General features: G+C 32.0%; 52 protein-coding genes and 2 tRNA genes (1 of these 54 cut by a window edge). 23 read left to right on the top strand and 31 right to left on the bottom strand.

The window, feature by feature from the left end:
• Together ABW636_RS02995 and ABW636_RS02990 are read left to right on the top strand one after the other, a co-directional pair.
• Positions 1-1931, top strand: the 3' portion of a protein-coding gene (locus ABW636_RS02995) for a putative LPS assembly protein LptD (RefSeq protein WP_367588469.1). The gene continues 856 nt to the left of window position 1, outside the view; only the last 1931 of its 2787 coding nucleotides appear in the window; its start codon lies off the left edge, out of view; its stop codon occupies positions 1929-1931.
• Positions 1932-1995: 64 nt separating this feature from the next.
• Positions 1996-2376, top strand: a complete 381-nt coding sequence (locus ABW636_RS02990; RefSeq protein ID WP_367588468.1) for a RidA family protein — start codon at positions 1996-1998, stop codon at positions 2374-2376.
• 61 nt (positions 2377-2437) lie between these two features.
• On the opposite strand, the gene ABW636_RS02985 is transcribed toward ABW636_RS02990, so the two are convergent.
• Positions 2438-3586 carry a cysteine desulfurase family protein gene (locus ABW636_RS02985; RefSeq protein ID WP_367588467.1) on the bottom strand — a complete coding sequence of 383 codons (1149 nt, stop codon included), beginning with the start codon at positions 3584-3586 and terminating at the stop codon, positions 2438-2440.
• 446 nt (positions 3587-4032) lie between these two features.
• Between ABW636_RS02985 and ABW636_RS02980 the strand changes: the two genes are divergently transcribed.
• Positions 4033-4941, top strand: a complete 909-nt coding sequence (locus ABW636_RS02980) for a hypothetical protein (RefSeq protein WP_367588466.1) — start codon at positions 4033-4035, stop codon at positions 4939-4941.
• On the top strand, positions 4934-5482 hold the full coding sequence (locus ABW636_RS02975) for a hypothetical protein (protein WP_367588465.1): 549 nt from the start codon (positions 4934-4936) through the stop codon (positions 5480-5482). Before ABW636_RS02980 ends, ABW636_RS02975 begins: the two co-directional genes overlap by 8 nt.
• A 54-nt stretch (positions 5483-5536) precedes the next feature.
• Here ABW636_RS02975 and ABW636_RS02970 read toward each other — a convergent pair whose 3' ends face one another.
• From ABW636_RS02970 to ABW636_RS02955, 4 genes are all read right to left on the bottom strand, one after another.
• Entirely contained in the window at positions 5537-6061 is a 525-nt protein-coding gene (locus ABW636_RS02970) for a hypothetical protein (RefSeq protein ID WP_367588464.1), read from the bottom strand.
• A gap of 253 nt (positions 6062-6314) precedes the next feature.
• Complete coding sequence (locus ABW636_RS02965) at positions 6315-7511, bottom strand: M57 family metalloprotease (RefSeq protein ID WP_367588463.1); 1197 nt, start codon at positions 7509-7511, stop codon at positions 6315-6317.
• 894 nt (positions 7512-8405) lie between these two features.
• On the bottom strand, positions 8406-9392 hold the full coding sequence (pfkA, locus tag ABW636_RS02960; RefSeq protein ID WP_367588462.1) for a 6-phosphofructokinase: 987 nt from the start codon (positions 9390-9392) through the stop codon (positions 8406-8408).
• A gap of 92 nt (positions 9393-9484) precedes the next feature.
• Entirely contained in the window at positions 9485-13882 is a 4398-nt protein-coding gene (locus ABW636_RS02955) for a translocation/assembly module TamB domain-containing protein (protein ID WP_367588461.1), read from the bottom strand.
• A gap of 126 nt (positions 13883-14008) precedes the next feature.
• Between ABW636_RS02955 and tsaD the strand changes: the two genes are divergently transcribed.
• Both tsaD and ABW636_RS02945 read left to right on the top strand, forming a co-directional pair.
• On the top strand, positions 14009-15031 hold the full coding sequence (gene tsaD, locus ABW636_RS02950; RefSeq protein WP_367588460.1) for a tRNA (adenosine(37)-N6)-threonylcarbamoyltransferase complex transferase subunit TsaD: 1023 nt from the start codon (positions 14009-14011) through the stop codon (positions 15029-15031).
• 57 nt (positions 15032-15088) lie between these two features.
• Entirely contained in the window at positions 15089-15793 is a 705-nt protein-coding gene (locus ABW636_RS02945; RefSeq protein WP_367588459.1) for a 16S rRNA (uracil(1498)-N(3))-methyltransferase, read from the top strand.
• A gap of 59 nt (positions 15794-15852) precedes the next feature.
• On the opposite strand, the gene ABW636_RS02940 is transcribed toward ABW636_RS02945, so the two are convergent.
• Complete coding sequence (locus tag ABW636_RS02940) at positions 15853-17535, bottom strand: T9SS type A sorting domain-containing protein (protein WP_367588458.1); 1683 nt, start codon at positions 17533-17535, stop codon at positions 15853-15855.
• Positions 17536-17899: 364 nt separating this feature from the next.
• Between ABW636_RS02940 and ABW636_RS02935 the strand changes: the two genes are divergently transcribed.
• Positions 17900-19075 (top strand): esterase-like activity of phytase family protein, encoded by a 1176-nt coding sequence (locus ABW636_RS02935; protein ID WP_367588457.1) that lies wholly within the window; start codon positions 17900-17902, stop codon positions 19073-19075.
• A gap of 12 nt (positions 19076-19087) precedes the next feature.
• Here ABW636_RS02935 and ABW636_RS02930 read toward each other — a convergent pair whose 3' ends face one another.
• From ABW636_RS02930 to ABW636_RS02900, 7 genes are all read right to left on the bottom strand, one after another.
• Positions 19088-19609: a GNAT family N-acetyltransferase gene (locus tag ABW636_RS02930; RefSeq protein WP_367588456.1), complete on the bottom strand. Its 522-nt coding sequence runs from the start codon at positions 19607-19609 to the stop codon at positions 19088-19090.
• Between the two features lie 341 nt (positions 19610-19950).
• Positions 19951-20553 (bottom strand): short chain dehydrogenase, encoded by a 603-nt coding sequence (locus tag ABW636_RS02925; RefSeq protein WP_367588455.1) that lies wholly within the window; start codon positions 20551-20553, stop codon positions 19951-19953.
• Between the two features lie 31 nt (positions 20554-20584).
• Positions 20585-20962: a VOC family protein gene (locus tag ABW636_RS02920; protein ID WP_367588454.1), complete on the bottom strand. Its 378-nt coding sequence runs from the start codon at positions 20960-20962 to the stop codon at positions 20585-20587.
• A 47-nt stretch (positions 20963-21009) separates the two neighbouring features.
• Positions 21010-21360 (bottom strand): VOC family protein, encoded by a 351-nt coding sequence (locus ABW636_RS02915; RefSeq protein WP_367588453.1) that lies wholly within the window; start codon positions 21358-21360, stop codon positions 21010-21012.
• A gap of 184 nt (positions 21361-21544) precedes the next feature.
• A complete protein-coding gene (locus ABW636_RS02910; protein ID WP_367588452.1) occupies positions 21545-21982 on the bottom strand; it encodes a GNAT family N-acetyltransferase in 438 nt (145 codons plus the stop codon).
• Positions 21983-21991: 9 nt separating this feature from the next.
• Positions 21992-22444 carry a GNAT family N-acetyltransferase gene (locus ABW636_RS02905; RefSeq protein WP_367588451.1) on the bottom strand — a complete coding sequence of 151 codons (453 nt, stop codon included), beginning with the start codon at positions 22442-22444 and terminating at the stop codon, positions 21992-21994.
• A gap of 38 nt (positions 22445-22482) precedes the next feature.
• Positions 22483-22887 (bottom strand): hypothetical protein, encoded by a 405-nt coding sequence (locus ABW636_RS02900; protein WP_367588450.1) that lies wholly within the window; start codon positions 22885-22887, stop codon positions 22483-22485.
• A gap of 342 nt (positions 22888-23229) precedes the next feature.
• Between ABW636_RS02900 and ABW636_RS02895 the strand changes: the two genes are divergently transcribed.
• On the top strand, positions 23230-23454 hold the full coding sequence (locus tag ABW636_RS02895) for a hypothetical protein (protein ID WP_367588449.1): 225 nt from the start codon (positions 23230-23232) through the stop codon (positions 23452-23454).
• A 422-nt stretch (positions 23455-23876) separates the two neighbouring features.
• Here ABW636_RS02895 and ABW636_RS02890 read toward each other — a convergent pair whose 3' ends face one another.
• From ABW636_RS02890 to ABW636_RS02875, 4 genes are all read right to left on the bottom strand, one after another.
• On the bottom strand, positions 23877-25019 hold the full coding sequence (locus tag ABW636_RS02890) for a proline and serine-rich protein 1 family protein (RefSeq protein ID WP_367588448.1): 1143 nt from the start codon (positions 25017-25019) through the stop codon (positions 23877-23879).
• Between the two features lie 275 nt (positions 25020-25294).
• Positions 25295-25564: a M23 family metallopeptidase gene (locus ABW636_RS02885; protein WP_367588447.1), complete on the bottom strand. Its 270-nt coding sequence runs from the start codon at positions 25562-25564 to the stop codon at positions 25295-25297.
• A gap of 278 nt (positions 25565-25842) precedes the next feature.
• The gene (locus ABW636_RS02880) at positions 25843-26772 is read right to left on the bottom strand and encodes a heparin lyase I family protein (protein WP_367588446.1); all 930 of its coding nucleotides are present in this window, start codon (positions 26770-26772) and stop codon (positions 25843-25845) included.
• Between the two features lie 121 nt (positions 26773-26893).
• Entirely contained in the window at positions 26894-27613 is a 720-nt protein-coding gene (locus tag ABW636_RS02875; protein WP_367588445.1) for a DUF1223 domain-containing protein, read from the bottom strand.
• A gap of 44 nt (positions 27614-27657) precedes the next feature.
• Here ABW636_RS02875 and ABW636_RS02870 point away from each other — a divergent pair, with 44 nt between their 5' ends.
• The 4 genes from ABW636_RS02870 to ABW636_RS02855 all read left to right on the top strand — a co-directional run bounded on the left by ABW636_RS02870 (position 27658) and on the right by ABW636_RS02855 (position 31258).
• Complete coding sequence (locus tag ABW636_RS02870) at positions 27658-28302, top strand: DUF4159 domain-containing protein (protein ID WP_367588444.1); 645 nt, start codon at positions 27658-27660, stop codon at positions 28300-28302.
• Positions 28302-28823, top strand: coding sequence for a TrmH family RNA methyltransferase (locus tag ABW636_RS02865; protein ID WP_367588443.1), 522 nt, complete (start codon positions 28302-28304; stop codon positions 28821-28823). Before ABW636_RS02870 ends, ABW636_RS02865 begins: the two co-directional genes overlap by 1 nt.
• Positions 28824-28923: 100 nt before the next feature.
• Positions 28924-30012, top strand: a complete 1089-nt coding sequence (locus ABW636_RS02860; RefSeq protein WP_367588442.1) for an AI-2E family transporter — start codon at positions 28924-28926, stop codon at positions 30010-30012.
• A gap of 61 nt (positions 30013-30073) precedes the next feature.
• Positions 30074-31258: a THUMP-like domain-containing protein gene (locus ABW636_RS02855; RefSeq protein ID WP_367588441.1), complete on the top strand. Its 1185-nt coding sequence runs from the start codon at positions 30074-30076 to the stop codon at positions 31256-31258.
• 14 nt (positions 31259-31272) lie between these two features.
• On the opposite strand, the gene ABW636_RS02850 is transcribed toward ABW636_RS02855, so the two are convergent.
• Together ABW636_RS02850 and ABW636_RS02845 are read right to left on the bottom strand one after the other, a co-directional pair.
• On the bottom strand, positions 31273-31743 hold the full coding sequence (locus ABW636_RS02850) for a hypothetical protein (protein WP_367588440.1): 471 nt from the start codon (positions 31741-31743) through the stop codon (positions 31273-31275).
• 11 nt (positions 31744-31754) lie between these two features.
• Positions 31755-33353 carry a hypothetical protein gene (locus tag ABW636_RS02845; protein ID WP_367588439.1) on the bottom strand — a complete coding sequence of 533 codons (1599 nt, stop codon included), beginning with the start codon at positions 33351-33353 and terminating at the stop codon, positions 31755-31757.
• 275 nt (positions 33354-33628) lie between these two features.
• Between ABW636_RS02845 and ABW636_RS02840 the strand changes: the two genes are divergently transcribed.
• The 3 genes from ABW636_RS02840 to ABW636_RS02830 all read left to right on the top strand — a co-directional run bounded on the left by ABW636_RS02840 (position 33629) and on the right by ABW636_RS02830 (position 35142).
• Positions 33629-33712 (top strand) — tRNA-Ser (locus ABW636_RS02840).
• A 23-nt stretch (positions 33713-33735) separates the two neighbouring features.
• A tRNA-Pro gene (locus ABW636_RS02835) sits at positions 33736-33810 on the top strand.
• Positions 33811-34323: 513 nt separating this feature from the next.
• On the top strand, positions 34324-35142 hold the full coding sequence (locus ABW636_RS02830; protein ID WP_367588438.1) for a tyrosine-type recombinase/integrase: 819 nt from the start codon (positions 34324-34326) through the stop codon (positions 35140-35142).
• Positions 35143-35210: 68 nt separating this feature from the next.
• Here ABW636_RS02830 and ABW636_RS02825 read toward each other — a convergent pair whose 3' ends face one another.
• Together ABW636_RS02825 and ABW636_RS02820 are read right to left on the bottom strand one after the other, a co-directional pair.
• Positions 35211-36206, bottom strand: coding sequence for a hypothetical protein (locus tag ABW636_RS02825; protein ID WP_367588437.1), 996 nt, complete (start codon positions 36204-36206; stop codon positions 35211-35213).
• Positions 36207-36288: 82 nt separating this feature from the next.
• Positions 36289-36672, bottom strand: coding sequence for a hypothetical protein (locus tag ABW636_RS02820; protein WP_367588436.1), 384 nt, complete (start codon positions 36670-36672; stop codon positions 36289-36291).
• Here ABW636_RS02820 and ABW636_RS02815 point away from each other — a divergent pair.
• Positions 36660-37343, top strand: a complete 684-nt coding sequence (locus ABW636_RS02815) for a tyrosine-type recombinase/integrase (RefSeq protein WP_367588435.1) — start codon at positions 36660-36662, stop codon at positions 37341-37343. The two genes, ABW636_RS02820 and ABW636_RS02815, sit on opposite strands and share 13 nt — an antisense overlap.
• A 101-nt stretch (positions 37344-37444) precedes the next feature.
• Here the strand turns inward: ABW636_RS02815 and ABW636_RS02810 are convergent, their stop codons facing one another.
• The 7 genes from ABW636_RS02810 to ABW636_RS02780 form a co-directional block, all read right to left on the bottom strand.
• Positions 37445-37915, bottom strand: a complete 471-nt coding sequence (locus tag ABW636_RS02810; RefSeq protein ID WP_367588434.1) for an FKBP-type peptidyl-prolyl cis-trans isomerase — start codon at positions 37913-37915, stop codon at positions 37445-37447.
• Positions 37916-38032: 117 nt separating this feature from the next.
• Entirely contained in the window at positions 38033-38437 is a 405-nt protein-coding gene (locus tag ABW636_RS02805; protein ID WP_367588433.1) for a hypothetical protein, read from the bottom strand.
• The gene (locus tag ABW636_RS02800) at positions 38438-39196 is read right to left on the bottom strand and encodes a hypothetical protein (RefSeq protein WP_367588432.1); all 759 of its coding nucleotides are present in this window, start codon (positions 39194-39196) and stop codon (positions 38438-38440) included. It abuts the gene before it with no gap.
• Positions 39197-39201: 5 nt separating this feature from the next.
• Positions 39202-41775 (bottom strand): hypothetical protein, encoded by a 2574-nt coding sequence (locus ABW636_RS02795; RefSeq protein ID WP_367588431.1) that lies wholly within the window; start codon positions 41773-41775, stop codon positions 39202-39204.
• A 22-nt stretch (positions 41776-41797) separates the two neighbouring features.
• On the bottom strand, positions 41798-43288 hold the full coding sequence (locus ABW636_RS02790; RefSeq protein ID WP_367588430.1) for a T9SS type A sorting domain-containing protein: 1491 nt from the start codon (positions 43286-43288) through the stop codon (positions 41798-41800).
• A gap of 215 nt (positions 43289-43503) precedes the next feature.
• Positions 43504-43692 (bottom strand): hypothetical protein, encoded by a 189-nt coding sequence (locus ABW636_RS02785; RefSeq protein ID WP_367588429.1) that lies wholly within the window; start codon positions 43690-43692, stop codon positions 43504-43506.
• Positions 43693-43913: 221 nt separating this feature from the next.
• Positions 43914-44087, bottom strand: a complete 174-nt coding sequence (locus ABW636_RS02780) for a hypothetical protein (RefSeq protein WP_367588428.1) — start codon at positions 44085-44087, stop codon at positions 43914-43916.
• A gap of 2060 nt (positions 44088-46147) precedes the next feature.
• On the opposite strand from ABW636_RS02780, the gene ABW636_RS02775 reads away from it, so the two are divergent.
• The 3 genes from ABW636_RS02775 to ABW636_RS02765 all read left to right on the top strand — a co-directional run bounded on the left by ABW636_RS02775 (position 46148) and on the right by ABW636_RS02765 (position 49013).
• Positions 46148-47185, top strand: a complete 1038-nt coding sequence (locus ABW636_RS02775) for a helix-turn-helix domain-containing protein (protein ID WP_367588427.1) — start codon at positions 46148-46150, stop codon at positions 47183-47185.
• A 102-nt stretch (positions 47186-47287) separates the two neighbouring features.
• A complete protein-coding gene (locus tag ABW636_RS02770; RefSeq protein ID WP_367588426.1) occupies positions 47288-48274 on the top strand; it encodes a TolB-like translocation protein in 987 nt (328 codons plus the stop codon).
• 19 nt (positions 48275-48293) lie between these two features.
• The gene (locus ABW636_RS02765) at positions 48294-49013 is read left to right on the top strand and encodes a DUF6503 family protein (RefSeq protein ID WP_367588425.1); all 720 of its coding nucleotides are present in this window, start codon (positions 48294-48296) and stop codon (positions 49011-49013) included.
• A 19-nt stretch (positions 49014-49032) separates the two neighbouring features.
• Here the strand turns inward: ABW636_RS02765 and ABW636_RS02760 are convergent, their stop codons facing one another.
• Positions 49033-49563: a GNAT family N-acetyltransferase gene (locus ABW636_RS02760; protein WP_367588424.1), complete on the bottom strand. Its 531-nt coding sequence runs from the start codon at positions 49561-49563 to the stop codon at positions 49033-49035.
• Positions 49564-49836: 273 nt separating this feature from the next.
• Between ABW636_RS02760 and dnaN the strand changes: the two genes are divergently transcribed.
• The 3 genes from dnaN to ABW636_RS02745 all read left to right on the top strand — a co-directional run bounded on the left by dnaN (position 49837) and on the right by ABW636_RS02745 (position 52187).
• Complete coding sequence (dnaN, locus tag ABW636_RS02755; RefSeq protein ID WP_367588423.1) at positions 49837-50955, top strand: DNA polymerase III subunit beta; 1119 nt, start codon at positions 49837-49839, stop codon at positions 50953-50955.
• A gap of 70 nt (positions 50956-51025) precedes the next feature.
• Entirely contained in the window at positions 51026-51631 is a 606-nt protein-coding gene (locus ABW636_RS02750) for a hypothetical protein (protein WP_367588422.1), read from the top strand.
• Between the two features lie 157 nt (positions 51632-51788).
• Positions 51789-52187 carry a GlcG/HbpS family heme-binding protein gene (locus ABW636_RS02745; RefSeq protein WP_367588421.1) on the top strand — a complete coding sequence of 133 codons (399 nt, stop codon included), beginning with the start codon at positions 51789-51791 and terminating at the stop codon, positions 52185-52187.
• 104 nt (positions 52188-52291) lie between these two features.
• Here ABW636_RS02745 and ABW636_RS02740 read toward each other — a convergent pair whose 3' ends face one another.
• Positions 52292-55297 carry a M14 family zinc carboxypeptidase gene (locus tag ABW636_RS02740; RefSeq protein WP_367588420.1) on the bottom strand — a complete coding sequence of 1002 codons (3006 nt, stop codon included), beginning with the start codon at positions 55295-55297 and terminating at the stop codon, positions 52292-52294.
• Between the two features lie 178 nt (positions 55298-55475).
• Here ABW636_RS02740 and ABW636_RS02735 point away from each other — a divergent pair, with 178 nt between their 5' ends.
• The gene (locus tag ABW636_RS02735) at positions 55476-56411 is read left to right on the top strand and encodes a pyridoxal-phosphate dependent enzyme (RefSeq protein WP_367588419.1); all 936 of its coding nucleotides are present in this window, start codon (positions 55476-55478) and stop codon (positions 56409-56411) included.
• Positions 56412-56487: 76 nt separating this feature from the next.
• On the opposite strand, the gene ABW636_RS02730 is transcribed toward ABW636_RS02735, so the two are convergent.
• Positions 56488-57348 (bottom strand): matrixin family metalloprotease, encoded by an 861-nt coding sequence (locus ABW636_RS02730; protein ID WP_367588418.1) that lies wholly within the window; start codon positions 57346-57348, stop codon positions 56488-56490.
• Positions 57349-57671: the final 323 nt, after the last annotated feature.

The raw sequence follows: 57671 nt of genomic DNA, 5'->3' as shown, positions 1-57671 counted from the left end.
ATAATCGTGGGTATTTCCTTCAAAACGGGGGGTATTATTTTGCTATTAGTGATTATGCTGATTTAACGCTTACAGGAGATTACTATACCAACGGAAGTTACACATTAGCTTCTGAAACCTCTTATGCATTGCGATATAGATTTAGAGGGAATTTAAGATTTAGGTATGAAAATAATTTAACAAGTGAAAGAGGGTTTCCAGATTTCGCAAAAAGAACTACCTATAATATACAATGGTCTCATAGCCAAGATGCCAAAGCAAGCCCAAATTCTCGCTTTTCTGCATCTGTAAATTTTGGTAAGAGTGGTTTTTATCAGCAATCTACAAATCAAAGAAATACAGGTAATTTTTTAAATAACCAATTAAGTTCTTCTGTTTCCTACTCTAAAACTATTCCTGGAGATCCACAGGTAAATCTTAATATTGCTGCCACCCATAACTCTAATACCAATACAGGAGTGGTTAATTTATCTTTACCAAATACGTCTGCCAGTGTTTCTAGGATATTTCCTTTTGCTCCAAAAGTGGGAGTTAAAAAAGGAATCATTCAAAATATAAATACTCAATATAATTTTAGAGGAGAAAACAGAATTACAACTACCGATAGCTTGCTTTTTAAATCCGAGATGTTTAAAAATTCTCAAATCGGTATGCAACACACCATTCCATTAACCACCAATTTCAAGATCCTTAAATATTTGAGTGCTACAGCCGGGACAAATTTTCAGGAAAACTGGGTATTTGAAACCATAAAAAGAAGTTATGATTCTGATGCTAATGAAGGTGCAGGAGCCGTAGTACAAGATACTATAAAAGGGTTTGATGCTTTTAGAACCTATAATTTTTCTACTAGTTTAGGTACTGTTATTTATGGAACCTTTCAATTTAAAAAAGGAAAAAAGATAGAAGCCATACGACATACGATGCGTCCTTCTATAAGTTATAATATTACGCCTGCTTTTAGTGAGTTTTATGACACTTATACAGTAACAGACAACCCTAATACTGCTAATATAGATGAAACCGAAGTAGTAGAATATTCGAGGTTTGAAGGTGGTGCTTTTGGAGCTCCTGGAAATACATTTTCAAGCTCTATTGGGTTTTCTTTAAGTAATAATATTGAAATGAAGGTTAGAAGTAAAGATTCGACTGCTACAGAAGCAAAAAAAGTAACGATTCTTAATAACCTAAACTTTAGCACCTCATACAATATTGCAGGAGATTCTTTGAAACTGAGTCCGATTTCTGTTTCTGGAAATATCCCTATTATCAAAAACAAATTAGACATTAACTTTAATGCCACCCTTGATCCTTATGCGTTAGACAACAACAATCGTAAAATTGATGTTTGGAATATCGATAATGGAGGTAGTTTGTTTCGTCTAACCAGAGCCAGCAGTAATTTTGGATACTCTTTTAGTAGCGCTGATTTTGATAAAGGAAAACCTAACGATGATCCTTATGAAAATGAAACCTTTAGGAATGAAGGTAGGACAGATAACCTTTTTGGAGGAGGAACCAACTTTAATAATGAACAATCATACGATAAGACAAAGAGTGATAGAGACACTGATAAAGATGTCAAGAACTATAATTATAAAATTCCATGGTCCTTGCGATTATCGTATAATATAAACTATAGTAATAGTGCACGTCAAAATGAGATTTCTTCTCATTCTCTAATGTTTTCGGGAGATGTAGAACTTGCTCCCAGATGGTCTGTAGGAGTTTCATCGGGATATGATTTTAAAAACCCTGGCTTTACTTATACCAATTTAAGGTTTCAAAGAGATTTAGAAAGTTGGGTTATGAATTTTAACTGGATTCCTTTTAGTTCCCGTACTTCCTGGAATTTCTTTATTGGTATCAAGTCTTCTGTATTAAGTGATATCAAATGGGATAAAAGAAGAGAACCAGACAGACAATTATAACTATAAAAGCAAGTTCTATAAATTAGTCTAAAGCAACAATCATTAATTATAATATATTCTTCGCATGAAAAAAATAATAACAACATCCAAAGCTCCAGCACCAATCGGTCCTTATAACCAAGCTGTTTTAAGTGGTAATACGTTATACACTTCTGGACAGATTGCTCTTGATCCAGCAACAGGAGAACTAGTGGTAGGCGATATCAAAACAGAAGCTCAACTAGTGATGCAAAACTTAAAAGCAGTTATAGAAGAAGCAGGAATGACATTTGAAAATGTAGTTAAAACAACTATTTTTTTAAGTGATATGAACAATTTTGCTGCAGTAAACGAAATATACGGTAGTTATTTTAATGAAGACACTGCTCCTGCTAGAGAAACTGTAGCTGTTTTGACATTACCAAAATCTGTAAATGTAGAGATATCTGTGGTTGCTATTAAGTAAAACGCAACATAAAATATGATAAAAACCTAGCGAACTATGCTAGGTTTTTTTATTGTTTATTCTAACTATTAATAAAATCTTTTAATACGCCTACGACATAGTCTACTTCTTCTTTTGTATTATATTTTGAAAAAGAAAATCGAATCGATGGTTTTTGCAAATCATCTTCAGAAAGAATTTCTGTTAATACATGAGACCCCTTGCTACTACCACTCTGGCATGCACTTCCTTTAGAACATGCAATTCCATTAATATCTAAATGAAACAATAATACACCAGCTTTTTCGGCAGAAACCGGCAAACACACATTTACCAAAGTATAAGTGCAATGCCTCTTACTATCAGAGTCTGCATTAAATCGAACTCCGTGAATAGCATTCTTTAGTGTATCTATAAAATACTGCTTAATCTCTTCTATATATTTTTTTTCTTCTTCAAGATGATCATAAGCTAATCGTAATGCCTCGTCCATACCCACAATATTATGTACGCTTTCTGTTCCTGCTCTATAACCTCGTTCCTGTTCTCCTCCAAAAATTAACGGTTTTAAACCTGAATTTTTTCGTATATAAGCAAAGCCAACACCTTTTGGGCCATGAAATTTATGAGCACTTACAGCTATAAAATCGATATAAAGCTTACTTAAATCTACTTCATAATGACCGATCGATTGTACCATATCACTATGAAAAATAGCACCTTTTGATTGGCATAAATCTCCAACTCTTTCTACATCTAGAATTGTTCCTACTTCATTATTTATATGCATCAGACTTACCAATGTCTTGGTGTTAGAAGTAGCTAATAATGACTCTAGATGTTCATAATCCACACTCCCATTTTCTTTAATTCTAACATAGCTTACAACTATATTTGTACGAGATTCTATTTCCTGAACTGTATGTAATACTGCATGATGTTCTATTCTTGATGTAATAATATGTAAGACACCTAAATCTCTAACCGCACTATTGATAACTAAATTATCAGCTTCGGTACCCCCAGAAGTAAAAATAATTTCAGAGGCACTCACTCCTAAATATTTTGCAATATTTTTGCGTGTTTGTTCTATATGATTTTTGGCAGATCTACCATAAGAATGACTAGAAGAAGCATTCCCGAAATCACTTTCTAATACTTCAACCATTCTTGTTATTACTTCTGATCTTATGGTCGTTGTAGCAGCATTATCAAAGTAAATTTTTTGCATAAGAATACAGTATTTTTGAAACTTATTAGATGTTACATTTTAAGAGTATAGAATATCAGTTTATTTGTTAAAATAGTTAAACTACTTCACTAAAAAAATATCAATCCAAAAGGAATATCCTCTCTATCGAATATTATGTGTTTATTTTTAAAAGAATAATTCTGAAAATAACGATGGATATATAGTATAGGGCATTTTCTATTACTTAAGTACTTTCATTTAAAAAAACTTTAACCATCGCAAAGTATTTGTCAGAAAAGTCCAAAAACCCAATGATATTCTTGTGCAAAACTAGTTAAAATAAAATTATTTTAAATCAGTCATTCAATAATCTTTCAATTGCCTTATTTTTGTCCAAAATTGTTATTCGGAAGACATAACCAAAACATTATGGTTTTTTTATCGTCTTTATATATAACGTACTAATATTAAAATTTTGAGACCTGGTGAAAAAGCTTATATTTTTATTTTTTTATAGTCTGATATTGTTTTCTTGTGACGATGGAGACATTATCATAACCAGCTTTGAGTTTGATGAAGCTGACTTAGAACTTTGCCAAGGATCTGAGGAAAATGAATACGTTTTTTATAAAATCAATACAACAATTAATGAATCCATTTCTTTTCGCTTTATTAATGCAGCGTTTTCTGATACTATTGCTTCAGAAACACCATTATTAATAGTACTGGGTCAAGAACCAAACACTTTAATATATAGAAGTTTTACGACAGAGATCACTAATGACTACTACTGTTCTAATGTTCCTAATAGCAGCATTTCTATTATAGAAGAACGTGTAGGAAACTCTGGCACGGTAGAAATCTTTACCGAAATCATAGAAGAAGATGATAATGATGGTATCCCAGCAGAAGACGAAGATTTAAATAATAATGGTAATTTGGAAGATGATGATACAGACGGTGACGGAATTCCTAATTATAAAGATCAGGATGACGATAATGATAATATTCTAACCAGTGTAGAATTGCCCAATAATATTCCTGACAACGATGAACCAAGAGATACAGATAACGATAACATACCTAATTATTTGGAAGAAGATGATGATAATGATGGTATCCTAACCAGAAATGAGGATTTTGATAAAAATGGAAACCCCAGAGATGATATAAATCCTGATACCGGTATTGCTTATTATCTTGATGCAGAAGCTACTCCTGCAGAAATAGATATTGCCCCTGCACTCGATAATACCGTTAAAACAACCTTTAGAACAACCATATCCGTAAACAAACTAGTTTTCGACAGTGGTGATCAGAATTTTGAAAATGACAACTTTTCTTTTGGACATCGAGATGTTACCATTAATAAGGTTACCAAAAAAAATGAATAGAATATATATAATGCATAAATCAATACACTTACTTTTTCTATATTTTCTACTTAGCAGCTGTAGTGAAGGAGATGTTTTAGAAAATAATATTGACAATTTTACAGCTCCTATAGAAAGTTGTACAAATACTGAAAAAAACACATTTGTATTGTATAAGATAGACCAAGAAGCTACTCGCTCTTTTTCGTTAGGATTTACCAGTACCACTTTTACACTAGAGCCTGATCCCGATGAACTTTCTGTAACTATCGAATTAAACAACACCACCAATACACTGGTATATAGAAATTTTGGATCAAAAATAAACGGAGCATCTTATTTTTGTGCCAGTGTACCTCCTTCTGGTATTGCCATAAATCAAGAATTCTTAAGTACCGATGGAAATGCTGAAATCGTATATACTGTAAAAGAAGAAACAGATACCGCAATTGTCTATACCAGAAAAATAACATTGAAAGATATCACTCTGAACGGAGCAGAGTTTTCGTTACGACAAGAAGTACTTGAATTTGGAGAAGACGAAATAACTGTTGCTAAATAATTTCTCTATAATAATTGGTTGTTTTTAAATTAGCACTAATACACTAGTTATTGATTACCCTGGTAATAAAACACGTTTTAGGTTTTTACCATGTAAACGAATCATTTCTTCTTCTAAATATTGCAAGAGGTCAGGACAATTCATTTTAAAATCATTACAAATGATTTTTTTTGTTTGACCATTAAAAATAAAGGTTACTATTAGCTCACTGTTACAAGAGGCATCGTTCGAGTACACCGGCTTCAAATCCAAAATACCATTGTCAACCAAATATCGCACCAAGTTATTTCTTTTTTCTTTACTTATTGTTTTTTTAGAAATACCGATGTATTTATAATCATTACTTTCAAAATGATCCGAAGAAGGATAAAAAGTTAATATTGTGTCTCTTAAGACAAATTGATCATAATGAAATGCTCCTCTTTCTATTTTTAATAGCACCGAAGAAGTATCTGGAACCACAGCATTCTTAATTTCCTGATCATTACTCTGCTTTTGCTGATTATGTTGTCCTTTATTTAATTCTGAACAGGCCAAAAAACAAAAAACGAATACTAACATACTTAGAATGAGTTTCATTTATCTACAATATTGAATTTATAATGAAGTTAATAATACCTATATTATGAATTGAACAGGTTACAAACTTAGTTTTTTTGCTGGTTTTGGCATATCTTAACCAACTAAATATTCAATTTGATTATGAAATATTGTTTATACCATCTCCTGACTAAATTTACACAATAAAATTGCATTTTTTTTGTCTAATATTATCAAAAAAGACCATCTTTTCAGACAGTCTTTTTTATTAAAGTTGAAACAAAGTAACTTTTTAACCTCCACATCGACCTCCATTAACCCATCGTCCATTTGTTAACGTGTATAAGTAACCATTGTAGGTAATTTTTGAACCATTACTATAGCTCTGTCCACTGTTATATGCACTTACTCCACTGCAGATATCAGAATTTGTATTTGTATTATTATTATTATTATTATTATTATTATTACCAGAATTTGAACTTGCAGATCCACATTGGCCCCCTCTAACCCATCTATTATTAGTTAAAGTGTATAAATATCCACCATGGGTAACTTGATCACCATTACTATAACTTCTGCCACCAGCATATGCACTTACACCATTGCAAATATCTGTTGAACCGTTATTATTGTTATTATTGTTATTATTGTTATTATCACTAGCAACATTGTTAGCATTATTGCCGTATGCCCAAGTAATGGCTGTTCTATCATCTGCAGTCCACCTTGCCGTAGCACTTAATGTCCAGCCACATGTATAAACACTACTTTTCATAATAGATCCACAATCATTTGAAGCGTGATATGCAGCATTGTTCGTTCCCGGAATATGTGTACCAGAAGTTACATCAGAGTGATGAAAACCAAGTGTATGACCTAGTTCATGAAGCATTAATGCCATTTTATCAGCATCGGAAGTATTGTTATGGTTTTTGGCTACATTAATATTAAGATAGTTTCCCACATTTCCATTTCCTGATGGTCCACCAGCTCTAGCAAAAGCTCCTGTATTATTGTCATTAAAAGTAGACAGTATAACATCGGCATTAGCACGTGTATTTGTACTTCTTATAGAAATATTAGCACTTACTGAAGACCAATGCCATGCAGCCCATGAGAAAGGGGATCTGTACGCTTGTGGAAAATCGGCTTCCATAAAATAAGTAATATCTCTTGAATGACTATGACTAACGTCTTGACCTATCCATTGATTTTTAGCTTCTAAGCCATTACTAGAGGTTCTTGCTAAACTTCGATTTTGTACATAATTAAATGAAATTCCCATATCGCCAACAAAAAATTCTTCAGAATCTATATCTGTTTGAATATCATTTTCATCATATCCTAATATTTCGGTTAAGTAATCAAGTGTTTCTTGAGCATTGTCTGGCAAACCAAAAGGTTCATCATTTAAGCTTTCTTTTTCGCAACTTATTAAAGTCATTATACTAATTACCAATAAAAATTTGAGTCTGTGATTAAACATAATTTAATTATTTAACAGTTATGTAACATAAAATTAAACTTATTTTAACTTTAAAAATGATAGTAAATTAGCAAAACCTTATACTAAATACGGTTAAACCGTATTTTTACATTTAAATAACTAAAAACAAAAGAGTATGTATGTTTAAATCCAACCAATTAGAGGTGTTAGCTTCATAACCTGAAACCTATCTAGTGAAAATCTATGTTAAAAAACAAAGTTTTGATTTTCAAATGAGATCAAAAATCACAATGAAATGGTTTGAACTTTTTTTATTCATTAGAAAAATGATGACTTTTTGATCAATTGAATGTTTTTTACACTTCATAAGAGCACTACGAAGTAAGAAAAAATGAAAACTGAGTAAAAACCATTTTTATCGCAAATTGAAGATTGTTTGAACCAGTTCAATATGATGAATAGATATTTTTGCTCTAATTGAACACATCAAATGTGATTATTTTGTAGACAATACCAATTATGAATTAAAAAGAGAAGTTGCTTTATATCATTTGTGGTATAAAAATACTCAAAAGGAAAATTGAAGATTTCTGTTCTAGATGAATACTAAAAATCAATTACAACCTTAGCTACATTTTATTTTTATTATAAAGTATAGTATGTATAAAATGTAAATAATTTAGATAGAAGACCTAGAAAATTTATAGAATCCCTTAATGGGGATAACTACCAAATATATCCAAAATTATCTCAATTGGTTCTTGATACTGGAAAAAATCAAAAAATGATACTAACAGAATGACTACAATTGCTTTTACTTCTAGTACAGCTTGGAATGAATTCAAAAATATAACACTAAACCATATCTTTTTTAGAACTTAGCCAAATATAATAACCCACCAAAAAAGACGGTTTTATACAAACAACCAAACTTTAGGTAGATAAAATATCCGAGATACGAAGTAATTCTTTATTTATCTGGCGACTTCCTTTTAACCCTTCTTCAAAACCAGATACAAAAATTTCATTATTCATAATCCCCACCATAACATTTTTCTCACCATCTAACAGTAATTCTACGGCTTTAACACATAACCTACTTGCCAATGTTCTATCAAAACATGTGGGAGATCCCCCTCGTTGCATATGCCCCAGTACGGTTACTCTTACATCATAATTTGGTAAATTATCGGTTACATAATCTGCCAATTCATATACATTTTTTCCTATTTTATCACCTTCGCTTACAACCACAATACTAGACGATTTACCAGAACGTTTACTACGTTTTAATGATTCTAGTAAACGATCCAAACCAAGATCTTCTTCTGGAATTAAAATCTCCTCTGCTCCTGCTCCTACACCGCTGTTTAATGCTATAAACCCGGCATCTCTACCCATTACCTCAACAAAAAACAACCTGTCATGTGAGCTAGCTGTATCTCTTATTTTATCGATCGCTTCTACAACAGTATTTAAGGCAGTATCATACCCTATTGTAAAATTAGTTCCCGAAATATCATTATCGATAGTTCCCGGAACACCAATCACCGGAATATTATATTCTTCACTAAACACCTTCCCTCCTGTAAATGTACCATCACCTCCTATTAGTACCATTGCATCCACCCCAATTTCTTTAAGATTTTCTGCGGCTTTTTTTCTACCTTCTATCGTCTTGAACTCTTTTGATCTGGCTGATTTTAATATGGTACCTCCACTACTAATAATATTTCTAACACTTCTGGCATTCATCACACAATAATCTCCTTCTATCATTCCTTGATATCCTCGATAAAAGCCTATACATTTTACATTGTAATAAGCACAAGCTCTTACCACTGCACGTATTGCAGCATTCATTCCCGGAGCATCTCCTCCCGATGTCATGACACCAATAGTTTTGATTTCTCTTGCCATATGTTATATTTTGTTCACCAATTAAGATCTTTTTTTATTTGCAAAAAGATTCCGGCAAAAGCCGGAAAGTGATCTTTTATTTTTTATACTAATTATTCTGGATCAGGTATTTTATTCTTGTCTGTAAAGTTAATAAAATTTGGTGTTTCAATTTTTGTTGTATCCTTTGGTTTTACAATAGAATCCTTTACTTTTTTATTCTTAAATATCTTAACCCATAATTCTTTGAAATTATCAAAATCCACCGAGTATGAAAGCCCAACACCCTGTTCATAACCTTGACTTCCTGCTCCTACGAACTGAATATCGCTTTCTCGATTAAAAATCTTTCCTCGTAAAGATCCATCTTCATTAAATAAGTATTGTATTTCAACATCACCTACAACTGTAGATTCATTAACGCCACCTACGGGAACCCCAACTTTACCATTAATTAAAATCCTATTACTAATTTGGGTAGCAAATGTTAACCCAAATTGATCTGCATCTTCCTGATCCAAGCTTTTTACTCCCTGAACATAATTTAACCCTACCTGAAACTTATCATCCTCATCAGAAAAAACATTATTAAAAATACTTGAAGCTCTTTCTGCCACTAACCCACCGGTAAAGGTATTCGCATCAAAAGTACCATTATAGAATTGCCCAGATGACACCAGAGATAATGCTTGTAACTCTTTATTTGACTGATCGCTTAGCTTATAATCCAGTTCACTTTTTATAACAGAGCTAAGGTTAGGAAACTCGATATTAAAATTAACATCGGGTTGTATTAACTCTCCTTGTAAATCTACCACAACTTCTACAGGTATTTTTCTATTGATAGAAGAGTTCTCTAAAAGTATCGCAGGATTTGCTTCTGTTTTGTATACTGCACTAAGGTCTAAAACTGCTCTTGTTGGACTACCATCCCAGTTAATAGTACCACCATCACGTACCGTAAATAACTTTTCTACAAATGCTCCATATCGAAAATTATAAGTTCCTTCATACGCCACAAAATCCCCCCACATATTAAATTTACCATTGGTATTGATTTCGATAAGTAAGGTTCCTGCCCCTCTACCCTTTAAAGAACTTCCCGTTTCTTTATCTACTACTATTTCTACTTCTGCATTATTATTTACATCCAAATCAAAATTAAGTTCCAATCCTTTTACATCTTCCAAAATAACTTCTTTCCCTTCTAACCTTGCTCTTTTTTCATCTGGACTTAAAAAATGAATATACGTATTATCACCTATTGACTCTGTATCGTTTAATGGGATTTTAAAAGTAGTTCCTTCTTCAGTGGTTGCTTCTACTTTTATAAATAACTCGTCTGTAGGACCAGTGATCCATGCTTGACCTTTAATAAACCCGGTCCCATAGTATAAAGACTCTTCATCCTCTTCGGTATCTAACACCAACAATCGTTCGTCTGCTAACAATTCTAGTCCAAACTCCCATTTAGAGAAATTTTTATGAGCTATATACCCTCCCAAAACACCTTTGGTATTATATTTTGAGTCTTTGATATTAATATCATCAAAATTGAAACGTTGCTCATTCAGAATTACTCTCGAGTTATCTTCAAAACCAAGATCAACATTTAAATATGGAACCATTAGCCCTGCTTTATCAAGGTTTAACACTCCATCGATTGATGGGCTTTTATAGCTTCCACTTATCTTAGCCTCGCCAGAAACAAAACCGCGAATATTTGTAATAATATCTCCTCCTAAAGCACTAAACTCTGAGATATCTAATTCGTTTAAATCAACATCTATATTTACAAAGGGTTTATCCTTAGAGACATTAATTATTCCTAAAGCAGCTAATGTTTTTTTATTACTATAATCAACCAATTTGGTATCAACCAAGTACTCTGTAAGATCTTGATTTCCTGTAACTTTTAATAAAAGCTCTCCCATTGGGGTTTGGTTAATACTTAAGTCTTTTACTTTTATATTAGAACTTGGGAAATAGTTTCCTTTTTCCTGAAGTAGGGATAATTCTCCATCAACTCTGCCCATAAAATTAAGGCTATCAATTCTGGGAGTTATTTTATTTAGGTCAACATTTTTAAAAGTCGCTTTTAGATTTTTATAATCTTCTCCTTCTGTCGTTCCTTTCAGTTTAATTTCTTCATCCAGATAGGTAAAAATTATAGACTGTATATCAATACTTTTAAAATCATTATCAAAGATGATCTTATTATTAAGTTTACTTTTTTCTTTATTTGCAAACCAGGTATTACCTTTATAGGTGAAATCTGATTTCTTTATCCCAACTACAGAATTATTATCCTCGTTAATTGTATGGTAAAATTCTAGATTGAAATTATCTTCGTTATTGTTTCCTCCTTTAAACTCGGAGTGCATAAATAATGTATCTTTTAGGGTTACATTAATTAAACTAAACTCTGATGCATTATAATATTTTGATTTGATACTATCTATGGCTATATACGTGTTAAATAACGGGTTTTTATTATCCACCTGTATATCAACATTTTCCATCAAGTTATCATATGCATTAATCGAAGGTGATTTAAAGGTAAGTTTAAATTCTGACTCGTTACTTTCTACTTTTCCTCTTATTATTGTATTGGGTGCAAATTGAATCTCGGGTAAAAAAACGTCTACAATTTTGTTATAAATATTGAAATTGAATTCTACAAATTCATCATCGGTAATTTCTGTAGCTTCAAAATTAGTATATAAACTTCCTATAGAGTTTCTAAACAAATCATATACATTTTCAAACCTAAATACGCCCTTTATATTACCTTCTACAATATCTGCGCTATTTACAATAATTGTCCTTACATTATCTTCATTAAAACTAGAGGTTATATCAAAATCTTCAAAATAGAATTCTGTATTTTGGTTTGTATAGGAAGTTTTGGTAAAAGAAATTGTTCCAAAGGCATCATTTAAATTTGTACCTTTTATTTTCATGTACACATCACCATTAAAAATAGAAATACTATCTCTTGTAAATATATTTAACTCGTTAAGATCGATATGATCTACATTTGCCTCAAAATCATAGTTATGTATTTTTTGAGACAAATCTGCTACCCCATTAAAGGTAAATTGAACATTTTGATCATTAGAAGTTAAATTTCCATCAAATACTCTATTCTTAAGATTTCCTATTGCTTTTAAATCTTTATAGATGTAATCATTAAATTCTAGCTTGCTAATATCTCCTTCTATTTTAGTATTTAAACTACCTAGTGTAAACCCGCTCCCGTCTACATGAATATCGAAGGTAGAAGTCCCTAATGATTCTCTGTTTAACAACCTACCAAGGTGAAAATTTTGAGAAATAATATTTCCATTATAAGTTGCTTTCTTAATATCATTTAGATTTTCTAACAATACAAATGCATTGACTTTTCCCAGTTGAGAAAACAGAGTCATATCCATGTCTACAGATTTTGTATTTACCATGGCATTTCCTTTTGCTCTAACATTACCAAACCGTTGTAACTCTATTGGCAGAGATGCCCCTAAAACATTAGGTAACAAATTGATAAGATCATAATAATTACTCGTTAAGTTTTCAAAATCTCCTTCCAATTCGAATTTTGTAGCATTACTAACGGCATTTTTAATTCTCATATTTCCTTTTACAAAAGACCTGTCTAGTCCAGAAATATTTGCATGTAGCACTTCAAAATCATTCAAAGTTCCCTTTACCAAAGTGTTTTGCATATAAAACTTATGGTTTTTTCCAAATTCTTTATAAAAAGGAATTAAATCATTTGTCGCTATAGTTGCTTTATCAAAATCTGCATTAATGAACACCTCATTTTCAAAATTATTCAGCCCATCCTTTTCATAAGAAAACAAAATTTCTCCTTTTATATCAGAATCTTTAGTTTGAATAACCAACTCCTGAAAATTCATTTCTTTAGGAGTCATAGAAAAACATGTTTGTAATTTTGATACTTTCAATCCCCTAAAATCGTCAAAAGATAATGCGTCAATATTGATATAAATATCATCTCCATCTACCACCAGACTTTCTGCATCCAAGTCAATATTATAATAATCGACTGCTTTAGGATTGTTTAAGTTTTCATTCGTAAAGCGATACCTTCCTTTTACGATAGAAATATTTTCTGTAGTCAAAACAAACTTTTTTCCAGAAGGTTTTTTTTGAGAATCAAACTTGCGAATAAAAGTCATTAAATTATCGCTATTCTCATCTTTATAAATTTTCATATTAAAGGTCAGGTCTTCTATATAGACTTTTCCTAATTGAGGTCTTCCTTTAGATATTTCATCAATATTGAGAATAGAGGTCTCGATACCATTTGCATATAGTAAGGTATCCCGATGGTGATCTTTTATAAAAACATTTTGTAAATCCACATTTCCGGTATAGGTCAACCCAATTCGTTCAATATCGATTCCTACATCGTATGTTTTATTTAGATAATTTGTAGCTTTTTTACCAAAAAAAGTTTGAACAGAAGGAATAGAAAACAATACCATTATTAGAAGAAATAATGATATAAGAACAAGAAATGTCCTTAACAATATTTTCCAAAGTTTCCTGATACGCTTTATTGTTTTAACTTTGTTGACAATATTAACAATTTCTATGCCCTTTTCCTCATAATGGACAAACAAAAAACATACATTCTTGGTATTGAATCTTCTTGTGATGATACCTCTGCTGCCATATTATGTAACGGTAATGTTCTATCTAATGTTATCGCATCACAAAAAATACATGAATTGTATGGTGGAGTAGTTCCTGAGCTTGCTTCGAGAGCACACCAACAAAATATTGTTCCTGTTATCGATCAAGCCATTAAACAAGCAAAAATTACTAAAGACGATCTAAGCGCAATTGCTTTTACAAGAGGTCCTGGATTAATGGGGTCATTATTGGTAGGAACTTCTTTTGCAAAGTCACTAGCTCTTGGTTTAGACATCCCATTGATTGATGTAAATCATATGCAAGCTCATATTCTTGCTCATTTTATTGAGGAAGAAGGATATGACAAGCCACAATTTCCTTTTCTGGCATTAACCATTAGTGGTGGGCATACACAAATTGTACAGGTAAATGATTATTTTGATATGAAGGTCATTGGTGAAACCATTGATGATGCTGTTGGAGAGGCTTTTGACAAAAGTGCAAAGATCTTTGGCTTACCATATCCAGGAGGGCCTTTGATAGATAAATATGCACAATTAGGCAATCCTAAAGCGTTTGCGTTTCCTAAACCCAAAGTAGGTGATTTAAATTTTAGTTTTAGTGGTCTTAAAACTTCTGTCCTTTATTTCACTCAAAAAATGACCAAAGAAGATCCCGATTTTGTAAAAAATAACCTAAATGATATCTGCGCATCCTTGCAATATACTATCATCAATATTTTAATAGACAAGCTAAAAAAAGCTTCAAAACAAACAGGTATCAAAAGTATTGCCATCGGAGGTGGCGTTTCTGCTAACTCTGGTATCAGACAAGCTTTAAAAGATGGAGAACAAAAATATGGTTGGAAAACCTTTATTCCAAAATTTGAATACACTACAGATAATGCGGCAATGATTGGAATTGTAGGGTATCTAAAATATCTTAAAAAGGAGTTTACCGATATGAGCGTTGTGGCAACAGCCCGAATGAAAATTTAACCTTTATATCAAACGATCTATAGTAGAACTTTATCATTGCTGAAACAGTCATAGAAAATGCAACTATTTTATAATTCGAATCTTACTGAATCAAATACCGAAATAAAATTCTCTAGAGAAGAGAGTAAACACATTAGTAAGGTGTTAAGAAAAAAAGAAGGTGATTTATTACATATTACCAATGGTCAGGGAGATTCGTTTATTGCCAAAATCACGTTTTCTAATCCTACAGTTTGTATTGCTTCTGTAACTTCTTGTAAAAAACAATCACCCAAATCGTATAGATTACACCTTGCTGTAGCTCCTACCAAAATGAACGATCGCTATGAGTGGTTTTTAGAAAAGGCCACCGAAATTGGTATTGATGAAATCACTCCTATAATTTGTGATCATAGTGAAAGAAAAATCATCAAGACAGAACGTTTTGAGCGGATATTACAAAGTGCCATGAAGCAATCGCTACAAAGTTATTTACCCAAATTACATCCTGCTATTTCTTATAATGATTTTGTGGCTCTAAAAAATGAAGGACAATTGTTTATTGCGCATTGCGAAGAGACCAAGAAGCAATCGTTAAAAGACACCCTCTCTCCACAATCTGATATCGTTATTATGATTGGTCCAGAAGGAGATTTTTCTACAAAAGAAATTGAATTAGCATTGGCATCAGGCTACGCTCCTGTTACTTTGGGCGAAACCAGGTTGCGTACTGAAACCGCCGCTATTGTTGCGGCTCACACTGTAGCCCTTATAAATCAATAAAGGGCTATCTTAATATTGTATTAAAATAACCCTTCTTTTAAAGAAAAAATGATACTTCATTATTTCTTAAGAAACTTAAGAACTTTTACGCTTCCATTCTTTTGTTCTAATTTTATCATATACATTCCTGGTCTCAAATCTTTTGTATCTATCTCTATATGCTCTTTTTGCCCCATGTCAATACTTTTCATAGCGATATTACCATAAGTATCAAAAATAGTTAATTGAGTTCCCTTTGTTAATTCTCCCAATTGCATGGTAAGTCTATCATTAACAGGATTTGGAAACATCTCTATGGCATTTTCTGAAGCCCCTAATCCTTTGTTGGGTTCGTTACCTATAAAACCTATACAACGATCCTGTTTATATTCTACTCGTATTTGTTTGTGCTGAATTCTTTCATACTCATCTACAAAAACTTGCTGTGCGCTTTTGGTTATACAAGGTTCATGCTTTACTTCTTCGAGTTTTATTTCCTTTTCGCATACGGTACCTGTTTTTCCGGTATCGGTAGTTTCTACCAAATAAATATCGGTTGCTCCTGCTCCCAGAGAAGTTGTATAACCAGTAAAAGCAAAACCTTTATCATACGTATCTCTTGTCATTTCAAATCCACCTTCTACACCATCTTTCCCATAGTTACGAGCCCACAACAAACTACCACCAGCATCAGTCTGAAACATCATTGCCTTGGTACTAGAGATATTGTTTTGTCCTACAATAGTATAATTTTGGTTTCCAAACACTCCTACTGTTTCTTCAAGACCATACCCGAGCTCTCTTCTTTCTGTACCATAGGTTTTCATCCCTAAAAAATTACCATTAGCTCCCATATACAGCAAAAACGCATCAAAAGAGTTGTTAATTCCAAAACTATTGGTATAACCAGTAAGCACATAATTTCCCTGATTATTTTGTTTCACACAATTTGCCATATTACGATAGGATTGAGAAGGGGTAAGCTCACCAGGGTATCCTACAATTCGATTCCATTCTATCGTTAGGTCTGGTTTTAACTTAATAATAAAAATGTCTGAAGGAGGATTAGCAAGTGTTGAACTTGCTCCACACCAATAATTTGTAGTTGCACCTGCTATGATATACCCCCCATCCTTGGTTTGCTCTATCCACATTCCTCTTTGATCACCTTCTCCTCCTATCACTGTAGATCTAACCAAATTTCCTAAATGATCGGTTTGTACCACATATACATTGGTGCCAGGAAAAAACTGGGAATAACTTCTGGTTTCACCTACAAAAATATATCCAGGTTTACCATTTTGGTCTTTGATGCTCTGCACACAATGAGCCACATCATATTCTTTACCTCCGTAAACATTAGAAAAAACGGTAGCTCCGTTCACATCTACTCCCACCAGATATGCATCACCAGATCCGAAACCAAAGCTACGGGTAATACCTGCCGCCACATATGAGACTTCATCTTTAAATGTAAAATTAATAGATTGTCTTACAGAATTAAAATATTCATAATTCTCTCCTCCATAAACTCGTGACCAAATTTGATTACCGTTAAGATCTGTTTTTACTAACGTGGCCTCGAGGCTACCGATATAATTCTTAGAAGTATATCCCCCAATGATATATCCTTTTTCTACCTGTTGGAGCTGATCAAGAGATCGCCCCATTTCTGATTTTTCTGTTCCAAAAGAATGTTGAAACTGTGAAAAGCCCATACTCACTACAAAGTATAGAGCTACACTGCATACAATTGTTTTCATGTTGATTTATATTTAAATTGGTTAATTGATTTGCTCGATTATAAATTTCACCATAAGACTATCAACAAACATCATTAGCTATAAGAGTAATTTCTGCATGATTTTTTGAAAAAAGTGTTCAAAAACTAATCAACAACAAATACATCATAACCACCTGTAAAACAGTCTTCTAAATTACAAAATAAACTGCTTTCACTTAGGAGGTTACACCCCAAAATTGTAGGGGAAAAAACCCCTTTTTTTATTATTTATATTAGAAAAAATAAAACACAGGATGTAATACCTTCATTTATCAAACAAACCTTTGAAATAAATCAAATAATTATTCTCAAATCAATATCTTTATACTTCTAATTCACTTGGTATGATACCTATGATTAAAAGAGGGTTGTTATTAATTATATTAACTATTAGTTGTTCTTCTAATAATAATGATACCATTCCTGAAAATGACTCTGAAACTGAAATTACAGACCCTAACACACCAGTAGTTCCTTCTAAAAATACTGTAAGTGGTTTTGAATTTATTGATGAGTTTATAATTCCTAATCAAGAAATTGGTTCTGAACAAGTTGGGGGGCTCTCTGGTATTGATTACCAAAACGGAAAGTGGTATATTATCTGTGATACTTCTACTCCTCCTATACGCTTCTATGAAGCTAATATCTCATATAATAATGAGTTTACAACTGTTGATATTCATACGATGATAGAAATGAAAGATGTAGCTGGCAGCTCATTACCACAAGGTGTTGTAGACCCCGAAGCCATACGGTTTGATCCTGTTACAAAAAACATAGTATATACTAGTGAGGGATCTATTAATAATAGTGTGGATCCTGCTGTGGTAGAAATAAATGGTAATGGCAATGAAATAAAAAAATTCTCATTACCTGATAATTTTAAAGCCAATACTATTGATGATACTTCTGGCCCCAGACACAATGGAGTGTTAGAAGGGCTTTCTTTGGCAGTTGACAATTCAGGTTATTGGGTATCCTTAGAGCTTCCGCTCATTGAAGATGGACCAGAACCTATTATAACCGATACACAATCTCCGGTTCGAGTTACATTCATTAATAAAACAACAAATACAGCAGAAAGACAATTTGCATATGAACTTGATCCTGTAGCACGGGAACCTGCTCTGGGAACAACCTTTATGGTTAATGGATTGGTAGAAATACTTGAATATGATACAAATAAATTCCTAGCCTTAGAAAGATCATTTTCTTCTGGATATATTGATGGAGGTAATACTGTAAAAATATATAATGTAGATGCCAGTGAAGCAACAAATACTATTTCTAAAGAATCCTTAAATGGAAACGATTATACGGCAGCTACAAAAACACTACTATTTAACTTTGAAACAATACGAGGAAAATTAACCGCTAATACAGTGGACAATATAGAAGGGATAACCTTTGGTCCCAATTTAGATGATGGAAGCAGAACCGTTGTTGTTATTTCAGATAATAATTTTAATTCTTTTTTCCCACAATACAATCAGTTAATAGCTTTAAAAGTAGTACCGTAGTTATATTCCTGATTACTGTGATGTTATTTTATATAAGAATAGTTCTTCGGCTTCATTTGGAAGAATTGTTGTTCCGACACATTCTAATCCTAGTTTTTCCAAAAGCTTTTGTGAAGCAATATTATGTTTTGAAGTAATGGCATTTATTACAGTAATACCAAACTCATTAAAAGCAGCTTCTTTTAATCTATTTGCAGACTCAAACGCGTATCCCTTTCCTTCATATTTTGGCAAAAGCCCAAACCCAATATCAATTCCTTTTACACCATCTCGATCATAAAGTCCGCAAATACCAACTTTTATAGTATCTGATTTACGAGTAATGGTATAATTTGAATACCCAAAATTCTTTAATTGAGGAAGCATTTTATCTAATATATACTTTTTTGCTTCAGATATCGAGCTAATGTTTCTATTACCAACGTATTGAATAAATTTTGGACTATTCATCATTTCATATATCAACTCGGCATCTTGCTCTATCGTTGGCGTAATAAGCAACCTTTCTGTTTCAAATTCTTTATAAGTAATCATCTTTATATTTATAGATTCATCAAAATCACTTTCTTAATTTTAGCACTTTGCTCTAAGTGATACTATGTATACTGTACCAAAAAACATCACTTTACCATAGTTTGTCTCTGTAATAAATCATTCAATTTATTTATAAGATTGGATACGATTCTATTTCTTACCAAACAAACCCCTCTAAAATGCTTTCTTATTTGAATCGAAATATTTATCACATACTTGTAATGCCAATAAAAAAGTATAGTTTTCTCAAAAATAGGTATAATATAATCTATTCACCAACTTAACTTATTGTGAGTCCACTTTTTAATAAAATTTAAGTACACAATATCGGCTAGACAACCTTATTCATAGATTCTAATAATTTCGCCTCTACCCTTTCCTTCTATACTGCGTACATAAGCATTGATTGCCTTATTCATAGAAACCGGATTATGACCAGGGAAATAATCTTTATATTTCTCATACGCATCTGCTACCATCCCCAGCGAAACAACATTTACTCTAATTTCATTTTCTATTTCTAAATCTACAGCTCTTACAAAACTATGGATCGCTCCATTAACCATGGCTGCACTTGTTGTTTTAATTACAGGGTCATCTGCCAAAATACCAGTAGAAAGGGTAATTGAACCTCTGTTTTTTACATAATTCTTACCAATTCTAACCAAATTGACTTGTCCCATTAATTTGCTTTTTAAACCAATATAATAGTCCTCTTCTGTTAATGAATCAAAAGTATCCCACTTGGCTTCGCCTGCAATACAAACAACAGCATCCAGCTCTCCTATTTTATCAAACATGGACTGAATAGAAATACTATTTGCTATATCAACAATTACATCTCCTTGTGTTCGTCCCGCTACAATTATTTCATGTTTTTCTTTAAGATATGACACTACTTTTTTTCCTATAGTACCATTCCCTCCTATGACAAGTATTTTCATAATTATATATTAAATATTCAATGATGACTTCTTATTTCATAGAATGAAACGCGACTTTATTTCCTTCTGTATCTAAAAAATGAGCCATAAATCCATTAGGCCCTATAGCAGTTTTGGGAAGTACTATTTTTCCTCCCGCCTTTTCTACTCTAGATAATGGTTCAGATAAGTCATCTCCAGCATTTAAGTATATTAATGATCCTACTTGACTAGGCTCATATCCTTGTCCTTCCACAATTCCGCCTCCTATTCCAGAGTTTTCCATTTCAAAAGGAAAAAATGCCCATTGAGCACCCGTTTCTTCCATTTTCATGGTATGCATTTGTGCCTGAAGTACCTCTTCATAAAACTTTTTTGCTCTATCGAAATCTGTTGCAGGGATTTCAAACCAATTGATTGCGTTTTTCATTTTTATAGTATTAATATTCTAAACTAGTCTTTAATGTTATCGTTTTTTTATTGATCTGACCATACCGAGAGTTCATTTCCTGACGGGTCGACAAAATGAAATCTACTACCTCCGGGAAAAGAAAAAATATCTATCGATATTTTTCCTCCATGTTCAATAATTACACTTTTTATAATTTCCAAATTTTTATGGTAAAGAACAACCAAGGCCCCATTCGTAATTGTTTCTTCTGTTTTTTCAAAGCCTCCTTCTATCCCACTTTCTGAAAAAGCAGTATAAGTGGAACCATAATCTGTAAAAACCCATCCAAAAGTTTTAGAATAAAACTCTTTTATTTGATCGAGGTTTTTCGCTTTAAACTCTACATAATTGATGTGATTATTTACAATATTGCTCATTATAAAAAATTTATATCATTAGATGCCATTTCAAATTTACGGCTTTGTCATTAGACGTTTTAAAATACCCTAAAAATAATTAGATGACAAGTCTGTTATTTACAAACTCGCTACCTTACTAAGTTTTACAATGATATTTAACAAGATGAACTCTTGTCTATATCTCATTTTTTGATTCGTTGTTCTATTCTATATCATCTAATCTTTTAGAGAAATATATTCTTTTATGTCCTTCTGGAAAATTATCTATTTTACCAATTTCTATATATCCATTTTTTACATAAAAGTTTTCTGCCTGAAAATCAAAAGTATCTAGTATAGATATGGTCGCTCCTTTATTTTTGGCAATTGATTCTACATGTCGTAAAAGTCTTGTTCCCAATCCTTTATTTCTAAAGTTTTCTTTTACCCAAAGAATCTTAATTTCCAGACCGTTCCAATATCCAATACCAGATAATATTCCGCCCACCTCGGTACCATTTTTATCTATTGCCACAAATTCTAGCGGTGTCCATAACTCGGCTAAGGCTGGGACCTTATGCAAATTATAGGTGTTGATCCCATCCACAATTGTTTTAATATTTTCCTTTTTACAAGACGTGATGGTTAGTTCCTCTAACATTTAATATATTTAAGTTCTTTTTTTATAAATTTTGAAAGACTCTCCAAAAACATTGTATCCATTACAAAAATAATTCCAACCCTTTTTTTCATAAAAACCTTCTAAGTCAGAACTTAAATACAAATTATTGTACCCTTTTTCTTTTGCCTGATCGATAGCATGTTGTAATAATTTCTCGGCTATTTTTTTGTTTCGCATTTCTTCATTTACATATAAACACGCAAACCAGGGCATTAAATCCTGTCTGCTTATAATGTCATTAACCAGTAATGCATAGGACCCTATTATCTTATGGTTTTCGACAACAATATAAAATTTTGGAAGTTTCTTTTTATTGTCTAAAGAGTTTACAATACAATCTTTATAAAACTTAAAATTTGATTCATTACCCCAACAATTCCAAAAATAATTTATCGCATCCTCTAAAAACTCTTTCCTTTCTGAGATTTCATATATACCCATTCTTTATGTATTTGGTATTAATAAAATATTTCGAGATATTATCTTTTCTTTCTTCTTTTTTTTATTCGATAAGTAGCTGTTTTAAACTCCATTCTAACTAAAATTAATAACACAATTAATTCTATAACAAAGTATGTTTTACCAAAAAGAGTTAGCTTTTGATTCAAATAAATAACCAGACCTAAAGTAAGAAAGCCATACAGCAAATTTGCAGTAGCTATAAAGATTAAATACAATCGCCATTTTTTTATTTTTCTAAAAAAACAGGTAAATGAGTAGATAGAAAAAACACCTGCAATACCAGCCAAATAATATAATATATATTTAGGCATTCCAAAAAAGTCATTAAAATTCACCAAAACAACGCCAAGCATTAATGTAGATAACAATGCTCCTACACCATCAATTAAAAAAAGCTTTTTATAATGAATTCTTTTAGGCATATTTAAGGTATAAGATACTCTTTTTTTATGGTAGTTTTATTAAAACTTAAATTAACTATATAAAGTGTAATTTATCTCAATACACTTTTAATCAATAATAACCAGACGCTTACAAATATCTTAATACGTTTTTTTCGTGTAATAATAACATTTAATTATAGACATAAGAGTTGAGAGAAAGGGAAAAAATACATCAGAACTAGTATATCGAAATTCTAGAATATCGGTAGAGATTCTAGAATTTAGACTTTAATTATTTAATTAATAGATATATATGTGTTTATGTTTGTGCTTATCTAAGTGCTTTGATAAATTAATGAATAACAATTAAAACCTTTAAAAATGAAAGAAACAATTTTAAATTTAGGAAACACAATAAGCAAAAAGGAACAAGGATCCATTAAAGGAGGATTTTTTAATAGAAATCATCAACAAAATTATGCACTAAATAGTTGTAATCAAGGATGTTTTAGTGCAGATAGAAATGGGCATTCTGGGAGTGATTTAGAATCTTGTCTTGCACGTTGTGAGGATGCGTATGGTGACGGTACTCCGTTTCGCCCTTAAATAGTTTGAATAGCCTACTAACTTACTAAATTTTAATCTATTTTAATCTATTTTAATCTATTTTAATTCTTCCAGAGTTATCCTTTGGAAGAATTTTCAGATATATAATTTATGATGCTTTGATAGTTGATAGAGCGTAAGCAAGGTAAAAACATTTAACTTTTTGATAGTTGATATATTCTTTCAATTTAGCTTCTGCAATAGGACATTATTAAAGAAACATTTTGTAAATCAATTACCAAAAGTGCTTTCTTATTTATTATGAAACTATTAAATATATTATGATTCTATATCTATAAACTTGTATAAGGGACAATCACCCTAGTTTTTTCAAGGAAATTATAAAAAAATCCCGCCCTGCTTCTTACTAGAAATAGAGTGGGATTTTTATTTTTAGAAAAGTAAATATACCTGGTATGAAACTACTTTTGCTGTCCTAGAAAATCTTCTAGTGCTTCTTTATTCTTATTGTAGGCTAATTTTCCTACCGCCAGATGATATTTATGCTTATCTGATGTAAATTGATATGCCATTTTTGCAAACTCCAATCTTGGACTATCCAAATTAAATTGTCCCATAAGCTCAACAACCTGAGCGGTATTTAAACAACCTTTTACTAATAGATATTCATTAGCCATTGGGATTGGTTTTCCTCCACTATCAACCTCTTTCTTTAGATCATTTTTTAATTCTGTAAATTCATTGTAAGACAATGCACATGGCTCTTTTTCTGATTTTGGTTTGGTAGCGGTTCCTTTTTCTTTTTTAGGGGTATCCTGAGATTTTTCTTTCTCCTTCTTTTTCTCTTTTTCTTTAAATGCAGCGCTCTTAATTTTGATCGGTTTTATGTTTACATCAACCAGGTTGAGTACCTGAAACACTCCAGTCCAATCTACGGTAAATTTTGAATCTTCTGGTGTTATATTAACCGCAAACGTATAGGATTTACCATTAAAAACAACATCACCTTTTTTCACAATTTCGGCCTTTCCTCCTTCTATAGTGATTTTCTTGAGGTCAATTTTACCTAACCTTTTTTGTCCACCGTTATAGGTGCATTTTATCTCAGCAAAAACACGGTCGCTATATACATTATACTCCATCAGTTTAATACTGAAGTCACCTATGGTCTGAGTTGCTCCAGATTTCAGAACTAATTTATCTCCTTCAAGCGATTTACCATTACCCATGGCATATCGAATCCCATAAAGTGTTAAATCTAATTGATCAGCATTTGCTTTTATAGGAGCTTTAATTCTAAAATCATTATAAATGGTTTTCTCTTCTCCTGGCTTTAAAACATATTCTTTAGAAAGTGGGCGCATTTCTCCTCCATCCTGAACCAAGCTTACCTTGGACCTATCAATAACCAAAACTCCATCTCCTAGATTTTCTGCTTTATAATTAATAAAGTATTTTGAAGAAGTTGACTTTACTTTTTCAAAAGTAAGTATCGTATGATCGGTTCTAATTGCTTTTGGTAAGTAATAAGTTGCTTCCTGAGCATTACTATTAGTTATCAAAAACCAAATAGAAATTGTACTAAGTAGGTATTTTTTAATCATTTGTTTTTATTTAGAAATGGAATCAAATTTATTAAAATTTAAACAAATCAAACAAAGACTTAACAAATTAACTATCAAACAAATAAAAATTCAAACAATCAACACTTTACTTAAAGGTTTTATATTAATTTTCAAAATTTATTAGTTGGTACGAGCATATTTTTCTTTTCAAAACTAATGTTTCAAAATAAAGCTATCTTATTACGATACCCCCAAAAATATATCAAATCTTGTTTAAGGTATTAACTAAAATTCTCTGTCAAAAAGAACATTATTTATCGATGGGACTTTATAAACAAGGTAGGATTTAGATATCCCTCTGTAAAAACTGAGTATCCTTTCCGTATGGGTAAAAATAAAGAATCCCTAATTTCAAAATGTAAATGTGCCAAATAGATCCCTCCTGCGTTTCCAATGGTTCCTATTTTTTCTCCTTGTTTAACAAAACGTTCTTCTTTTATCAAAATTTTATCACAATGTGCATAGAGAGATTCGACTATAGTTTTATCATCTACTTGATGCCAAATTCTTATTACGTTTCCCAAACCTCAGTCTATATCCCAAGCAAAATTCACATATCCATTTGCTATAGCATAAATCGGATCTCCTAGATCAGAGTTTCCTCCTTTAACAGAATTCCAATCATTACCCAAATGATTATTTTTTCCAACTATTTTTGCACTATAGTAGCGCTGTGCATTAGATTTATCTATCAGAAAACCAAAACCTTTAGTTTCCTAAATACCTACTGAAAAATAGTAGTAAAAACCTAAAACAATTCATTTAAAATCTAAATTTATGATAAACCTGTAAAATACCTAATTTACTTTGAATTAAAATCTTTTACCCTTGCGCTGGCGTTGATATAGGGTCTTCCTCCTTTATCCAATGTTGTAGGAGCACCATAACCTTCTATATCTGTAGCAAGAATAATCTCATCTATCCAAAATGCTGTTCTTCCTGCCTCTCCATCGGTCCAGGGAACACCATTCCAGTAATCTCCAATTCCCCAATCCATAATGGATGCTTCCTCAGGAAAAGTTGGGCCTTTCTTTTCTCCTAAAAACGTATCGTCAATCCAGGCTCGTACAAATCCATCTGATCCATTAGATACCTTAACCGCAATTTGCAAAGCAAACCATTGATCTTTGGGAAAAACCGCTTCTATATCAAGGAAATCATTGTCGGTGCCTGTTATCAATCTTATCTGATTCACTGCATGTGTAATATTTCTTCGATTCTCTGATGGTTGTAAGTAAACTCGACCTCCAGAAGTAGGTGACACAACCATCCATTTAAGCCAAGTGTTACCATCTGCAAATTGATTACAAGCCTCTGCATCTACTTCATCTCCTAATACTCCACCATATTTATAACCAAAACTAAATGTACTTGGAATGTAATGCATGACTCTATACCATAGCGTTTTTCCTTGTGGAATTTGAAGTTTAGTATCTAACGTAGTCCTACCCGCAAAAAAATGATCTCCAGAACAAATCGGTAAACTAGTACTAGGCCTAGTCGATATTTTTATACTCTTTCCTTCTGATACAAAATGAGTAGCATCGTACTCACTCTCAAACCAATTTAAAAAACCATCTCCCAAAACACCATCCTTCATGTTGTAACTAATTAATGGTGTATAAACCGCTTGAGGTTCGTTAGTAATATCCTCTTTATCATCATTACCACAACTATTTAAAATAAAAAAAACAGTAAGCAATAGAATACTATTTAGTTTGTATACCGACATTATGTACATATGTTTCGTTCTATGATAATAAATATACATAAAATAAAACAACTACATATGTATCAACAAAGTAGCGCTATCCTAGAACTATACAGGAAAGAAATGTAGGGATTGATTTATATTATAAGTGAATTTTACTCGCCCCTGTTGTTCCTAGTTTGTTATTTTGAGTGTAAGCAATAATAGAAAGTTCATCTTTTTCTGAAACCCATTCAGGAATTTGAATTGATACCGATCCTGAATCTTCTCTTTTAACAATACGATTGGCTACTATATTGCTGTTTTTTAAGATTCTACTTCGGTTTTCTCCTCTCGATACTTTTGTATCACGTTCTGACACCACTAATGTCAATGTTATTCTATCAAACCTTTTTCCTATTACTTTATAGTCGAATTGTATCTCTGATTTTTTCCTTTGTCCATTAGTTAGAGAAATAACAGCTAGTGATGGTTGTTTTTTGTAGGTCTGTATCGATTGTACAGCTCTATTTCTGTCTGAACCTGTAAAATGTATATTCCCATTCACTACCAATTGTGGAGTATATAAAGAGCGACTATTAAATTTATAAGCATACTCTCTTTGATAATCACTATATGCCGATAAACTAAAAGGATCTTTCCATCCTAATCGATTCCAATAATCTACATGATATGATAGTACAAAAATATTTTCTGATGTGTACTCCTTTTTTATGACATCCAATAATTTATCTGCCGATGGACAACTACTACATCCTTGTGATGTAAACAATTCTAAAACAACAGCCGATTCATTTTTTTTCTGTGCGAATGTAGATATCGAAACGATTAACAGTATTGGTAATAAAAGCTTGCGCATCATCTTTATAATTTTAGTACTTTTAGGCTTTATTTTAGACGATTATTATGACCAAACTTACAGGCTTTCTCTTCATTTTTTTGATGACGACATTTATTTATGGTCAGGATATTGCCATTTTACACTATAAAGGAGGAGGAGATTGGTATAGTAACCCAACTGCTTTACCCAACCTAATTGCCTTCTGTAATCAAAATATACAGACCAATATAAGTGCAAAACCTAAAACGGTACAACCAGAAAGTGTTGACTTGTTTCAGTACCCTTACATTCATATGACAGGACATGGCAATGTATTTTTTTCTGATACAGATGCAAGGAACTTAAGAGATTATATGTTAAGCGGTGGTTTTCTTCATATCGATGATAATTACGGAATGGAACCTTACTTAAAAAAAGAACTTATAAAAGTTTTTCCTGATAAAGAATTGGTAGAGTTACCTACTACTCATCCTATATTTTCGTCTCAATATAATTTTCCAAAAGGATTGCCTAAAATACATGAACATGATGGTAATAGACCTCTGGCATTAGGTATCATACACGAAAATCGATTGGTTTTACTATTTACCTTCGAGAGTGACCTGGGTGATGGTTGGGAAAACCCCGAAGTACACAACGATCCTCAGGATGTACGTATTAAAGCTCTAAAAATGGGAGCAAATATTATTAAATACGCTTTTGAAAATTAATGGCTGCACAATTACATCACGAAGCTAATCGGTTTATAAAAAAGAAGTTTCCTGTAACACTTGTTTGTGATCGGGTTAACTCACCTGCCAATATAGGAAGCTTATTTAGAATTGCTGATAGTTTTGGGGTAGAACAAATTTATTTTTGTGGAGAAAATATTACTGTAATTAGTAAACGTATGCAGCGTACCGCTAGGTCTACACATCACACCATACCCTATCAACAAAAAGATAACCTTATGGATACCCTTTCCTTTTTGAAAAACGAAGGGTATACTCTATTGGCATTAGAAATTACAGATACCAGTATTCCTGTCGAAAAGTATATGCCTGTCGACCAGGAAAAAATAGCATTAATTATTGGTGAAGAAAATTTTGGGGTTTCTACAAATGCACTTGCAATAGCCAAAGAAAGTTTACATATTAACATGTTTGGTACTAATAGTAGCATGAATGTTGCTACTGCCACTGGAATTGCGTTATATGAAATTACAAAACGATTGGATCAGCATACTAATTGATAAAGTCTACTTATTTACTTTTCTTGGTACACTAAAATAAGGGCTTTACTCCTCTATAACTTTGTAACTTTGTAACTTTAAAATTTTGAAACCAAAAAATATGAATTCTAAAACAATAGCATACGGTATTTTAAGAGCAATTGCAATTATTGCTGGCGTTCTTGGATTACTATGGTTTTTATATAAAATACAAAGCGTATTAATTTATATCGCTTTTGCTGCTGTAATTTCATTAATGGGAAGACCCCTGGTATCTTTTCTCAAAAAAAGACTGAAATTCAAAAATACACTGGCAGTCCTGGTAACGCTTATTATTACACTCACGCTGTTTTCTAGTATTTTTATGCTTTTTGTCCCTATTATTAGTGAACAAGGACAATTAATAGGTGAGATAGATATCAACAAAGTAGGAGATGATTTTGATCGATTAAATCAAGAAGTTAGTAATTATTTTAACGTAGAAAAACTAAACCTTGTTGAATTGGTTAAGCAAAGTGACCTGATGCAGTTCCTTGATTTAAAAATTATTCCAGATATCATCAATTCTTTTCTAAGCGGTTTTGGGGCCGTTCTGATTGGTGCCTTTTCTGTATTGTTTATCTCTTTCTTTTTATTAAAGGACAGCTTACTGCTTGAAAATAGTTTGCTTGTATTTGCAAAAAAAGAAGATGAAAATAAATTTATGAGAGCTTTCTCAAAAATAAAAGACTTGTTATCTCGCTATTTTGTGGGCTTATTATTGCAAGTTTTCATCTTATTTATCTTATACACCATTTTATTATTAATATTTGGAGTACATAATGCAATAGCTGTAGCTCTAATAGCCGCTATTTTTAATCTTATCCCTTATGTTGGTCCTCTAATCGGAGGGATTTTGGTAGTTACCCTTGCTACTACGAGTAATTTAGGATTTGATTTTCAAACCGTTATCCTACCAAAATTGTCATATATTCTAATTGGTTATCTTATTATTCAGCTAATTGATAATTTCTTAAATCAACCCTTAATTTTTGGAAATAGCGTTAAATCACATCCTTTAGAAATATTTTTGGCGATCCTAATTTTTGGGTCTTTATTTGGTATTGGTGGTCTAATCGTCGCAGTACCCTCTTATACTGCAATAAAAGTAATAGCACAAGAGTTTTTATCTGAATATAAGATTGTTAAGACACTTACCAAAGATTTATAAAACCACCATATACCAATAACTTAACGAACCCTTGTTTTCTAATTTTGTTGAATTATCACCATTGAATACTAAAGTTTTTCATACCGACATACAGGAATTTATTTTAGAAAAATCTAAACCACATATAGATTTAACCAATCTAATTTTAAGCGGTTCTCCATTTCATGATATTTCTATACAAGAACTGGCACAACAAATACAAGGAAAACGAAAAGCTAAAACAAAACTACCTACCTGGTATTCTTGTAATGAAATTTACTACCCCCCTAACCTTAATCTAGAGCAAACTTCTTCTGAAACTACCGCCTTGTATAAAAGCAACCTTGTTTCTGGAGATTATTTATTAGATCTGACCGGCGGTTTTGGAATTGATGATTATTACTTTGCTAAACGCATCAAAAAAGTGATTCATTGCGAACTTAATGAAACGCTTAGTAAGATTGCTACGCATAATTTTAAAGCCTTACAACAACACAATATTGCTACAATTTCTGGTGATAGTTTAAAATTTTTGAAGCAACGACCAGATTTAGATTGGATTTATGTAGATCCATCCCGAAGACATGAGAGTAAGGGAAAAGTCTTTTTTCTAGAAGACTGTCTTCCTGATGTTCCCAATAACTTAGATTTATTTTTTAGTAAAAGTAAAAATATCCTGCTTAAAACATCTCCTTTACTAGATCTTCGCATAGGACTAAAAGCACTTAAAAATGTAAAGGAAATACATGTAGTGGCTGTAAATAATGAAGTAAAAGAGTTAGTATGGATTCTTGAAAAAGATTTTGTAGGTGACACTACTATTGTAACAATTAACCTTCAAAAAAAAGAAGATCAGGAGTTTTCATTTATTCATGCCAAAGAAGTACTACAGGAAGTACACTACGCTACTCCGCAACAATATCTTTATGAACCTAATTCGGCTATTTTAAAAAGTGGTGGGTTTTTAAGTATTGCAAACGCATATCAATTAAAAAAGCTGCACATCAATTCTCATTTATATACTTCTGAAAACCTTATCGATTTTCCGGGAAGAAAATTTAAAATAGAAGCTACTTTTCCCTATCAAAAAAAGGCATTATCAAAAGTAGGTATTGCTAAAGCAAATATTACCACTCGTAATTTTCCCGAAAGTGTTGCTATTATAAGAAAGAAATTTAAGATTAAAGAAGGAGGAGATCAATATCTTTTTTTTACGACCGATTGCAATGCAAAAAAGATCATTATTCTGTGTAAAAAAGTCGTTTAAGGAAATTACGAAGTTTATTCGCTAAATGCATTCGAATATGCAATAAAGTTCTCTATATATTCTTTTAATCCTTCGTCTGTAATTTTTGTTACAGAACCCAACATTACTTTTTTATCTTCTTCTATGTTTTTATAGTACCCTGCTATTTTAGGAGCATTGGATTGTATACTCAATCTTATCATTCGAAGCTCTACATTTTCTGGCTCGAGAAAAATGGCTTCATCTATCATTTTTTTTGCCTTATTAAAGTTAGATAATTTCTTAATAGGGTTCCATGCAAAAGAAGCTTTTAGAGCCAGTGCTGCCCCATGATATCCTTTATAAACAGCGCCTTTATTATGCAACGCTTTTTCTGTCAATTCAAAAAACTGCGTTGCTTTTTCTTCAGATTGATTACAAGTTTTATAAGAATCTCTTATTTCTTCAATTTGAATACTATTTCCGTTCGAAAAGAATAAGGTAAAAACGATTAGTAAAATTTTCATCTTCTATAATGTTATTTAGCCAAAGATATTTTTAGTAAAACATTGTTCTTTTTACCATCATATACTTCCAAAACAATATCTTTATTAGCCAATCGTGCAGATTTAGTAAGTTCTACAACATCTAATCTGGAGTTTCTAACATCACTACCTGTAAGAATTGGTTCTTTTGATACTTCTCCTGTAGCATTATCAATTACATATGAAGTTAAATAAATAAATTCTTTTTTACCGTCAAAATATCTGGTTGGTGCTTCATCGAAAGATCTTTTTAAGTTGGTAAAATCATCCATAAAAAACAGGTAATGTTTTCCGTCATTTTTAAAATTAAGATATGACATACTTCGTTTGCTATTCACTCCCATCTGGTTTTTTGGAAGCTTGTGTATCCAGGCAATTTGATTTTGTTGGGTTAGTTTTAGCACAACGATATCCCGATAATAATATTTATATGTTGTTCGTGAACCAGAAGAGCTAGAAGTTGTAAATGATTCTACATAGCGTTGTTCACCAAATAGCACCACACTACCATCTACATTATATACGATATCATTTACCATAATATTTTCAAAATCCTTTTTATCATCTTCTTTTTGTGTTCCCTCTTTGATACGAGACTCTCTTTTAACAATAAAATCTTGTATTGTTATCGAAGGAATATCACAACTTAATACCGCATTCATGGTACCATCATCGTTTAAGGCTGCAGAAAAAACGCCAGAAACTTCTTCTTTATTACTAGAATTAGCATAAAAACCAGAAACATTAACATTACCCAAATCATCGGCTTCAATAACCGCATCTGTAATTGATTTTCCTGGAATCTCTATTTTACTTTTAATAACCTCTGTACCCGTTTCTGTAATTTTGAACACCTCTGTTCTATACGTTTCTTCTAGCTTATTTTTGTCTACCGATGCAGTATTAAAAATAGAAGCCGTCATATAAAAATTACCAAAGTTATCAATCATAAAGTCTTCATTTCTTATTTTATCAGATGGATACGGTAGGGTAACTTTTCTTCTCCATTGCAAGTTAAGTGCATCACTATATACAGCAATTCCTATCTTGTCTGCTTTGTTTGCAGCTGTTTGTATTCGAAATAATACTAATAAAGACTTTCCATCCATAGATTTTTTAAAGGCGAATTTGTTAATCCTACCTCCTGCATCAAACCCATAGGTACTTTTAAAACCAAAATCCCGGTTAATATTTTCTTTATCATTTATCAATTGAACCGGTTTCTCTACAATATTTCCTGTCAACGAAATTTTTTGAGCATAAGCTCTGTCTTTAATGGTATAAAATGCTACCGCTTTATTTCCTAGTTTCATGATCGTCTGGAAATCTCCTTTATCCTCTACTACCTGGCGTCTTTTTAGGTCTTCTTTTAGGTTGTCTAAAGAGTAACGTTGTATAGTCATCGATTTTCTTCCTTTTTTAATCGAAACAAAACGATTACCATCAGCTACATAATATGTATTTACACTTTTTATACGTTTGTACTTTTCTCCAACCTTAAAATCAAAATCTTTTAATAGTATGGGTTTTTGAGCAAATGTAAAACATGAAACAAACAGGGTAAGAATAAAAAGGTATTGAATACGCATCATTAAATAGGTTTTATTAATCTTTAAAATTTAGGCTTTCGATCACTTGTTACAAATATATAAAAGATGAACTTAAGGTTTTTATTGGTTTTTATATCATTTTTGGCAAAATTCGAGCCATTTTATTACAAAAGAAAAAACTGATTTTCAAGTCATTAATAAAAACGATAAAATAATTACAAAATTATGGTAAAAAAATGTTGCATTGTAGGTTGATAAAAGCTACATTTGCATCCGCATTTGAAACAATAATGCGACGTTCTTAAAATAATTTTTCAGGAGAGGTGCCAGAGTGGTAATGGAGCAGATTGCTAATCTGTCAACGCGTAAGTGTTGCCTGGGTTCGAATCCCAGTCTCTCCGCTAATTATTCTTTTTTAAGAGTTCGGGGTGTAGCGTAGCCCGGTTATCGCGCCGCGTTTGGGACGCGGAGGTCGCAGGTTCGAATCCTGCCACCCCGACAAGTATAAAACCTTCATTGTTAGTTGACAATGAAGGTTTTACTGGTTTAAGGGAGGCAGTCACGTCAGTTACGACGTCAGTAAATAATGGAATAATTGAAACTTTTAACCTTGTTTGCAAGGAGGAATTTCAAAACATGACTAAGTTTAAAAAAGCAACAATTGTAAGATCAAAAGCCAAAAACGGAGATTACATTAAATTCTACGTTTGGGATAAGCAAAAAAAATGATTTAGCGAGAAAAAGGCTTTATGTCCCAAAAGAATATACTATCAAAGCAGAAAAGGAAGCCTATTTACAAGATCAAAAAAAGCAACTAAACGAGCTACTCAAAAAAGGATATCATATTGACCCTAACAAGTCTAAAAAGATAGAAGAAGCAAAACAACTTGCCAAAGCCAAAGAAAAGGGAAAATTAGCCCCTGTAGAGATTCAAAAGGCTGTACATAAGATTATCACTCTAAGAGAAGCTAAAAAGTATAAAGGAAACGGCATTGATACCTTTAGAAAAGAAATGCAAAGCTTTATTAACTGGGGTGCAGCAATACAAGAACCACCAATTACATTGATACAGGACATTAATTTTCATGTATTACAACACTATCAAATGTATATCCTTACCGAGCTTAAAAACGAATCTAAAACACATAATAACAAGATAGGTGTTTTAAGTGCTTTTTATAGTGATTGTATCAAACAAGATTGGATAAGTAAAGAGAACAATCCTTTTGATAAGATTGACGAATTACCTACAAATTACGGTACAAAAAATAAACCTTATACCAACGAAGAAATTGCAGATATGAAAGAATGGATTTTGGAGAATGACCCCTATTTATGGGATATTATCTCTTTTATCTATTATTCATTTTTGCGACCAGGGGAACTAAGAGATTTAAAAGTAGGCGATATCGATTTAAAAGAAAATGTAATACGGGTATGGGTAGAATCTAGTAAAGGTAAAAGATGTGATATTGTTCCTATAGCTTCTGGGCTTAGAAAAATTATCGATAAAATGAATCTGGCTGAATATGATAAAGATTGTTATGTTTTTAGTGGAAGTAAAAAACCCTCTACCCTACAAATAGGTAAAAACTATATGACTAAACACTTTTTAAAAGTAAAACAACATTTTGGTTTTGATAAAGACCCAGATTATACATTATACGGCTTTAAACATACCGCTGCTGTAAATTGGTACAAAGCAGAAAAAGACATTCGAAAAATACAAAAAATGTGTAGACATACCACCGTAACCACTACAGAGCGATATCTAAAATCGTTAGGGTTATTAGAAGATGAAAATGCAGTATCTATGTTACCAGAGATATAAATTCTATAGACTGTACAAAAATAAACCCCGTCGAAATCGACGGGGTTTTATATTTAATAACATGTTTATTAATATACAAAATAAGAAGGTCCTTTTTCCCCCTTAGTGACATGATGAAACGCTAGAATCTTCGATCTTTTCATTAAAACATAACATTCAATTTCGTCATTCACACTTACTACAAACACATTCTTATCTACTTCTCCAAAATCCTTTGTATCAGATTTAGAACAATTATTAAATCTATTTACATTAAACTTTACACTTTTATTAATCAAATGCCCTCTATCAGCCTTTAATTGCAAAACGCATTTGTTAAACATATCGGCAATAGAATCTTTTGACTTACTATTACCATTACCTTTTTTATCCGCATACTCGGTAAATAATTCTTCTTGAGATTTATTATTTATAAATACATCTTCAAAAAAAGATTTAACAATTTCACTCTTTTTATCCTTTTTACTCTGAGAATACATAAGAGCTGAAAAAAGCAATAAAAATGATAAGCTAAGTTTTAGTTTATTCATAGTATTCATTTTTATCTTTTTTATTATAAAACGAGGACTATCTACACTAAATGTTATTTCACTTATGTTTTGTTCATATCGCATAAATGCTTGAATGTAAAAGTCATCTTTTTCCCAAATCATAAATAATGGTTTATCGTCAAAAGTTCCTTTTATTAAATCTCCTTCTCGTTTTGTCAAATTTTGGTGAAAAGGGTCATTACTTTCCTGAGAGTCTATTTTACTTACTACCTTTAAATCTGATAATACATATATATGAATTGGTTCTCCGTATTTCTCAACAAACAAATCATAAAATTGACGATTAATAACTTTCCCAAAATGGATTGTAATTTCCTCAACAGTATCATTCTTATCCGTTTCTACAGAAAGAGCGTGTGAGTACATACCGTAAAAATCCATATTAAAATTTTGACTAAAATATAAGGAAGTTTCAATTTGTTTATAACTACTCTTTCTGAAATCACTACTCACCGTTTCTTCGACAATAGAAAGATCTTTTCTTAACAGTTCTTCAAACTTTAAATTATCCACAAAACAAGTATTTAGATTAAGAGTTGATATAAAAAATATAGTTAAAAAACTTTTCATTGTCCCAAATTAAAAAAACTTTTTGTCAATCACAATCGAATGGATTACTTATCCCTAAAACACTAGTAATATATGGAGCAGGACTTGGTATTGGAAAAGGTTCAACATTAGTAATTGTTCCTCCAACAATTGCTAATTCAACCTTAATCGCATCTCTAAAAAAATCTGCTAACTGAAACTCTGTAATGTCCGGGTTTCTAAAAAAATATATATCGGCTGCTTTTATTGCCGCGGTAACCGCTTCCGCAGTAAGATTAGATGCTTGGCCATTAGTCATCCATGTAGGCATAGTAAAATATACAATATCTACAGGTACGCTGATTGAACCTGCATAGGGACTCCCATTAGACCTAATACCAGCTGTATAAAAATTGTTATTAAAGTCTTTTACAGCGCATGCTTTTTGCAATGCACCTGGAGGCTGCGCAAATTCAAAGCTTCTACAATCTGCCCCCAAAAAAAGAGAATAATCCTTTTGATAAGATTGACGGATTACCAACAAATTACGGCACAAAAAATAAACCTTATACCAACGAAGAAATTGCAGACATGAAAGAATGGATTTTAGAGAATGATCCCTATTTGTGGGATATCATCTCTTTTATCTATTATTCATTTTTGCGACCAGGGGAACTAAGAGATTTAAAAGTAGGCGATATCGATTTAAAAGAAAATGTAATACGGGTATGGGTAGAATCTAGTAAAGGTAAAAGATGTGATATTGTTCCTATAGCTTCTGGGCTTAGAAAAATTATCGATAAAATGAATCTGGCTGAATATGATAAAGATTGTTATGTTTTTAGTGGAAGTAAAAAACCCTCTACCCTACAAATAGGTAAAAACTATATGACTAAACACTTTTTAAAAGTAAAACAACATTTTGGTTTTGATAAAGACCCCGATTATACACTATACGGCTTTAAGCATACCGCTGCTGTAAATTGGTATAAAGCAGAAAAAGACATTAGAAAAATACAAAAAATGTGTAGGCATACAACAGTTACCACTACAGAACGATATCTAAAATCGTTGGGACTTCTTGAAGATGAAAATGCAGTGTCTATGTTGCCGGAGATATAATAATTGTAACTTTTACAGAAAACAAAACCCGTCGAAATCGACGGGTTTATCTATTTACATCTTTACTCTAAATATCAAGGCGTATAATTAAATATACTCCATCAATCAATCACCTCAATAAGTTTTATTTCAAAAATAACTACTTGATTTTTTAACTCAGTAAGTGTGTCTGGTGGAGAATCTTTATAGGCTAGATGTGATGGAGCAATTAGCGTAGCAGAACCACCTTCTTTAAGCAACAAATAACCTTCAACAAGTCCTAAAAGTAAATAGTCTAATTCTACATTCACCTCTTGTCCTTCTGGCAAATAATCAGAATAAACAATACCATTAGTACCTAAAACTCTTGAATTAAATTTAATTATCGAGTTCTTAGTTGGAGCCTTTCCTTCCCCTTTTTCATGTATTATATAATGTAATCCTGATTCTGTTTTAATTGCTTCAAGATTGTTATCCTTTAAATACTTGGATATTATATTCTGATCTATTTCCGATTGATTGATATCATCATCTGATTTACATGCATAGCTAATTACTAAAACACATAAGAGTAAAATTATTTTTTTTGTCATTATTTTATTTTTTATATGCTTCTACCATTCCATCGAATAATAAAAAACAAAGGCTTAATTTATTATTAACATATACCATATCATTTCTGAAAAATTATATACAATGTATTGACTATATTAATTTCTCCAGAATTCAAACCATTTCTTAGGTTTTTTAATACCAACAAATTCGAATTGCTCATATTTTTTTGGATTAGATAGGCTGTTGTAAAGCTCACCTTCTTCTCCCTGTACAATAGCTCCTAACGTATTTGCTATTTGAATCATTTTATCGATAGTCTCTTGATTAGGGTTAGTAACACTAATCATGTTATAGTCTATTGAGAACGTAAATACAGTATTTTGATTTTTAAATAATGCTGCGTTACCCAATGGCAGTTGCATATTAGTTCCCTCTATTGATTTTTTTTCTTCTGAAATATCAATAGCTTCCAATTCAGAATCGTTATTAATATACTTAATCCATTCCTGTAGTTGAATCGGTGAGTCAGTTTCTCTTATTATATTTAATTCGTAGCCCATTTATTTGAGTTTTTTAATGAGTTCTTCCATTTTAATATGATCTCTGAAAGCTTGCTGAATCTTACGGTTTTCTGGTAAATCTGCTCCAAAAGGATCGTTATATAACTCTATAAACAATACATCATTATCTAACTCTTTTATTTCATGAGCTAGTGAGAAGCTTTTAAGTTTTTCTTTGGTTACTTCTTTATAAAATTCTTTTCCAAACCACATACGCCATGTAGAAGTTAACCACATACTAGAAACCATATCTATTCTTCCTGGGTTATGGCTAATATCTATATTTTCAAGCAATCCAATATGATTCTTAATTAGTTTATGCCTTGGAGGTTCCATCTTTTTGACGCGATATGCAGTAGCATTATTAGCAGATTGCAGATATCTATCATAATATTGATGTGCATAACCAACAATGATTTTGTTTAAAACATATTTTTCAATAAGTGAATAAACTTTATCATATTTCGCTACATCAAATCTAAAAAACATACCTTGATGTGTGTGTTTATTTACAGGGACGACTATCGAAAATTCTTGATCAGTATTCTTGTCCCAAATGGTAAAACTGATATTTTCTTTTTGCCTTTTTATATCATCAATGAATTTTTTTCTGAAAGGTTTAACACCATGAGTTATCCCTCTACCATGAAAACTAGAGGGAGTAAACCACAAATTTCTCAGAAAAAAATCATGAAACTCCATACCAGTAAACATGTTTACTGGTATGGAACATCTATATTCAATAATATCTTTATTCATGTATATTATTTAAACTCTAAAATGTTAAAATTTATTTGCAAACTTTCTGCTAAATTTCTCATATCTTGAAGTAAACTTTGATCATATCCCTCAGGAACCCATACGTCTAAATCTACATCATTAATAATAACCCCTCCATTAGAAGTCGATCCTTTTACATACAAAGCTAAGTCTTCAATATTCTTTTTAATACTACCAAAACCACTTTGCGCATTTGTTGTTTTGACACTTACTACTTTGTTTCCTTTAATAAAATCGAAATAAGGCCAGAAATAATTTTTTTTACCGTTAGCAGTTGGTATATCTACAGTCCAAAGATAATCTTTATAATGAGTTTTTGCTAGTGCTTCTTCGATCATTCGTCCTCTAGAAAAAGGATGCAAATCCCACATCTGTCTTGCTGTAAACTCTACAATTTCATCTCCTTTTTTAAAAACTATTTTTACAATATTTCCACCTGTTTTAATAATCTTATCAAAAGGAACAAAAAGTAACCCAACATTTGCCGCAGCCATTCCATAGTTACCGTCGTATAACTCATATCCTACTTCAGAAATATCGCCTACCGGAGTCCATGAGAGTATTTCTCTTATTACTCCTTCACGTACTGTCGAAGTCTCTAGATAAAAATCCAATTGCGACACTTCTCTAAACGTTCCATCCGGATTTTGAATTTGAAATTCTACCTGAGCACCATATATATCAAATAACTGTTGTTCTGATATTTTTCCATTTAAAAAGTCTTTACGTATGTCTATATTAGTTTGTTTACACCCGCAAAAATTAATATCAGAATCAAAAACACCATCATTATAATAGGTTACCGTTCTAACAATTTCTTTTTCCTGAGTAGCATCAATTAAATGAGTGTCATTAGATTCAAGTTTAATTAATGTTTTAATAGTTTGATCTATAAGTGGAGAAGAATCATTTGATTCTAAATACTTGCTAATACTCTTGGTTTTTTCACCATTGTTCTTTAACCAGTTAATCTCATCTATTGTTAGACCTAATTTCTCTCTCAAATCCCGAACTCTCACCAGATGCCAGTACTTTTCGTAATCAAAACTAAAAAAGCTTTTAACCGCTTCTTTGGTTAACTCATCTGCTTGTAAAAACTGCGGAAAAAAGATTCTATCTCTTGATACCATAAAGCCTGTATCCCCAGTATAGAGAATTTCTATATCATACCGACCTAAATTATTAATATCAAAAACTCTAAATTTAAATTGAGAAAAAGCATTTTCTGCGGTAATATAACTTGAAAGATCATACCCATTATCTTTTACCATATCCAAATAGAAACCTCCTATAAAAGCTCTTTGCTGTTTAGTAGTCGTTTCGAATCGTAGTTGTCTTAAAATATTAGGTAACCCGTGGTATTTTCTTGTGCTTCCGCCATTATGATGATGAAAATTTACTAAACGGGTTTGGTAATTCTCGTTATGAAAATCCATAGTAAACAAAGAACCTTGATCTAACCTAAAGTTATATTTGCTGAATGGGAAATTCTTTGCGTCATTTGCAAAACTTTCTATAACATCCTTATACAAATCCATTGATTCTTGTGAGAAAGTATGATATTTTATATAATTATTAGATTCAAGCTTGATTTCAGCATTATCTGGTTTATTAATAAAATTATATACACCAGAACCCATTTGCATATACGTATAGTTCAAAATAGCTTGCTCACCAGTAAACCCTTGTATATTAGGTATAGCGCCATTAGCTCCAATACCTTCTGCTATTTTTTCTGCTTCCCCTGTATAATCAAGATTACCGATATAATATAAATTAGGCGGAAAATAATCCAATCTATAAGGGTCGTCACCGATTAACTTTTTCCCTTCGTTTTGCAACACTAAATATTTGGTCATTAGCCTAACTTTATTTTCATGGTCAAAACTATTGTAATGATTCATAAAATCATCTATTATTCTATTTTCTAAAGCAGAATTATTGTTATCCATTTTATGAAGTCCATCTCTAATTTTTACTAAACGTTGTGCTATTTGCTGATTAGGGACAACATAAGATTTTAATGTATTAATTCGGGAATCCAGCCCCCAAACGTTCAAATCTCTGATGTAATGATTACCTGTTTGTAAATCTCCAAAATTATAGGATACCCCATTTTGAATATTACTTAATGCTATTTGTAAGGTACTCACTTCTAAAGATTGTCCACGCCTTCCGTTTGTATTATTATTTATCTTTTTGACAATGTTATTTTGTGCTGTATTTAAGGTGCTTTGTGCCCCCCATTCGGCAGCAAATCGTTTAAAAAAAGCTCGTTGAGCATCTGTATAATTGCTAAATTGCTTGTTTAAACGATCTTCGATAGCCGCTTTTAACAAAGTTTCTTTATCCCTAAGCCAGTACTCCCTTTCTAGTTCTACTAATTGCTCCCATTTATTATTAAACCGAAATAAGTCATTTTGAAAATGACAATCACATTCAATTAATGTACCTGTAGATTTACTTACTGGGTCTGGAATTTTATCGAATTGTGCATAGTTATTTGTAGGTAAAAAGCATACAATACATATTACCAATAATTGATATATTGTTTTCATTTTTATGTTTTTGTATCGTTGGTTATAGTTTTATGATTCGTTTGATAAAGGATTGATCTTCTATTGTAATACGAACGACATAAGAGCCACTTGATAAAGAAGAACCATCTACATTAAAGATTTGTTTGCCTGATTGCAATAATTGATCATTAGCTACTTCTATCATTTTTTGACCTAACAAATCGTAAACTGCAATGTTAACCCTAGAGGGACTATCTAACTGGTAAGTAATGTTGAATTGATTTTTAACCGGATTTGGTGAGATGCTTGCAAAACTATTTTGAAGGTTCACATCTATACTATCATTGATAATATTTTTTTCGGTTGACTTATCAGTTTTGGCGAATAAAGCATTAGACGTAACTTCATTTAATAAAAAAACTATATTGGGTGTCCTTTCCCTAAAAGTATGTATTTCACCATAGGCTCTTGCCATAATAAAGGGGGTTGAACCTACAACGGGTACTTCAAAAAAACTTACTCTATCTATCTCGTAAGCTAATTGTTTTCGATTTGGATGGTCTGGGAATAAAGAAGGCAACGAAAACTCTATTTTTCCATTAGAAAAAGTATTTGTCCCGCTTTTCATAGACACTCTCTTTTCAATAACCTTACCTGTAATATCAAGCTCTAAATTTGCAGTTGATGAAAAATACTGTTCTAATGATAATTTTATAGGAATCTTTCGCATGATTTTTGTTCCAGACCAGTCATATTCTATCAAATTACCTTCAAAGCTTCTTTTCTCTTTATTGTAAAATTTTGAACTACTTCTCGTAGAACTCTCTAAAGCTTCGTTCTCTATATCTGATAAGGTTGGATTAGAAAAAGGAGTTGCTAATAAATGTTTTCTTAGGTTATCACTATTTACAATAGCATTATCAGAAAGCATTTGTAAACCTTTTGTTTTATCCTGTGGCACTCCAAAACCAAAATAATGACAAATAGCCAACCAATGTTTTGACATGGCATATTTACTTTGCTTGAAAAAACCAATAGCGTCACTATAACTTTGTTTATTTGGAGATGGAAAACCCTTCATGGCATAATACCCTTTGGCATATTTGGAAATAGAATCTTTTGCATAGGACTTATTAAACCAAAAGTCAGCTTGTGAAATATCTATGATATATCGCCCAATACTTGTAGGTGATTCTCCCTTTTTCCAAAGTATCCCTATGGTACGACATGCAGGGGCATAATCAAGCCAACTTAGCTTTTCTAAACTACTAAACCCTGTTCTTAAAGGGTATTTTTCACTATCAATTTGTGTATGTAACAGAGCAATGTAATATTGGGTATCTAGGTCTGTTGTTGTTTCGCATGGGCTTATACTTTCTAATATTTCTATTTTATGATCAATGGTTAATTGATCGAGAATAGGAAAATACATCTTTGCTATTCTTAATCGTCTTTCGCAGTTTGTAACTTCGTTCTGTTGATCCTGTGACCAACTAAAGTGTGTTAAAAATAGGGCAATACTTATCACCCCCAAGAAATTTGGTGTTTTCATTTTTTGTGTTTTAAGAATTAATATTTATCTGTTAGCTAACTGGTTACAATAGTAGAGCATCGTAGTTTCAATTTTTGATACTCACTTTAACATTTCTTATGTATTTTGTTAATCTTTGACTAAAAAATCTTAAAAAAAAATAACTATCACTCTAAAATCGTATTTATCTATTTATTAGTGTTATACAAATTTGAATTGTACTTGTTTATGAAATTTTATTTCAATGACGAAAAGCCTAATTCTTTACTTTTATGATATAGCGCAAGTATCTTTCCATAAAGCACTATTGCACTGGGGTCGTCATAACGAAGTTTTAACATAAAATTGTTTGCATCGATGTCTAGCTCATGCAAAATATTATACAGTATGTTTAAAGGAACAGCATTACTATAATCTATTGGCATTTTATATACTGGTTTAAAGGTTTTAAAAGAATACAGGAGCAATCGAACTAGTTGGGGTAATTTAACACAAACTCAATTTTACTATGACAAATGATTACTCCCGTATTCTTATGGATTAACCTGTACTATCAAATAGGTAGGTACTAAACTATGGGACGAAATGAAACAGTTAAGATGCTCTATTTACCTCTAGATATTCAAGTAGTATATGATCAATAAAATCATTGTTTTTTTAGAACTGTAATAATATCCTCTCCTTGAAAATAAAGTACATGACGTGCAGTATAGATACGGTCAATAGTATCTTGTACAGATTTGCCCTCGTGGTATAATTGATGAATCCAAGATAATTGACATCCCAGTTTCAAATCCTGCCACCCCGACAAAACCTTCATTATCTATGGATAGTGAAGGTTTTTTATTTTATAACATGATTCTTTGTACCGCAAAAAACTCTTCTTGCATAATTAGATTATCGTAAACCACACATAGAATAACAATCCTAATAGCGTAAAAGAAAACATAAAATAAATAGATAATTTTTCTTTCTTTTTTATTTTATGTCTACCAAAAAATATTCTTAAGACAAAAGCAAATAGTATTAAACACAGTAGACCCCAACACATTTTGCTATAGGCATCCTGATCCCAAATCGTAAAAAGTAAAACAGCGATAACAGCAGTATTTGCTAACCAGACAAAAAAAACATCACTAGAGTGCAATCTCCTTTGTATATGATGTATATAAAAGGTGGTTATAAAAACGAGCACCGTTAAAAATAATATCAATCCCATAAGCACACTATACTTTGTATTATACACAAAACTTATAGAAAATAATTAACCCAAAGCATCACTAACTAACTACCAATTACCTGATCGATTTGTGAACAGGCTATAATAAAATACGATTTTTTTTGCAGTTTTCAAAAAAAACATACTCACAAACACCTGTTTTACAAATATTTAAACTAAAACAAAGCTATAAAAACAGTCTATCTATAAGGAGTAAACTTATTGATATTTTATCAAGAGTGATACGATTTACGGATGAGAATTTCGTAAAAATCATCGTAACGATTTTTCGCTAGATTGATGAGTTAAATTAAATAATAGCAGTTTACCCGGAGTTTATCGAAGGGCTCAAGATTATAAAGTATTCAGAACAAAAACCCTAGTCAACCTGAGCCTGTCGAAGGGCAAAATTCTTAACAGAATTTCACTACTATTGACGTGTTTTGTAAATAGTTATATTTTAAGTCGAATAACTCCTTCTCTTGAGGACGATACAACGTTAGTTTTAGGCGAGTTTAAGTTATGGACAAAGGGATGGGTGTTTCTTTAAAAACATCCTCCTCAATCCTCCTTCAAAGGAGGAAGTAAAGACTACAAATACAACTAAAATATGTCAGTTGAACCACTGGATAAAATTTTATTGAATGTCTCAATCTGACGGATTGCAAATGATTAAGTTTAGATTATATCTCTATTTCAAGTAAATAAGCTTCGAGGTATTAAACCTCAGATCCCTCTGAAAAAGCGGGATTAGTTCAACTATCTATTTTGAACACATCGCTACGCAACTTTTCAAAACAGAGTTTCGCTAAAAAAAACCTCCTATATCGGTATCGATATAGGAGGTATGATTTATTATGATTGTTTTTATAACCTATCGCTTGTTATCTTCGTATCAAGCTCATACTGTATTCTTCTTTACTATTAGTAACATATACCTAATATAGAGTAGCCTCTAGATGAGTGGTATTAATAGGGTCATCTACCATAGAGGTAATATGTTGTAGGTAAAGTATAGGTTTCCTCTATTTTTTCTTTTAATTTTAGGCTCTCCTGTATCGCTTTTAAACTTTGTACATATTCTGTATCCTTTCGATAATAATGGCTTAAATAATTCAAAATCAATACTTTTTTCAACAAAAAACATCTATTGTTGCTGTCCTTAGACAAAATACTATCGTTGATAATATGCAAAGCTTTTTCTAAAGTAGTTATAGAAGCCCCTGTTTTGATTCGTAAGCTATCAACCCCATTTTTATACAGTTTTTCGACTACTATACTGTCATTTTGGGCGTTTATAACTGGGGTAAAGAAAAATATCACAAAACAACACAACCATAATTTGTATGGATAAGCTATATATTTCAAAGAAATAGAGTAATTTAATATCAATAGTAGGGTAATTTTGTATTAGTTTCAAACGATAAACAAAGTAACAACGATCGGTTAAAAAAACATCTCGTTTTCATAGTCTTTTTAAAACTGTAGAATGATAAGGTAAATTTGTTTTTTCTTTAATTAGAGCATCTTAACCAATTCGAATTTTATCTTTTTTGACCAAAGTGTTATTTATACCTACTTTTATGCTAAGCATTCACCAAATTGGCTATAACTACAAAACATACATGGAATCTATTTTAATAGGAATATATCTATGTCTTATGCTACAGATAGCGGTTGTTGGTATCGTTAATATTTTTCAACAAGAGAAGCGTAACAAAGTATTGGGTGTTTTTTGCTTATTACTCATCTTTTCTTTGATGAAAAGAGCCTTTTGGGAAACCATAGAAGGTTCTGGCTTGTATTGTATCTTAGGAGGGCCTCATGAAATATTGTATGCTCCGCTTTTATATACGTATTTATCGGTATCAAAAAATAAATTGGACAAAAAATATGGCTATCATTTAATCATTGCCTTTTTGATTTATCTAATTTTACACCTTGTGGCTATTTTATTTTTTAGGGGATCTCATCATAGTATTGCTCCATTTTTTCTCTTATCCATTATTACATTTAGCATCGTATATTTTTTTAAAGGATTGCAACTGTACAAACATCAATTAAAAGAACGTTTGAAACCATATCCCAGAAGAAGGTTTCAGTTTTTTTATATTTCAGCAAATGTGTATATACTACTTAAAGCATTTGTAATCTCTTTTGCCTTTCTTAATGCAATAATAGAACACCCTATTCTAGAAAATTTATATACCAATTTTTCTCTTCCCGTGTTTTATTATATTGTTGTCCCATTATTTATTTTATTATGCTTCTCCTATATATTTTATGGACTAACTGAAGTAACTGGGTTAAAGAAAAGTATCCTAACTGTCGATATACACAAAAAAGAAAGAAAGCCGGCTTCTAACTATCAAAAAATATGGGAACTTTTGGATGATCATAAAGTATATGCCGATCCAGATATTAGTTTAAACACTTTTATCAATACATATGATATAAATAGTACGCTTTTTCGGCAGTTTTTAGAAGATCATGCTTATGAAAATTTTCAACATCTATTGAATGGTTATCGAATTAAAGATTTTAAAAAGCGAATATGTCATACTTCTATAGAAAAGTATGATCTATTTAGTATTGCTAAAGAATCTGGTTTTAAATCAAAAGCCACATTCTACAGAGTTTTTAAAAAGCAAGAAGACATGACACCGGGTGAGTATATCGATAGCATATCATCATCCTAAAATAAGTCTCATTCATAAGATTTGAGACCTTCTCGATCTATAATTTTTTCTTTTAAAGAGACTTGCTTTATACATTTGATTTTAGTTTTTAATAAACGAAAAATGAAAAAAATTATACTTCTGCTTTTTCTGATGACAAGTATTTATGTAATTTCACAAAAAGCACCTAATTCTCATATCGAAAAAAAAGAGGCTATAGTCAGTTATCTTCCACAAATGGTAGCTCCAAATATTATTTCTACGGCAGCTTTTGAAGGTCATGCTAGTATTACTCCATCTGGTAAGGAACTTTATTTTGCAATTTACTCAAACGATCATTCGTATTGTACGATAGCATATGCTATAAAAAAAGGAGAGCATTGGTCTACTCCTCAAATTGCACCTTTTTCAGGAAATTACAGTGATGGCTCTCCTTCTCTGTCTCCAGATGGAAATAAATTGTTTTTTAGCTCTAACAGACCTATTAAAGGAACTACTATAAATACTAATGCAGATCTATGGTTTGTAGAACGGACAAATGAACATAGTAACTGGAGTGAACCAAAACGATTACCCGATGGTATTAACTCTTCTTATACCGAATTTTCTCCTACTGTTGATCATCAGGGAAATTTACACTTCTGTTCTAACAGACCAAATGGATATGGAGATATGGATATATACTATGCCACATTTAGTAACCATCAATATCAAACTCCTATTTTATTACCAAAAACCATCAATTCTAAATATCACGAAGGTAACGTAGGTGTAAGTCCAGATGGTACTATTCTTTTTATGATGATACAGCATAAACCAGGAGATTATGGGTATGATGACATTCATTATTCGATAAAAAGACATGGTTTGTGGACTCCATCCAAAAACATTGGGCCAATTGTAAATACAGCTACATATGATTTTTCACCCAAAATATCTCCTAATGGAAAGACACTTTTTTTCTCTAGCAGAATACATAATGGTTTTATAAAAACAGATACGATATACACCTATCAATCTTTTCAGCATCGATTGGATTCACCATTAAACGGTTTCGGAAATATTTATCAGATAGCATTAGAAAACCTTCCTATAGAAACAGAGAAATAAAACTATAATCGAATACATTATGAAATACCTTTCTATTTTATTTTTTACCCTTTCACTTTTTGGATGTACGACTCCACAAAAAAAATTAGCTCCTCAAACCATATTACAAAGAAGTATTTTAAAACACGACCCCAACACAATATGGGCAACAAGCAACATACAACTGCATATACAAGAACCCCGCCTATCAAATCCTCATCGGTATTCGGTTTTAAAAATGAATAATAATAATCACAGCTTCGAACTATTAAGAAATCGCGATAGTGCTGTATCAAAACATAGCATAGATACATTGGGATATGCCACTACCTTATTAAATAATCAAGTTATTACTGATACTACAGTTATCAAAAAATATAAGTTACAGCCCGAACGAAATATTCTTTATCAAAAATTCTATTATCACCTTATAGGTTTGCCTATGTCACTGGATAATGCTAGCATAAAGGAATATGGAACGGTTACTTTTCAAAAATTCAATGCTAAAAACAGTTTTAAATTACCTATCGAATTAAAAGAAAAAATAATATCAAAACATTGGAATCTCTTTATAGATCAAAACGATTACATTTTATTAGGGTTAGAAATTGTTTTTCCTAATGATTTAGCCAAAGGAGAGCGTCTTTATTTTGATGGAGAAATTAACATCAATACCCTTAAAATACCTAGAATACGTCATTGGCATGAATATGATACAAATGACTATTCTGGCTCTGATATTATTATAAAAGCGCTATGATCGGATTATAAAATACACCTTAGTCATTTTGATTCCATTCGCTCTTTAGGATCGAATAGATATCCACACTAATATTTTCTCCATTTTTTACTTCACACTCTCGCATTGTCCCTTCATAAGTAAAGTTGATTTTTTCAAGCGCATTTTTACACTTGGTATTGTCACTTACCACATAACCTTCAATTCTATTTAAACCTAAGGCTGTAAATCCCAGCTCGAAAAGCTTTGGCATCACTTCTTTCATGATTCCTTTTCCCCAAAACTCTTTAAGGAGCCAAAAGCCTATTTCTGCTTTTTTATGCTGTTTTTCCCAACTATTAAATCCTCCTGCACCACAAAACCGATTTTTTTCCAGATCATAAACACCCCACCAGATACCTGTTTCATTCTTTTTTAAAGAATCATACCACTCCATCTGTTCTTTGGTAGCTTCGAGCGTAGGGTAATGTACATCATAAAATCTGGTAATTTCGGGATCAGAAAGCCCTCCATGAATATTTTCTATGTCAGATGCTTGTATTTCTTTAAGTATGTAATTTTTGGTTTGCATAAATAGTTATAATCTTAGTTTTTACACGGTATCCAAAAGTACGTTATAAAATGGTAGTTTTTTACTAAATAAAGCTTAGGTAGTTTTTTATATTCTAGTTATACTACACACTTTGTTATACTGATACTCGTGCTCTGCTTTACTATCTAACAACTCAAAATTTAAAATAGTAGATAACTCCCGCTTCTTTGTTAATAACTATGGTTTTTGAGATAGCCAAACACAGATAGATTACAATTATATTTGCGTAAAACTGTACATAACGAGTCACACATGAAATTTATAGTATCCAGTTCATACTTATTAAAGCAACTTCAGGTATTAGGTGGGGTTATTAGTAATAGTAATACACTACCTATTTTAGATAACTTTTTATTCGAATTAGATAACAACACTCTGGCAGTATCTGCTTCTGATCTTGAGACCACTATTTCTACAAAATTAGATGTAGAATCTTCTGATCAAGGTACGATTGCTGTACCAGCAAAATTGTTATTAGAGACCCTTAAAACTTTTCCCGAGCAACCATTAACCTTTGTTTCTGGTGATAACCATACGGTAGAGATTAGCTCTAACCATGGTAAATATGCGCTAGCTTATGCCGACGGAGAAGAATTTCCTAAAGCGGTCGAGCTAGAAGAACCAAGTGCTACCAATATATTAGGAGATGTTCTGGCTACAGCAGTAAGTAAAACTATCTTTGCAACAGGTAATGATGATTTAAGACCAGTGATGAGTGGAGTGTTTTTTCAGTTTTCTACAGAGGGGTTAACATTTGTAGCTACAGATGCCCATAAGTTGGTAAAATATACTCGAGAAGATATCAAAGCATCGCAATCTGCAGAGTTTATTATGCCCAAAAAACCATTAAACTTATTAAAAGGGATTTTAGCAGGAAGTGATAGTGACGTATTAATAGAATATAACGAATCGAATGCTAAGTTTACTTTTGACAATACCCAGTTGATTTGTAGATTAATTGACGGAAAGTATCCTAATTATGAAGCTGTAATTCCTAAAGAGAATCCTAACAAACTTACAATAGCACGTACACAGTTTTTAAACTCGGTTCGCAGGGTTTCTATATTCTCTAATAAAACTACGCATCAAATACGATTAAAAATCGCTGGTGCAGAATTAAATATTTCTGCAGAAGATATTGATTACTCTAACAAAGCTGAAGAACGCCTAACTTGTGATTATCAAGGAGACGATATGCAAATAGGATTTAATTCCAGATTCTTAAGTGAGATGCTAGGAAACCTAACTGCCGATGAAGTACAACTGGAAATGTCGTTACCTAATAGAGCAGGAATTCTTACTCCTATAGATGGATTAGACGAAGGAGAACAAGTGACTATGCTGGTAATGCCAGTAATGCTAAATAACTAAAAATATAATTTCATATCTTTAAATCCAATCATAATTGCAATTGTGGTTGGATTTTTGCATTATATAAGATATGAAAACATATATTTTTATTATTGTAATACTATTCGGCGCTACAATTAGTGCTCAGGAAATCACATGTATTGATTATAAATTGTACAATGCGAATTATGATGTAGAGCAATTACACGAAGAAAAAACATCACTTACTACTTTAAAAAAAGAAAAGGTCCCTATACAAGATAACCAATTACAGTTGGTCGTACTATCCAATACTCATATTCCTTTTTCTAAGTGGAGCTCCTACAGAAAAAAGAAGACAAATAAAGGATTTAAAATTCTTATCGTTAACACTACCAAAGCACCACTAAATATCAAAAATATTGATGGTCTAATTTCTTTTACAAGACAGGTATATTATAAAAATGCATGGCGAACACTCGTATCATTTGACAAAGAGCCTCTTAGAATATTATGTGGCAACAGTTATTTATCCAATAAAATTATCGAACCTCAAGAAGTACAATCATTTATTGCGCCATGCATTTCGGGAAATATTACCGTACCAATTAGATTTATGATTAAAACAAAACCTCTAGAGTATGGAGATCCTGATAATGGTACTATTATTTATTCTAATACGTTCGAAGGGTCTTTTAACGAAGCTTTACTTAAATAAGATTCTTGTAGAAATTTGAATGGTACTGTGTTTTAGAATTTAAGTTCTCAAAACATAAAAAATAGTAGTACCATATACTTACATAAAGATAAAAAAGCAATTAAAATAAAACATTAAATCCTATTTTTGAGCGATAAAAATTCATAAACACAAAATCATGAACATAACGCTCGAACAAGCAGAAAAAGCCATTGCAGCAGCAAAGGAAAAAGCAATAGCTATTGACACAAAAATGGATATTGCCATTGTTGACTCTGGAACCAACCTTGTAGCTTTTGCCCGCATGGACGGAGCTTGGATAGGCTCGATAGACATTGCTATTAAAAAGGCAAAAACCTCCGTTTTTTTTGGAAAAAACACAGGGGTTCTAGGAGAACTTTCACAACCAGGAGGACCATTATTTAATATAGAACACTCTAATAATGGATTGATTACTTTTCCAGGAGGAGTTCCTATCAAAAATGATGCAGGAGATGTTATAGGGGCTATTGGTGTAAGTGGTAGTTCTGTAGAAAATGATCACGCCGTGGCAGAAGCAGGGGTATCTGTAATTTAATTACCCCCATAAGAGTTTATACATTACAAGGCTCTTATCATATGATAAAACAAACCCATGAGATATACCTCATGGGTTTTATTAATTATAAATAAATTTTTTCTTTATTTCTTAACAAATCGAGCGCTATGCCCTTTTCCTTCATTAAAAATCGTGAGAACATATACTCCTGATTTTAAATCATCTACATCGACATGAGAAGTACATTTTCCTTTTAAAGCAACTTTCCCCAGAGCATCAGTAACGGTATATGATACTTCTTTAAGTACGTTGAGTTGTATATTTAATTGTTTTCCTACCGGATTTGGGTGTAGTATGTAAGTATCACTCAATACTACAGAAACATCACCATCTTTACTAATCGCCGATGAACCACAAGCTCCTAAATTTGTCCAACCACTTTGCGTTCTCTCATAAAGGTTCCCTTGATATGTAACTCTATCACCTACCTGGTACGTTTGTGAAGCATTATATGCAGCCACACCTTCACAGATATCGTTTTCTCCACCACCAGCTTTGATGGTAACAGTATAATCCTCTACTTCTCCATAATTAAAGGTACCACATGGATTAGGAATCGCATTATAACTCATACTAACTCTCATTCTTGTCGCTCCTTCTGTTGCCGAAGCGGGCACTGTAAAAGCTCCACTTACAGGAGTATTGCGAGTAGCAGTCTGTGTCCACACCTGTTCGCCTGGGTCTTCAAAATCGCCATTCTGATTATAGTCTATCCAAACACTATACCCTTCACTATAAGTTGATCCTGTCCAAGTAGGAGTTATAGTTATTGTATTGGATACTCCTTTGGATAAATCTGTACTAATCGAAGTGTGATCAGTATACCCACTACTGGCACTTGATGCATTATTTATCGTTCCTAGTTGTACATTCCCTATATACTCTTCTGAAGCATTCGTACCACTAGAAGTACAATAATTTACTTGACTAGACGTAGTTGTAAAATTAACAGAAGCACTATAATTAGAGGTCGTACCATCTGGGCACTTACTTCTTACCTGGGCTTCATAAGCTGTAGCTGCCGATAAACTTGTAATTGCATAACTGTTTTGATTTACTGCTGCCGTTGTCCAATTAGTGGTACCCGTTTGACGATATCTAAGATCGTAAGTGGTACCAGAAACGGCATTCCAACTTACTGTTGCTCCACTTGTTCCAACTCCCGATGAAGAAACTCCACCTGGTACTGTTGCATTACAAGTAGATATAGATGTAGTCGTAAAATTAACAGAAGTACTATAATTAGAGGTACTATTATCAGGACACTTACTTCTTACCTGAGCTTCATAGCCTGTTGTCGCTGATAAACCTGTAATCGCATAACTGGTTTGGTTTACTGCAACGGTTGTCCAGTTAGTAGTACCAGTTTGGCGATACCTTAGGTCATAGGTTGTTCCTGATACAGCATTCCAACTTACTGTTGCTCCACTTGTTCCAACTCCCGATGAAGAAACTCCACCTGGTACTGTTGCATTACAAGTAGTACCCGAACCATTATAGGTGATGGTAACTTCTTGCGTATATTGCCAGCTACCATTATTTACTGTAATAGTAATAGGAATTTGTGTTCCTGTGGGAGTATCGGCTTTTAAGGTAAAATCAATAGTGCCGTTTTGGGTTCCTAAAAGCACTAAGTTATTATAGGATACTGCTTGCCCAAAAGAACTTACGTTTGAAGATGTAGATGATAAACTCACCGTCCAATTAGCATCATTAACGCTAAATCGCTTCAACGAAAATCCTACAGTTCCTGTCAATTCGGTAATGGTTTGTGATGTATTGGCCGGGGTTAGCTTTGCATATTTAATCCCCATTCTCATTATTTTACTATTTAAATAATATGACTCATTACACAAAGGGATTATTCTACTAGAAGGTGGCCAAAATCCATCATTAGAGCCTCCAACTTCGGGTGTCATAGCATATATTTTTGCTTTTGAAGTTTGTTCTCCATACATCCAATCATCAGAACTTCCTCCTCCTGTAACCCCTAGAGTTTGATAAGGAGTACCAACGGCATATGAGTTCTCTTCTGTCATATAGTTACCCATAGCTACAAAGGTATCTTTATCTGGTGGCAAGGTTGTCGAACTATATCCCCACGGGTGAAGCAATAAATCACTATATGAATGGTAATTAAGTGCTGATGTAAAGTTATGTTGGTTAACAAAGTCACGCATTGCTTGTGTTTCTGGTTCTGAAAAAGGTGTTGTTCCTTGATAAACTTCACTACTAGGATTATTAGATGAACCGTTATGTGCTCCCCACTCATATCCGTAATTACGATTAAGATCTACCCCGTATGTACTACCATTATTGCGTCTATTTTTTCTCCAAAAACCACCTCCGTTAGGGTTTGTCTGTTGATTGTATAGGTATCCATCTGGATTGATAATAGGTATAAAATAAAGCTCAGAATTATCTATCAATGTTTTTACTTCATCATTGGTAGCATAATTTTCTAAAAGGTACCACATATAAAATAGATTTTGAGATAATCCAATAGGTTCTCTGGCATGATGTAGGGAAGTAAAAAGCATTTCTTCTTCATCCTCATCGGTATCTGCATTATCACTTATTTTGACCATATAAATAGGTCTTCCCTCAATAGAAGTACCTATAGAAGACTTTACCGTAATTAACTGTGGATACAATTGTCGCATTTTATCCAAAACCGCAATGGCTTCATCATGAGTATGAAACCCTCCCATACTCCCTAAAGAAAAATTAGAAGGTGTGGGTACTTGCATTGCAGCATTTTTTTCTGCCCTTCCGGCATTTTTTTTATCGATTCTTTTATTGATACGCGGAATTCGTTTCTCAAGATTCCTGATCTTGATTTTGTGCTTAATACCCTTCTTTCTTAAAAGTTGTAAATCTTTATGAGAAATTTCTGCCGTAATTTTTCCGTTTTCAAAATGAAAATGATCAACTTCGAGATCTTTTGTTTGTAAGAATGATTTTGTTTGGTCTCCTTCTATTACCACTCGGTAATGTTTATTCTGTGCATGTAGTTTAGTTATACTACATAACAATAAAACCAGCCCCAATACTATACAGGACCTATTACTAACGCTTAGTTTTTTCATTGAGTTTGTTTTAAGTTAGTTAGAATGTAAATTAACCTCTAGAAAAGGCTATTTCAATATTACTCATTTAGTTATAAATATTGTTTTTTAATCATCTAATTAACAATACATTATGCTTTATTTAGATATTTTTTAATATTAGGCTTTATCTTAGTTGTTTATTGGTAACTATATTATAATGACTAGAAAAGAATTAAAGCACATCCATAGTAACATCAGACCATATATTCACAACACACCAGTTCTAACGTCTCAACTACTTAATAAAATTACTGGTACTCAACTATTTTTTAAATGCGAAAATTTCCAAAAAATGGGTGCTTTTAAGATGAGAGGAGCCGCCAATGCCATTCTTCGGCTATCAGAAGAGCAGCGATCAAAAGGAGTAGTTACTCATTCTTCAGGTAACTTTGCTCAAGCGTTAGCATTGGCTGCAAAAAGTATAGGGGTAAAAGCATATATTGTAATGCCATATACGGCACCTCAAGTAAAAAAAGATGCTGTAAAAGAATACAATGGTGAAATTATAGAATGTCCACCTACCTTAAAAGATCGTGAAGCCACAGCAACGCGCATACAACATAAAAAAGGAGCAACCTTTATACACCCCTCTAATAATATGGATGTTATTCTGGGACAAGGAACAGCTGCATTAGAATTATTAGAAACTCATAAAGATCTGGACTATATCTTTACTCCTGTTGGTGGAGGGGGATTAATCGCAGGAACTGCTCTGGCAACCGGTCTGTTGAGTAACAAATGTAAGGTTATTGGTGCAGAACCTTTTGAGGTAGATGATGCGTATAGATCATTATTAAGTGGAAACATCGAAACCAATACCAGTATCAATACTATAGCAGATGGTTTAAAAACACAACTTGGCGATATTAACTTCCCAATTATTCGGCAACATGTTTCAAAAATAATTCGTGTAGAAGAGCAGGAAATTATTAATGCAATGAAACTTATCTGGGAGCGTATGAAAATTATCATAGAATCATCTAGTGCTATTGCCTTTGCTGCATTACTAAAAGAGAAAGAAGAATATACTCGTAAGAAAGTGGGAATCATTATTTCTGGCGGAAATGTAGATCTAATGAACTTACCATTTTAAAAAATTGAAAAACAGTACAAAAAAAAAGGCCAACCCCAAGGTCAGCCTGTATGATAATTTCTTATAAATATAATAATTAATATAACTTATATGCCCAGTTGATAGAAGTTCTATCATCAGGAGTCCAAGCAGCTCTTGAGCTTCCAAATCTCCAATTACAGTTATAAACAGAAGATTTCATAATAGAACCACAATCGTTGGCGGCATGATATCTAGTATCTCTTGTACTAGGTATTTTAATACCTAAATTTTGATCAGAATGCTGAAAGCCTAAGGTATGGCCTAACTCATGGATCATTAAGGTCATTTTCATAGTCCCACTAGGGTTAGTTGGCAATGCTTTGGCTCTATTTACCGAAACCCAGGTTCCTGTAAACCCATCTCTTCTAGGTAACTGTGCTCTTGCCCAGGCAACATCCCTACTATCGCTATAACCAGCTACAATAATATTAGCATCTCTTTTATTATATACTCGTCTAAAGTTAATATTTGGACTTACTCTTGACCAGTGATATGCTGCCCAACCAAAAGCACTATAATACTCGGTGGGAAAATTATAATTTGGATTAGCAACATCTCCCGTAACAAAGTAATACTTAATATTTCTTGAATTGCTATAAGAAACTCTAGAATTACCCATCCATTGATTTTTACTAACAATACCATTTTCCTGAGCTTCTTGATCCATTTTAATCATATTTGCTCTGGTATTAGCGTCAAAGGCATAGTCCCCATCATAGATTAGCGAATTAGTCTTGGGGTCAAATGTAAATAGATTGGAATCATATCCTTCATACTCTGCTAAATAATCTACCGTTTCCTGAGCTTCCTGAGGTAATTCAGGTTCTCCTGTAGACAGTTCTTCGTTCTGACAACTTAACAGTGCTAAACATAGAAAAGGGGTTGCTAACAGTGTTTTAAATGTGAATTTGTGCATTATCATAATTTTTTAGTTTGAAATTATTATTGCAAATTATACATTTATTTAACATAAAAATTATTTTATATTAACACATACCGATACATTCTTAACATTCAATCAATTAAAACACATGTTTTTTTAATTTATGCAAAAAACAACATTTATTATCTCTAAAATTTTGTATCCAAAACCAATTTATCAATTTATACATCATAATATGTAGTAAATTTTTCCAAATAAGCCTACGGAGCATTTCATAGGAATACGTTTTCAAACTTTAAGCATCTACTTACTTACCTTTTATAGAATTAACAAATACTAAAACCTTATTAATCCTA

The organism is Aquimarina discodermiae (genome assembly GCF_040786235.1).
Lineage (GTDB): Bacteria > Bacteroidota > Bacteroidia > Flavobacteriales > Flavobacteriaceae > Aquimarina.
The sequence above is the reverse complement of the archived record's forward strand: the minus strand, read 5'-3'. Positions and strand labels throughout refer to the sequence as shown.

Bases quoted from the DNA above. Each gene is read 5' to 3' on its own strand.
- ABW636_RS02900 (WP_367588450.1), bottom strand. From the start codon at position 22,887: ATGCCTAAAAGAATTCATTATAAAAAGCTTTTTTTAATTGATGGTGTA.
- ABW636_RS02925 (WP_367588455.1), bottom strand. From the start codon at position 20,553: ATGAAAATACTTGTCATAGGAGGGAATGGTACTATAGGAAAAAAAGTA.
- ABW636_RS02930 (WP_367588456.1), bottom strand. From the start codon at position 19,609: ATGATTACTTATAAAGAATTTGAAACAGAAAGGTTGCTTATTACGCCA.
- ABW636_RS02965 (WP_367588463.1), bottom strand. From the start codon at position 7,511: ATGTTTAATCACAGACTCAAATTTTTATTGGTAATTAGTATAATGACT.
- ABW636_RS02740 (WP_367588420.1), bottom strand. From the start codon at position 55,297: ATGAAAAAACTAAGCGTTAGTAATAGGTCCTGTATAGTATTGGGGCTG.
- ABW636_RS02810 (WP_367588434.1), bottom strand. From the start codon at position 37,915: ATGACAAAAAAAATAATTTTACTCTTATGTGTTTTAGTAATTAGCTAT.
- ABW636_RS02860 (WP_367588442.1), top strand. From the start codon at position 28,924: ATGAATTCTAAAACAATAGCATACGGTATTTTAAGAGCAATTGCAATT.
- ABW636_RS02875 (WP_367588445.1), bottom strand. From the start codon at position 27,613: ATGATGCGCAAGCTTTTATTACCAATACTGTTAATCGTTTCGATATCT.
- ABW636_RS02795 (WP_367588431.1), bottom strand. From the start codon at position 41,775: ATGAAAACAATATATCAATTATTGGTAATATGTATTGTATGCTTTTTA.
- ABW636_RS02915 (WP_367588453.1), bottom strand. From the start codon at position 21,360: ATGAGCAATATTGTAAATAATCACATCAATTATGTAGAGTTTAAAGCG.
- ABW636_RS02910 (WP_367588452.1), bottom strand. From the start codon at position 21,982: ATGTTAGAGGAACTAACCATCACGTCTTGTAAAAAGGAAAATATTAAA.
- ABW636_RS02775 (WP_367588427.1), top strand. From the start codon at position 46,148: ATGCTACAGATAGCGGTTGTTGGTATCGTTAATATTTTTCAACAAGAG.
- ABW636_RS02870 (WP_367588444.1), top strand. From the start codon at position 27,658: ATGACCAAACTTACAGGCTTTCTCTTCATTTTTTTGATGACGACATTT.
- ABW636_RS02850 (WP_367588440.1), bottom strand. From the start codon at position 31,743: ATGAAAATTTTACTAATCGTTTTTACCTTATTCTTTTCGAACGGAAAT.
- ABW636_RS02955 (WP_367588461.1), bottom strand. From the start codon at position 13,882: ATGGTATTGTTTTCTATTCCTTCTGTTCAAACTTTTTTTGGTAAAAAA.
- ABW636_RS02845 (WP_367588439.1), bottom strand. From the start codon at position 33,353: ATGATGCGTATTCAATACCTTTTTATTCTTACCCTGTTTGTTTCATGT.
- ABW636_RS02735 (WP_367588419.1), top strand. From the start codon at position 55,476: ATGACTAGAAAAGAATTAAAGCACATCCATAGTAACATCAGACCATAT.
- pfkA (WP_367588462.1), bottom strand. From the start codon at position 9,392: ATGGCAAGAGAAATCAAAACTATTGGTGTCATGACATCGGGAGGAGAT.
- ABW636_RS02990 (WP_367588468.1), top strand. From the start codon at position 1,996: ATGAAAAAAATAATAACAACATCCAAAGCTCCAGCACCAATCGGTCCT.
- ABW636_RS02815 (WP_367588435.1), top strand. From the start codon at position 36,660: ATGCTTTTTGCAATGCACCTGGAGGCTGCGCAAATTCAAAGCTTCTAC.
- ABW636_RS02865 (WP_367588443.1), top strand. From the start codon at position 28,302: ATGGCTGCACAATTACATCACGAAGCTAATCGGTTTATAAAAAAGAAG.
- ABW636_RS02785 (WP_367588429.1), bottom strand. From the start codon at position 43,692: ATGCCAATAGATTATAGTAATGCTGTTCCTTTAAACATACTGTATAAT.
- ABW636_RS02790 (WP_367588430.1), bottom strand. From the start codon at position 43,288: ATGAAAACACCAAATTTCTTGGGGGTGATAAGTATTGCCCTATTTTTA.
- ABW636_RS02800 (WP_367588432.1), bottom strand. From the start codon at position 39,196: ATGAATAAAGATATTATTGAATATAGATGTTCCATACCAGTAAACATG.
- ABW636_RS02890 (WP_367588448.1), bottom strand. From the start codon at position 25,019: ATGATTAAAAAATACCTACTTAGTACAATTTCTATTTGGTTTTTGATA.
- ABW636_RS02920 (WP_367588454.1), bottom strand. From the start codon at position 20,962: ATGAAAAACGCAATCAATTGGTTTGAAATCCCTGCAACAGATTTCGAT.
- ABW636_RS02985 (WP_367588467.1), bottom strand. From the start codon at position 3,586: ATGCAAAAAATTTACTTTGATAATGCTGCTACAACGACCATAAGATCA.
- dnaN (WP_367588423.1), top strand. From the start codon at position 49,837: ATGAAATTTATAGTATCCAGTTCATACTTATTAAAGCAACTTCAGGTA.
- ABW636_RS02895 (WP_367588449.1), top strand. From the start codon at position 23,230: ATGAAAGAAACAATTTTAAATTTAGGAAACACAATAAGCAAAAAGGAA.
- ABW636_RS02745 (WP_367588421.1), top strand. From the start codon at position 51,789: ATGAACATAACGCTCGAACAAGCAGAAAAAGCCATTGCAGCAGCAAAG.
- tsaD (WP_367588460.1), top strand. From the start codon at position 14,009: ATGGACAAACAAAAAACATACATTCTTGGTATTGAATCTTCTTGTGAT.
- ABW636_RS02780 (WP_367588428.1), bottom strand. From the start codon at position 44,087: ATGAAGGTTTTGTCGGGGTGGCAGGATTTGAAACTGGGATGTCAATTA.
- ABW636_RS02750 (WP_367588422.1), top strand. From the start codon at position 51,026: ATGAAAACATATATTTTTATTATTGTAATACTATTCGGCGCTACAATT.
- ABW636_RS02940 (WP_367588458.1), bottom strand. From the start codon at position 17,535: ATGAAAACAATTGTATGCAGTGTAGCTCTATACTTTGTAGTGAGTATG.
- ABW636_RS02905 (WP_367588451.1), bottom strand. From the start codon at position 22,444: ATGGGTATATATGAAATCTCAGAAAGGAAAGAGTTTTTAGAGGATGCG.
- ABW636_RS02935 (WP_367588457.1), top strand. From the start codon at position 17,900: ATGATACCTATGATTAAAAGAGGGTTGTTATTAATTATATTAACTATT.
- ABW636_RS02945 (WP_367588459.1), top strand. From the start codon at position 15,089: ATGCAACTATTTTATAATTCGAATCTTACTGAATCAAATACCGAAATA.
- ABW636_RS02975 (WP_367588465.1), top strand. From the start codon at position 4,934: ATGAATAGAATATATATAATGCATAAATCAATACACTTACTTTTTCTA.
- ABW636_RS02770 (WP_367588426.1), top strand. From the start codon at position 47,288: ATGAAAAAAATTATACTTCTGCTTTTTCTGATGACAAGTATTTATGTA.
- ABW636_RS02765 (WP_367588425.1), top strand. From the start codon at position 48,294: ATGAAATACCTTTCTATTTTATTTTTTACCCTTTCACTTTTTGGATGT.
- ABW636_RS02805 (WP_367588433.1), bottom strand. From the start codon at position 38,437: ATGGGCTACGAATTAAATATAATAAGAGAAACTGACTCACCGATTCAA.
- ABW636_RS02880 (WP_367588446.1), bottom strand. From the start codon at position 26,772: ATGTCGGTATACAAACTAAATAGTATTCTATTGCTTACTGTTTTTTTT.
- ABW636_RS02760 (WP_367588424.1), bottom strand. From the start codon at position 49,563: ATGCAAACCAAAAATTACATACTTAAAGAAATACAAGCATCTGACATA.
- ABW636_RS02970 (WP_367588464.1), bottom strand. From the start codon at position 6,061: ATGAAACTCATTCTAAGTATGTTAGTATTCGTTTTTTGTTTTTTGGCC.
- ABW636_RS02830 (WP_367588438.1), top strand. From the start codon at position 34,324: ATGCAAAGCTTTATTAACTGGGGTGCAGCAATACAAGAACCACCAATT.
- ABW636_RS02730 (WP_367588418.1), bottom strand. From the start codon at position 57,348: ATGCACAAATTCACATTTAAAACACTGTTAGCAACCCCTTTTCTATGT.